At 33.5% G+C, this 57,671-nt stretch carries 59 protein-coding genes and 1 tRNA gene (1 of these 60 only partly in view); 11 read left to right on the top strand and 49 right to left on the bottom strand.

The features are described 5' to 3' along the window. The 23 genes from atpD to fdaB all read right to left on the bottom strand — a co-directional run. Positions 1–172, bottom strand: the beginning of a protein-coding gene (atpD, locus tag CD036_RS12720; RefSeq protein ID WP_002510310.1) for a F0F1 ATP synthase subunit beta. Its footprint begins 1,241 nt before the window's first position; 172 of the gene's 1,413 nt are visible here — the first part of the coding sequence; its start codon is at positions 170–172; its stop codon lies beyond the left edge, outside the window. Between the two features lie 23 nt (positions 173–195). Beyond that, positions 196–1,062, bottom strand: a complete 867-nt coding sequence (gene atpG / locus CD036_RS12715) for an ATP synthase F1 subunit gamma (RefSeq protein ID WP_002510311.1) — start codon at positions 1,060–1,062, stop codon at positions 196–198. Positions 1,063–1,092: 30 nt separating this feature from the next. Further along, positions 1,093–2,601, bottom strand: coding sequence for a F0F1 ATP synthase subunit alpha (gene atpA, locus CD036_RS12710; RefSeq protein WP_103388818.1), 1,509 nt, complete (start codon positions 2,599–2,601; stop codon positions 1,093–1,095). A gap of 23 nt (positions 2,602–2,624) precedes the next feature. Next, the gene (locus CD036_RS12705) at positions 2,625–3,164 is read right to left on the bottom strand and encodes a F0F1 ATP synthase subunit delta (RefSeq protein WP_103388817.1); all 540 of its coding nucleotides are present in this window, start codon (positions 3,162–3,164) and stop codon (positions 2,625–2,627) included. Then, entirely contained in the window at positions 3,164–3,682 is a 519-nt protein-coding gene (locus CD036_RS12700) for a F0F1 ATP synthase subunit B (protein ID WP_031266549.1), read from the bottom strand. The genes CD036_RS12705 and CD036_RS12700 overlap by 1 nt, the downstream gene beginning before the upstream one ends. Positions 3,683–3,788: 106 nt before the next feature. Further along, entirely contained in the window at positions 3,789–4,001 is a 213-nt protein-coding gene (gene atpE / locus CD036_RS12695) for a F0F1 ATP synthase subunit C (protein ID WP_002510315.1), read from the bottom strand. A 38-nt stretch (positions 4,002–4,039) separates the two neighbouring features. After that, on the bottom strand, positions 4,040–4,762 hold the full coding sequence (gene atpB / locus CD036_RS12690) for a F0F1 ATP synthase subunit A (protein WP_002510316.1): 723 nt from the start codon (positions 4,760–4,762) through the stop codon (positions 4,040–4,042). A gap of 20 nt (positions 4,763–4,782) precedes the next feature. Then, positions 4,783–5,139, bottom strand: coding sequence for an ATP synthase subunit I (locus CD036_RS12685; protein WP_002510317.1), 357 nt, complete (start codon positions 5,137–5,139; stop codon positions 4,783–4,785). A 145-nt stretch (positions 5,140–5,284) separates the two neighbouring features. After that, complete coding sequence (gene wecB / locus CD036_RS12680; protein ID WP_103388816.1) at positions 5,285–6,415, bottom strand: non-hydrolyzing UDP-N-acetylglucosamine 2-epimerase; 1,131 nt, start codon at positions 6,413–6,415, stop codon at positions 5,285–5,287. A 22-nt stretch (positions 6,416–6,437) separates the two neighbouring features. Further along, positions 6,438–7,067, bottom strand: coding sequence for a uracil phosphoribosyltransferase (upp, locus tag CD036_RS12675; protein ID WP_002510319.1), 630 nt, complete (start codon positions 7,065–7,067; stop codon positions 6,438–6,440). Positions 7,068–7,085: 18 nt separating this feature from the next. Continuing rightward, the gene (glyA, locus tag CD036_RS12670) at positions 7,086–8,324 is read right to left on the bottom strand and encodes a serine hydroxymethyltransferase (protein WP_021458996.1); all 1,239 of its coding nucleotides are present in this window, start codon (positions 8,322–8,324) and stop codon (positions 7,086–7,088) included. A gap of 23 nt (positions 8,325–8,347) precedes the next feature. Further along, entirely contained in the window at positions 8,348–8,875 is a 528-nt protein-coding gene (locus tag CD036_RS12665; RefSeq protein ID WP_021458997.1) for a TIGR01440 family protein, read from the bottom strand. 138 nt (positions 8,876–9,013) lie between these two features. Then, a complete protein-coding gene (locus tag CD036_RS12660; protein WP_103388815.1) occupies positions 9,014–9,439 on the bottom strand; it encodes a low molecular weight protein arginine phosphatase in 426 nt (141 codons plus the stop codon). After that, positions 9,436–10,479 (bottom strand): L-threonylcarbamoyladenylate synthase, encoded by a 1,044-nt coding sequence (locus CD036_RS12655; RefSeq protein ID WP_103388814.1) that lies wholly within the window; start codon positions 10,477–10,479, stop codon positions 9,436–9,438. Before CD036_RS12655 ends, CD036_RS12660 begins: the two co-directional genes overlap by 4 nt. Before the next feature lie 85 nt (positions 10,480–10,564). Further along, complete coding sequence (prmC, locus tag CD036_RS12650) at positions 10,565–11,401, bottom strand: peptide chain release factor N(5)-glutamine methyltransferase (protein ID WP_021459000.1); 837 nt, start codon at positions 11,399–11,401, stop codon at positions 10,565–10,567. Continuing rightward, entirely contained in the window at positions 11,388–12,467 is a 1,080-nt protein-coding gene (prfA, locus tag CD036_RS12645; protein ID WP_002510326.1) for a peptide chain release factor 1, read from the bottom strand. Before prfA ends, prmC begins: the two co-directional genes overlap by 14 nt. Further along, on the bottom strand, positions 12,467–13,066 hold the full coding sequence (locus tag CD036_RS12640; RefSeq protein WP_002510327.1) for a thymidine kinase: 600 nt from the start codon (positions 13,064–13,066) through the stop codon (positions 12,467–12,469). Before CD036_RS12640 ends, prfA begins: the two co-directional genes overlap by 1 nt. A 189-nt stretch (positions 13,067–13,255) precedes the next feature. Further along, on the bottom strand, positions 13,256–13,513 hold the full coding sequence (locus CD036_RS12635) for a type B 50S ribosomal protein L31 (RefSeq protein WP_002510328.1): 258 nt from the start codon (positions 13,511–13,513) through the stop codon (positions 13,256–13,258). 166 nt (positions 13,514–13,679) lie between these two features. After that, positions 13,680–14,996 (bottom strand): transcription termination factor Rho, encoded by a 1,317-nt coding sequence (gene rho, locus CD036_RS12630; protein WP_002510329.1) that lies wholly within the window; start codon positions 14,994–14,996, stop codon positions 13,680–13,682. 267 nt (positions 14,997–15,263) lie between these two features. Further along, positions 15,264–16,697 (bottom strand): aldehyde dehydrogenase family protein, encoded by a 1,434-nt coding sequence (locus tag CD036_RS12625; RefSeq protein WP_002510330.1) that lies wholly within the window; start codon positions 16,695–16,697, stop codon positions 15,264–15,266. Positions 16,698–16,952: 255 nt separating this feature from the next. After that, the gene (locus CD036_RS12620; protein ID WP_002510331.1) at positions 16,953–17,279 is read right to left on the bottom strand and encodes a winged helix-turn-helix transcriptional regulator; all 327 of its coding nucleotides are present in this window, start codon (positions 17,277–17,279) and stop codon (positions 16,953–16,955) included. 72 nt (positions 17,280–17,351) lie between these two features. Further along, complete coding sequence (gene murA / locus CD036_RS12615) at positions 17,352–18,611, bottom strand: UDP-N-acetylglucosamine 1-carboxyvinyltransferase (RefSeq protein WP_103388813.1); 1,260 nt, start codon at positions 18,609–18,611, stop codon at positions 17,352–17,354. Positions 18,612–18,917: 306 nt separating this feature from the next. Continuing rightward, complete coding sequence (fdaB, locus tag CD036_RS12610; protein WP_002510333.1) at positions 18,918–19,778, bottom strand: class IIb fructose-bisphosphate aldolase FdaB; 861 nt, start codon at positions 19,776–19,778, stop codon at positions 18,918–18,920. A gap of 210 nt (positions 19,779–19,988) precedes the next feature. Here fdaB and CD036_RS12605 point away from each other — a divergent pair, with 210 nt between their 5' ends. Next, positions 19,989–20,522 carry a DUF2529 family protein gene (locus CD036_RS12605; RefSeq protein ID WP_021459002.1) on the top strand — a complete coding sequence of 178 codons (534 nt, stop codon included), beginning with the start codon at positions 19,989–19,991 and terminating at the stop codon, positions 20,520–20,522. A 415-nt stretch (positions 20,523–20,937) separates the two neighbouring features. Here CD036_RS12605 and pyrG read toward each other — a convergent pair whose 3' ends face one another. The 3 genes from pyrG to CD036_RS12590 form a co-directional block, all read right to left on the bottom strand. Beyond that, positions 20,938–22,545, bottom strand: coding sequence for a CTP synthase (gene pyrG / locus CD036_RS12600; RefSeq protein WP_002510335.1), 1,608 nt, complete (start codon positions 22,543–22,545; stop codon positions 20,938–20,940). 320 nt (positions 22,546–22,865) lie between these two features. Then, positions 22,866–23,390 carry a DNA-directed RNA polymerase subunit delta gene (rpoE, locus tag CD036_RS12595; protein ID WP_002510336.1) on the bottom strand — a complete coding sequence of 175 codons (525 nt, stop codon included), beginning with the start codon at positions 23,388–23,390 and terminating at the stop codon, positions 22,866–22,868. Between the two features lie 108 nt (positions 23,391–23,498). Beyond that, complete coding sequence (locus CD036_RS12590; protein ID WP_002510337.1) at positions 23,499–24,359, bottom strand: GNAT family N-acetyltransferase; 861 nt, start codon at positions 24,357–24,359, stop codon at positions 23,499–23,501. A 435-nt stretch (positions 24,360–24,794) separates the two neighbouring features. Here CD036_RS12590 and coaW point away from each other — a divergent pair, with 435 nt between their 5' ends. Continuing rightward, a complete protein-coding gene (coaW, locus tag CD036_RS12585) occupies positions 24,795–25,592 on the top strand; it encodes a type II pantothenate kinase (protein WP_021459004.1) in 798 nt (265 codons plus the stop codon). Between the two features lie 62 nt (positions 25,593–25,654). Here coaW and CD036_RS12580 read toward each other — a convergent pair whose 3' ends face one another. The 3 genes from CD036_RS12580 to CD036_RS12570 form a co-directional block, all read right to left on the bottom strand. Continuing rightward, entirely contained in the window at positions 25,655–26,320 is a 666-nt protein-coding gene (locus tag CD036_RS12580) for a DUF2750 domain-containing protein (protein WP_021459005.1), read from the bottom strand. A 102-nt stretch (positions 26,321–26,422) separates the two neighbouring features. Then, positions 26,423–27,616: an L-aspartate--L-methionine ligase LdmS gene (gene ldmS, locus CD036_RS12575; protein ID WP_021459006.1), complete on the bottom strand. Its 1,194-nt coding sequence runs from the start codon at positions 27,614–27,616 to the stop codon at positions 26,423–26,425. Beyond that, positions 27,613–28,797, bottom strand: a complete 1,185-nt coding sequence (locus CD036_RS12570; protein ID WP_103388812.1) for a M20 family metallopeptidase — start codon at positions 28,795–28,797, stop codon at positions 27,613–27,615. The genes ldmS and CD036_RS12570 overlap by 4 nt, the downstream gene beginning before the upstream one ends. A 225-nt stretch (positions 28,798–29,022) precedes the next feature. Here CD036_RS12570 and CD036_RS12565 point away from each other — a divergent pair, with 225 nt between their 5' ends. Continuing rightward, a complete protein-coding gene (locus CD036_RS12565; RefSeq protein WP_002510371.1) occupies positions 29,023–29,487 on the top strand; it encodes an S-ribosylhomocysteine lyase in 465 nt (154 codons plus the stop codon). A 143-nt stretch (positions 29,488–29,630) separates the two neighbouring features. Here CD036_RS12565 and deoB read toward each other — a convergent pair whose 3' ends face one another. From deoB to deoC, 3 genes are all read right to left on the bottom strand, one after another. Continuing rightward, positions 29,631–30,818 (bottom strand): phosphopentomutase, encoded by a 1,188-nt coding sequence (gene deoB / locus CD036_RS12560; protein ID WP_002510370.1) that lies wholly within the window; start codon positions 30,816–30,818, stop codon positions 29,631–29,633. An 11-nt stretch (positions 30,819–30,829) separates the two neighbouring features. Next, positions 30,830–32,131 (bottom strand): pyrimidine-nucleoside phosphorylase, encoded by a 1,302-nt coding sequence (locus CD036_RS12555; RefSeq protein WP_103388811.1) that lies wholly within the window; start codon positions 32,129–32,131, stop codon positions 30,830–30,832. Between the two features lie 78 nt (positions 32,132–32,209). After that, positions 32,210–32,872, bottom strand: a complete 663-nt coding sequence (gene deoC / locus CD036_RS12550; protein WP_103388810.1) for a deoxyribose-phosphate aldolase — start codon at positions 32,870–32,872, stop codon at positions 32,210–32,212. Between the two features lie 242 nt (positions 32,873–33,114). Between deoC and deoD the strand changes: the two genes are divergently transcribed. Then, entirely contained in the window at positions 33,115–33,825 is a 711-nt protein-coding gene (deoD, locus tag CD036_RS12545; RefSeq protein ID WP_002510366.1) for a purine-nucleoside phosphorylase, read from the top strand. Positions 33,826–33,918: 93 nt separating this feature from the next. On the opposite strand, the gene CD036_RS12540 is transcribed toward deoD, so the two are convergent. The 7 genes from CD036_RS12540 to CD036_RS12510 all read right to left on the bottom strand — a co-directional run bounded on the left by CD036_RS12540 (position 33,919) and on the right by CD036_RS12510 (position 39,745). After that, on the bottom strand, positions 33,919–34,365 hold the full coding sequence (locus tag CD036_RS12540) for a Dps family protein (protein ID WP_002510365.1): 447 nt from the start codon (positions 34,363–34,365) through the stop codon (positions 33,919–33,921). 170 nt (positions 34,366–34,535) lie between these two features. Continuing rightward, positions 34,536–34,919 (bottom strand): thiol-disulfide oxidoreductase DCC family protein, encoded by a 384-nt coding sequence (locus tag CD036_RS12535; protein WP_002510364.1) that lies wholly within the window; start codon positions 34,917–34,919, stop codon positions 34,536–34,538. Between the two features lie 197 nt (positions 34,920–35,116). Beyond that, positions 35,117–36,499, bottom strand: a complete 1,383-nt coding sequence (locus CD036_RS12530) for an EVE domain-containing protein (RefSeq protein WP_103388809.1) — start codon at positions 36,497–36,499, stop codon at positions 35,117–35,119. A gap of 142 nt (positions 36,500–36,641) precedes the next feature. Continuing rightward, positions 36,642–36,875: a hypothetical protein gene (locus CD036_RS12525; protein WP_103388808.1), complete on the bottom strand. Its 234-nt coding sequence runs from the start codon at positions 36,873–36,875 to the stop codon at positions 36,642–36,644. 19 nt (positions 36,876–36,894) lie between these two features. Beyond that, positions 36,895–37,833, bottom strand: a complete 939-nt coding sequence (locus tag CD036_RS12520) for a type I phosphomannose isomerase catalytic subunit (protein ID WP_103388807.1) — start codon at positions 37,831–37,833, stop codon at positions 36,895–36,897. 390 nt (positions 37,834–38,223) lie between these two features. Next, a complete protein-coding gene (locus CD036_RS12515; RefSeq protein ID WP_021459011.1) occupies positions 38,224–38,928 on the bottom strand; it encodes a FadR/GntR family transcriptional regulator in 705 nt (234 codons plus the stop codon). A gap of 163 nt (positions 38,929–39,091) precedes the next feature. Beyond that, positions 39,092–39,745, bottom strand: coding sequence for an SDR family oxidoreductase (locus tag CD036_RS12510; RefSeq protein ID WP_002510359.1), 654 nt, complete (start codon positions 39,743–39,745; stop codon positions 39,092–39,094). Positions 39,746–39,893: 148 nt separating this feature from the next. Between CD036_RS12510 and CD036_RS12505 the strand changes: the two genes are divergently transcribed. Further along, positions 39,894–40,199 carry an ArsR/SmtB family transcription factor gene (locus tag CD036_RS12505; protein ID WP_103388806.1) on the top strand — a complete coding sequence of 102 codons (306 nt, stop codon included), beginning with the start codon at positions 39,894–39,896 and terminating at the stop codon, positions 40,197–40,199. Positions 40,200–40,217: 18 nt separating this feature from the next. Next, complete coding sequence (gene czrB, locus CD036_RS12500) at positions 40,218–41,144, top strand: CDF family zinc efflux transporter CzrB (protein WP_103388805.1); 927 nt, start codon at positions 40,218–40,220, stop codon at positions 41,142–41,144. Between the two features lie 66 nt (positions 41,145–41,210). Here the strand turns inward: czrB and CD036_RS12495 are convergent, their stop codons facing one another. Further along, positions 41,211–41,942: a metallophosphoesterase family protein gene (locus CD036_RS12495; protein WP_002510356.1), complete on the bottom strand. Its 732-nt coding sequence runs from the start codon at positions 41,940–41,942 to the stop codon at positions 41,211–41,213. Between the two features lie 130 nt (positions 41,943–42,072). Here CD036_RS12495 and CD036_RS12490 point away from each other — a divergent pair, with 130 nt between their 5' ends. Then, entirely contained in the window at positions 42,073–43,155 is a 1,083-nt protein-coding gene (locus tag CD036_RS12490) for a hypothetical protein (RefSeq protein WP_103388804.1), read from the top strand. Positions 43,156–43,300: 145 nt separating this feature from the next. On the opposite strand, the gene CD036_RS12485 is transcribed toward CD036_RS12490, so the two are convergent. The 4 genes from CD036_RS12485 to glmS all read right to left on the bottom strand — a co-directional run bounded on the left by CD036_RS12485 (position 43,301) and on the right by glmS (position 47,282). After that, positions 43,301–44,158: an HAD family hydrolase gene (locus CD036_RS12485; RefSeq protein WP_021459013.1), complete on the bottom strand. Its 858-nt coding sequence runs from the start codon at positions 44,156–44,158 to the stop codon at positions 43,301–43,303. A 21-nt stretch (positions 44,159–44,179) separates the two neighbouring features. Continuing rightward, entirely contained in the window at positions 44,180–44,962 is a 783-nt protein-coding gene (locus tag CD036_RS12480) for an ABC transporter ATP-binding protein (RefSeq protein ID WP_103388803.1), read from the bottom strand. Between the two features lie 43 nt (positions 44,963–45,005). Then, positions 45,006–45,356, bottom strand: a complete 351-nt coding sequence (locus CD036_RS12475) for a DUF2200 domain-containing protein (protein WP_002510352.1) — start codon at positions 45,354–45,356, stop codon at positions 45,006–45,008. Positions 45,357–45,476: 120 nt separating this feature from the next. Continuing rightward, positions 45,477–47,282: a glutamine--fructose-6-phosphate transaminase (isomerizing) gene (glmS, locus tag CD036_RS12470; protein WP_002510351.1), complete on the bottom strand. Its 1,806-nt coding sequence runs from the start codon at positions 47,280–47,282 to the stop codon at positions 45,477–45,479. A gap of 610 nt (positions 47,283–47,892) precedes the next feature. On the opposite strand from glmS, the gene CD036_RS12465 reads away from it, so the two are divergent. The 4 genes from CD036_RS12465 to CD036_RS12450 are packed head-to-tail and all read left to right on the top strand — an operon-like array spanning position 47,893 to position 53,031. Beyond that, complete coding sequence (locus tag CD036_RS12465; protein ID WP_002510350.1) at positions 47,893–49,419, top strand: PTS mannitol transporter subunit IIBC; 1,527 nt, start codon at positions 47,893–47,895, stop codon at positions 49,417–49,419. A 27-nt stretch (positions 49,420–49,446) separates the two neighbouring features. Then, on the top strand, positions 49,447–51,501 hold the full coding sequence (locus tag CD036_RS12460; protein ID WP_103388802.1) for a BglG family transcription antiterminator: 2,055 nt from the start codon (positions 49,447–49,449) through the stop codon (positions 51,499–51,501). After that, positions 51,494–51,928 carry a PTS mannitol transporter subunit IIA gene (locus tag CD036_RS12455; RefSeq protein ID WP_002510348.1) on the top strand — a complete coding sequence of 145 codons (435 nt, stop codon included), beginning with the start codon at positions 51,494–51,496 and terminating at the stop codon, positions 51,926–51,928. Before CD036_RS12460 ends, CD036_RS12455 begins: the two co-directional genes overlap by 8 nt. Further along, complete coding sequence (locus CD036_RS12450; protein WP_103388801.1) at positions 51,928–53,031, top strand: mannitol-1-phosphate 5-dehydrogenase; 1,104 nt, start codon at positions 51,928–51,930, stop codon at positions 53,029–53,031. Before CD036_RS12455 ends, CD036_RS12450 begins: the two co-directional genes overlap by 1 nt. 92 nt (positions 53,032–53,123) lie before the next feature. On the opposite strand, the gene glmM is transcribed toward CD036_RS12450, so the two are convergent. The 5 genes from glmM to CD036_RS12425 form a co-directional block, all read right to left on the bottom strand. Next, a complete protein-coding gene (gene glmM, locus CD036_RS12445; RefSeq protein WP_002510346.1) occupies positions 53,124–54,476 on the bottom strand; it encodes a phosphoglucosamine mutase in 1,353 nt (450 codons plus the stop codon). Between the two features lie 30 nt (positions 54,477–54,506). Further along, the gene (locus CD036_RS12440; RefSeq protein WP_002510345.1) at positions 54,507–55,439 is read right to left on the bottom strand and encodes a CdaR family protein; all 933 of its coding nucleotides are present in this window, start codon (positions 55,437–55,439) and stop codon (positions 54,507–54,509) included. Between the two features lies 1 nt (position 55,440). Further along, positions 55,441–56,247, bottom strand: coding sequence for a diadenylate cyclase CdaA (gene cdaA, locus CD036_RS12435; protein WP_002510344.1), 807 nt, complete (start codon positions 56,245–56,247; stop codon positions 55,441–55,443). Between the two features lie 210 nt (positions 56,248–56,457). After that, entirely contained in the window at positions 56,458–57,360 is a 903-nt protein-coding gene (rocF, locus tag CD036_RS12430) for an arginase (protein WP_103388800.1), read from the bottom strand. Positions 57,361–57,592: 232 nt separating this feature from the next. Beyond that, positions 57,593–57,665: transfer RNA gene (locus tag CD036_RS12425), tRNA-Lys, on the bottom strand. Positions 57,666–57,671: the final 6 nt, after the last annotated feature.

Here is a 57,671-nt window from a genome sequence, read left to right as displayed (position 1 = left end):
TACGGACCACATCGTCGCCTAATTGAAGCGCTACTTCTAACGTCAAACTTGTTGTTTCATTGTCTTTTTCTACATCTAGAACTAAGGCATTGTTAATTGCTGGCACTTCATTATGTTCAAAACGAACATCAATGACTGGACCCATAATTTGCGTTACACGGCCTACTCCCATGTTAATTTTCCTCCTTTATTATTCTATTCAAGTGCAGTTGAGCCACCAACAATTTCAGTAATTTGTTGTGTGATAGCTGCTTGACGAGCTCTATTATATTCGAGTGATAAATCATCGATAAGTTCTGTTGCATTATCTGTTGCGTTTTTCATTGCAGTCATTCGTGCTGCATGTTCACTTGCTTTAGCATCAAGTATTGTGCCATAAATCAAGCTTTCCACATACTGTGGTAAAATAACGCTCAATATAGATTCTTTGTCTGGTTCAAATTCATATGATGACATTTGACCATGTCCTAGACTGGAATCTTCTGGAGATAATGGTAAGACAGTTTTCTTAGATGGTTTGTTTTCTAATACAGTGACAAAATGACTAAAGTAAATGTTTAATTCGTCGATTTCTTCATCTCCATATAAATCAATAGCCTTTTTAGCTATCGCTTGAACAGATTTAAAGGATGGTTGGTCAGCAATATCAACGATTGAACCTTTTACTTCATAGCCTCTGTTTTTGAGAAAATCAACACCCGTTTGACCTAGTACTAAAATTTCATATTCATCTGCTCGTTCATGTTTACTTTTTATATCATTCAACAAGTTTTTTAATACACCAGCATTATATGCACCAGCTAAACCTTGATCACTTGTAATAACTAAATAGCCACTCTTTTTAACTTCACGTTGTTGTAACATTGGATGACTAGAGTTTTTATTAGCTCCAGCAACTGCAGTAATCGCATCTTGCATTTTTTCCATATACGGAGCAAATTGTTTTGTATTACTTTCAGCACGACGTAGTTTTGAACTTGAAACCATGTTCATTGCTTTAGTAATTTGTTTCATTTTTTCCGTAGATTTTATACGTGTATCAATCTCTTTAAGAGATGCCATTATCTCACCACCTTTTGTAGCTTATATTAATTATTGTGATTGACTAAAGCTCTTTTTAAATTCATTAATCGCAGCTTCAAATTTTTCGTTTTCTGGTAATCCACCTGAATTTCTAATCTCATCAAGTAATGATGAAGCATTTGATTTTGCCCATTGATTAAATTCAGTTTCAAAACGAGTAATATCTGCTACTGGGATATCGTCTAAATAACCTTTAGTTAATGCAAAAATAATTAATACTTGGTTTTCAACAGGTAGTGGTTTGTTTTTATCTTGTTTCAACACTTCTACTGTACGTTTACCACGTTCTAATTTTTGTGCAGTAAATTCATCTAAATCTGAACCGAATTGTGCAAATGATTCTAATTCACGATAAGAAGCTAAGTCGAGTCTTAACGTACCTGCAACTTTTTTCATTGCTTTAATTTGTGCTGATCCACCTACACGAGATACAGATTGTCCAGCATTGATTGCTGGTCTAACTCCTGAGAAGAATAAATCAGATTGTAAGAAAATTTGACCATCTGTAATTGAAATAACGTTTGTTGGAACATACGCAGAAATGTCGCCAGCTTGTGTTTCAATGATAGGTAATGCAGTAATAGAACCGCCACCTAGGTCATCGTTTAATTTTGCTGCTCTTTCGAGTAATCTACTATGTAAGTAGAAGACATCACCTGGGTATGCTTCACGGCCTGGTGGTCTACGTAATAATAATGATAATTCACGATAAGCTGCTGCTTGTTTTGTTAAATCATCATAAACAATTAATACGTCTTTACCATCAAACATAAATTCTTCGCCGATTGTCACTCCTGTATAAGGTGCAATATATAACATTGGCGCTGGGTCTGCAGCTGATGCTGAAACAATGATAGTATAGTCTAATGCGCCTTCTTGACGTAATTTCTCAACATTCGCACGTACTGTTGAATCTTTTTGACCAATTGCTACGTAAATACAAATCGTATTTTCGCTCTTTTGGTTTAAAATAGTGTCAATTGCTAATGTTGTTTTACCTGTTTGACGGTCACCAATAATTAATTCACGTTGTCCTTTACCAATAGGTACTAAGGCATCAATCGCTTTAATACCAGTTTGTAAAGGTTGATCAACTGATTTACGATCCATAACACCCGTTGCTTTTTTCTCAACAGGTCTAGTTTTTGAAGTATTAACTGGACCTTGTCCATCAATTGGTTGTCCTAATGGATTTACTACTCTACCTACCATTTCTTCGCCAACTGGAACTTCCATAACACGTCCTGTACGTTTTACTTCGTCCCCTTCTTTGATATCTTGATATGGTCCCAAAATAACAACACCGACGTTAGATTCTTCTAAGTTTTGTGCTAAACCTAGTACGCCACTTTTGAATTCTATTAATTCTCCAGCCATAACATCGTTTAGTCCGTGAATTAATGCAATACCGTCACCAATTTGAAGTACAGTTCCAACATCCGTAACAGACATTTCTGACTCATAGTTTTCAATTTGTGAGCGTAATAATGCACTAATTTCTTCTGCTTTAATGGCCATCTATGTCACTCCTTTAATATTTATTAGTTCACTCTTTTGAAATGTTTTTCTAACTGTGCAAGATCATTTTGTATACTTGCATCCATTACTTTTGTACCTACATTAATTCTAATACCACCTATTAAAGCAGGGTTAATTTCATTTGAAAGAATGACTTTAGATAATTGCGTTTTATTTGTTATTATTGTTTCAATTTCTGATAATTCTTGTTCTGACAATTCATATACAGATTCAACTACTGCATAATCACGATTGTAAAATTCGTTGTATTGTTGAGTAAATGCATTATAAATTTTATCGATTAGCCCTAAATGACGATTGGATGCAAGAATCATCAGCATATTTTGTATGTATTGATTAGAATTACCAAATACAATACCTACGATTCTACGACGATGATGACCATCTATTTGAGGATCCTGATCCATTGCTACTAAATTAGGAATCTCAGATTGTACAGCCTCATGGATTATTGAAAACTCGTCATAAACACTATCTAGTATTTCTGCATCTTTAGAAGCGTCAAATAATGCTTTAGCATACTTGTTAGCTACAATAGCCATTATTTATCCCCTGCCTCTTTAAGGTACTTAGCAACTAGTTCTTTTTGATCTTGGTCACTAATTTCTTTTTGTAATACTTTAGATGCAATTAGTACCGACAAGTCAGACACTTGATTATTAATATCCGCAATTGCACGTTCTTTTTGGCTGTTGATTTCATTTTGTGCTGTTTCAATCATGCCATTTGCGCGTACATTAGCTTCATTGATAATTTCTTCATGTTGTTGACGTGCTTGTACTTTTGCGTCTTCTAGTATTTTGTGAACCTCGTCCTGTGTTTCTTTTAAAGTTTGTTTATTTTGTTCTTCTAATTTTTGTGCATTTAATTTAGCTTGTTCAGCATCATCAATGTCTTTATTTATATCACGTTCACGTTTGTCCATAACTTCTTTTAAAGGACCCCATGCAAACTTTTTCAATAATGCTAATAAAACAAGAAAAGTAATTAAGGTAACAATGATCGTACCCCACTGAACACCACTAGCTTGGCTTGCACCTAATACTAATGTATTTGTCATCGCATTCACTAGCTCATACACTCCTTTCTTTCATTGTAACTATTTGCTGTTAGATAAAAACGAATGGCGAAAGTCAAAAAACGACTTCGCCTTTTTTAAAGTGTAATTACATGAACATTACGATGAATGAAATTACAAGACCAAGGATTGGTAATGCCTCAACTAAACCAATACCGATGAACATAATTGACATTAATTGTCCACGTGCTTCTGGTTGACGTGCTACACCTTCTACTGTTCTAGATACGATAAGACCGTTACCGATACCTGCACCTAATGCTGATAAACCAATTGCGATTGCTGCTGCGATTAAATTCATTAATAAATCCTCCTAAAAATTGTTTTATAATTTTATTTTTAATGGCTATCTTGTACTTTGTGTGACATATAAACCATTGATAGCATAATGAAAATATAGGCCTGAATTGAACCTATGAAAATCGAGAATGCTTGCCAAACAACTAAACCTGGTAAACCTATAATCCAACCCCATAACAAGTTATTAACTACTAATCCTGATAAAAGAGTAAGTAATAATTCACCAGCATAAATATTACCGTAAAGACGAAGACCTAACGTTAAAGTTGAAGTGAACTCCTCGAATAAATTGATTGGTAATAAGAAAATAGGTTTTGTGTAATTACCAAAGTAACTCTTTGTGCCACGCATTTTAATACCATAATAATGCGTCAACAGAATTATTAGCGTTGACAGTGTTAATGTAACAGTGGCATCTGCTGTTGGTGATTTCCACCACAACGTATGTCCTGACACAATAGAGAATGGTAAGCCAAGCATATTACTCACAAAGATAAACAAGATCAAAGTAACTGCAAGGAAGTGGAATTGACCACCTTTTGACCATGCCATATTGCTTTCAATAATACCTCGAACAAAGTCAAAAACCCATTCTATGAAGTTTTGCTTGCCGGTTGGACGTTTTTGAAGATTACGTGTACATATAATAGCTAGTACAAATACAATAATCGCTGTAATAATTAACATCATAATTGATGATAAATTAAACACGAGGTCTAAACCAAATACATTCCAACTGACAAGAGGGTTGTCGTGTTGCATACAATTTCACCTCTCTTTTACTAGTTTTTTTTCTTATGAATAAACGGTTTAATTGTTACCACAACATAAGAAATCATTAAACCTAAAGCCACACCAAAAATATTGATATTGTCTTTAAAAAAGACCCATATGGTACAAGCTAAAATCGCTACCAAATATCTCCAAATATTGCCCGTAGAAATATGTATCGTGTCACTCTTCTTAGCTTTCGCTAAGTAATATTCGAAAATAATCGTATTGAGTAACGAACCAACAGTACCTATGATTAACCCCAATATAAAAGGTGATTGTGTGAAAAAAAACACAATAATCAATACAATTAATAAGTATAGATAGTATTGTATATATTGATTGAAAATGATGGAGAAACGTTTCAATTTTGTGCCTCATTTCGTCTATTTCATTCGTTTATGAAAACCGTTCCACTCATACAAATTTAATAATAATATAGCCTGTAAGTCGTGTCAATTCTATTAAAATTGTTAAATAAGTTTTTTTGCAGTCGACATAAAATTGTCACATTTAAACAAATGAATTTGGCTTTTTATCAATTATGCCAAAATAATATTTAATATGCTCACAAATGCGACTCGATGCATTGCCATCACCATAAGGGTTTTTTGCTTCACTCATTGCTTCGTAGCTATGCTGATTATCTAAAAGCTCTTTAGTTGCTTGTTCTATTGTTGCTGTTGAAGTACCTACAATTTTTAATGTGCCAGCCGTTACTCCTTCAGGTCGTTCTGTTGCATCTCTTAACACTAAGACAGGTTTACCAAGTGATGGCGCTTCTTCTTGGATGCCACCAGAATCGGTTAGGATAATATACGACTGATTTGCAAAATTGTGAAAATCAGTTACACCTAATGGTTCTATTAATTCTATTCTGTCATGTCCTGCCAAATAATTATTTGCAATTGCTCTTACCTTTGGGTTTTTGTGCATTGGATAGACAACTACCACATCGCTATACGTCTCAACAATATTACGTACAGCTTGAAAAATACGTTCCATAGGTTCGCCAATATTCTCTCTACGATGAGCAGTTAATAAAACAATACGTTTACCGGGATGGCGTTTGAGAATTGCTGAATCATAGTGTGTTTTTATTGTAGTTTTCATAGCATCAATCGCTGTATTTCCAGTTACTACAATACTCTCCTCTGATTTGTTTTCATCTAGCAAATTTTGGGCAGCATTAAATGTAGGGGCAAAATTTAAATCTGCCATTACCCCTACCATTTGTCTATTCATTTCTTCAGGAAACGGAGCATATTTATCCCATGTTCTCAATCCTGCCTCAACATGACCAATAGGAACTTGATTGTAAAATGCAGCTAAGCTACCAGCAAACGTGGTCATAGTATCACCATGTACCAAAATCATATCCGGTTGTTCTTCTTGAATAACACTTTCGAGCTTCATTAACACTTTCGACGTAATTTGTGATAATGTTTGACCTTGCGTCATTATATCTAAATCATAGTCTGGTTGAATGTTAAAAGTATCTAAAACACCATCTAACATTTCTCGGTGTTGTGCTGAAACTACGACTACTGGCTCCAAAGCATTACTTTCTTGTAATGCTTTGACCAGAGGTGCCATTTTCACTGCTTCTGGACGAGTGCCAAAAACAGTCATAATTTTCTTCATTTTACTCCACTCCTGGATGTCACTATTTTGTACCAAACAAACGATCACCAGCATCACCTAAACCAGGTGTTACATATGCATGTTCGTCTAATCTATCATCTAATGCAGCAATGTAGATATCTACATCTTCATGCGCTTCTTTCATCTTTTCTACACCTTCAGGTGCAGCAACTAAACACATAAAACGAATATGTTTCGCCCCGCGTTTTTTCAATGAATTAATTGCTTCTATAGCAGAAGAACCTGTTGCTAACATAGGATCAACTACAACAATTTCACGCTCTTCAATATCTTGTGGTAATTTAGCAAAGTATTCTATTGCCTCTAAAGTCTTTGGATCTCTATATAATCCAATATGACCTATTCTAGCCGCTGGCACGAGGTTAAGAATACCTTGTGTCATGCCTAAGCCAGCTCTTAAAATTGGAACAAACGCTAATTTTTTACCTGTTAAACGTTTTGCTACCATTTTTGTCACTGGTGTTTCGATTTCAACGTCCTGTAAATCTAAATCTCTTGTTACTTCATACGCCATTAACATACCGACTTCGTCAACTAATTCTCTGAATTCTTTTGTGCCAGTATTTACGTCACGAATATAACTTAATTTGTGTTGAATTAATGGATGGTCAAAAACATGAACCTTGCCCATTTCATTTCCCTCCTAATATTAATTGTATAAAGGATGATTTGTAGTTAATGCCTTCACTCTAGATTTACCTTCTTCTAAAGTTTTTTCATCTTCTGGATTCTTAAGCACTAAACTAATAATTTTTCCAACTTCTTCGAATGCTTTTTTATCAAAACCTCTAGTAGTTGCTGCAGGCGTTCCTAATCTAATACCACTTGTAACAAATGGTTTTTCTTGATCGAATGGTATTGTGTTCTTGTTACATGTAATACCAATCGCATCTAATGTTTCTTCAGCAATTTTACCTGTGATACCAACTGATGATTTAACATCAACTGCTACAAGATGATTATCAGTACCTCCTGAAACAACTCTGAAACCTTCGTTTGTCAATGTTGATGCTAAAGTTTGAGCATTTTTGATGACTTGCTCTTGGTATGTTTTAAATTCGTCTTGTAATGCTTCACCAAAAGCAATCGCTTTACCGGCAATAACATGTTCTAATGGACCACCTTGAATACCAGGGAAGATTTTTTTATCAATTTCTTTTTTATATTCTTCCTTACATAAAATCATACCACCACGAGGCCCACGTAATGTTTTGTGCGTAGTAGTAGTAACAAAATCTGCATACTCAACAGGGTTTTGATGTAAACCAACTGCTACTAGTCCTGCGATATGTGCCATATCTACCATTAATTTAGCCCCTACTTCGTCTGCGATTTCTTTAAATCGTTTGAAGTCAATTTCTCGTGGATAAGCTGAAGCTCCTGCTACGATTAATTTAGGTTTGTGTTGCTTAGCGATGCTTAAAACTTCATCGTAATCGATTTTTTCAGTATCTTTGTCAACGCCATAGTCTACAAAGTTATAAAATTGGCCACTAAAGTTAACTGGTGCGCCATGAGTTAAATGACCACCGTGGCTTAAGTTCATTCCTAATACAGTGTCACCATGTTCAAGTGCAACTAAGTAAACTGCCATATTTGCTTGAGAGCCTGAATGTGGTTGAACATTAACATGTTCTGCACCAAACAATTGTTTAGCTCTTTCTATTGCTAAGCTTTCAGAGACATCAACGAATTCACAACCACCATAATATCTGCGGTTAGGATAGCCTTCAGCATATTTATTTGTTAATACTGATCCTTGTGCTTCCATTACTGCTTCTGACACGAAGTTTTCTGAAGCTATAAGCTCGATGTTGTTGTTTTGACGGTTAAATTCATTTTGAATCACTTCATAAATTTCTTTATCTTGCTTTTGAATAAATGACATTGGTAAATTCCCTCGTTTCTGTATTAGTTATATTTCGCTCGTTCGCCACCAATTTTCTTAGGTCTAGATGATGCAATCGTTACATTCGCTTCACCAATTCGTTTTACACTAGTACGTTCAGGGATAGCCACATGTTGTATATGCATACCAATTAATGTTTGACCAATATCTATTCCTTTAGGTACTGAAATAGTCTCTACAACCATTGGATCATTTAATTGACTATAAGCATAAGTAGCTAAACTACCTCCAGCGTGAACATCTGGCACTACTGTAACTTCTTCCATCGTATGTGGGTCAAAGTTGGATCGATCAATAGTTACTGCTCGATTAATATGTTCACAGCCCTGAAATACGAAAGACACGCCTGTTTCTCGTTCTATAGTCGCTAACAAATTATATATTGTTTCTGCTACTTCCATAGAACCAACGGAACCAATTCGCTCACCTATGACCTCGGATGTCGAACAACCAATCAGGCACAATTCATCTTCAACAAAAAATTCACGCGCTTTGAGTTCATTAAGCAATAACTGCAAATCTTCCTTCATTTTCCCACCCCTTTGAAAATAATTATATACAAAGTGTAAAGTTCTACCATTTACTATATAAATATATAAATTCAGCAAACTTGCTACACCTAGTTATTATAACGTATTTTTCAGATAACTTATACTAATTCTACAAATTTATTGCGTTAATATTTTAATTTTTATTTTCTCAATCAAAGTATTAAGTTCTTCAAAAACTGCGTCGTAAGCGCCTTCATCCGCACCAAACGGGTCACTAACTTCTCCTTGATAACCTGCATATTCTTTAATTGTGAATACATGATTTTGCTGACCAAACATGTAACTAATTGTATCTTTATGCGTTGTTGACATCGTTAAAATTAAATCAGCTTGCAAATCTGTTTCAGTAAACATTTGAGTATGGCTTGGTTGAGGTAATTGTTGTTTATTAATAATTGCTTGGCTGTGTGTTGAAATTGCCCCGCCATTATTTGCATATAATCCTCTTGATTCAATTGTGTAATGTGCCAATTTAGCCTTAGCTATACTTTCAGCTAATGGACTTCTACATGTGTTACCCGTACAAACGAAAATAATCTTCATAAAGTATCTCCATCTATCCATAATTGATTAGTCGCTTTTAACATTCTATTCATTATTGCTGCTGTATCGTCTTTATCTTCAAAAGCATACAAATAAGCCTCGTCAATATCATCTCTTCTGTCTATAAGATGTAATATTTCGTATAGTCTGTGATTAGCTGTTTTAATATCTTGTTCATCATCACACAACTCTATATATTGTGCATTACTCGGCACATAAGATTTTAAGGTTGCTGGTACAATAAATGCTTTACGCTCCCATAATTTATCGTAATTTGGTTGGTGTCGAAAATTTCTTAACAGATAAATAGGTGTTTGCGGTGCATAATGTTTATATTTCATACCTGGAGCAATAGGTCTCTCGCTATCAAAATTTGTTGTTGCAGCAATACTATTTGGAATAACCGCTTCAATCATTTTTTGTGTAATGGAACCTGGTCGTGCAATTTTAAAAGGAAATGACGTACAATCTAATACTGTACTTTCTAAACCTTCCTCACTTTGATCGCCGTTAATAATGCCATCAATACGGCCATTTAAATCTTGATAAACATGGTCGAATTGAGTAGGTGATGGCTTGCCACTTAAATTGGCACTCGGTGCAGCAATAGGTAAATCAACCAATTGTAATATTTGACGACCAATTCGATGACTTGGCATTCTTACTGCAATACTATTTAACCCACCTGACACTTTCGAACATAAATAACCTGATTTCAACGGCAAAATAAATGAAATTGGACCAGGCCAAAAATGTTTCATCAGTAAATAAACTTCATCAGTTATACCTGTCGTAAAATCAGTAAGTTGCTCAAGACTGTGAATATGTACAATTAACGGATTATCTGATGGTCTACCTTTGGCTTGATATATTTTTTTAACCGCATTATCATCCAAAGCGTTTGCCCCGAGACCATACACTGTTTCAGTAGGCAAAGCTATTAACCCGCCTTGATGATAAATTTGTTTAATATCATCTATCTCTGGAAATGTTGTTATATCATCAATATAACTTCTGACATCCCATATTTTTGTATTCACGTAAAATCACATCCTTTTTATTATATTTTAAAATATAATAAAAAGTTATGCAGTTATGTGACATACACATAAAATACATAACTTCTTACCATCTAAATGAAACTATTCGATTATTGTTATTAATATCTTTCAAAACTGCTACTTTAATATGTGGATACAGTTCATTGATTATCTCACATAATTTATCACCTTGGTTGTGTCCTATTTCAAAAACAACAGGTGCACCTTCACATAAAACTGCTGGTAAATTTCGTAATATTGCTTTGTAGATAGCTAAACCGTTATCCTCAGCAAATAATGCGCGATGTGGTTCGTAGTCTAATACCGTATCACTCATCAGTGTTGCTTCATTATTTTCAATATAGGGCGGATTTGAAATCAAACCGTTTAACTTAATCCCTTGCTCAATTAAAGGATTTAATGTATCACCTAACAAAAACTGAATATCTACTTCATGTTGTCTTGCATTTTGCCGAGCAATCTCTAACGTCTCAGATGCAATGTCGGTAGCATAAACATTTAAGGTAGGCATTAACTTTTTTAACATAATCGGTATATTACCACTACCCGTACCAATATCTACAATGGTATCACCAGCATGTAACATGTTTAAAAAATGCAACATAACCTCTTCTGTTTCTGGCCTAGGAATCAGACAATTTTCATTGACAGTAAATCGTTCACCATAAAATGTTTGAAAACCAACAATATATTGTACCGGTTCCCCTTGATATAAACGACTTAAAGCATTATCTAATTTTTCCTTGTCTGTTGCGGTTAATTGCTCACTAGAATGAAGTACCATGTCTAAACGTGACCAATTCATTAAATCCATTATTAACCAATCTACCCTTGAAGTTTCGTAGCCTAATGTTGAACAGTGCGCCTTAGCATGCTCAATATATGTCTTAAAGTTCACCATCGTTAAGTTCTTTCAATTTTTCAGTTTGTTCTGAAAGTGTTAACGCATCAATAATTTCATCAATTTTACCTTCCATAATTTGATCTAACTTTTGTATAGTTAAACCAATTCTATGATCCGTCACACGATTTTGAGGATAGTTATACGTTCTAATACGTTCAGAACGATCACCAGTACCAACAGCTGATTTTCTTTCCGAAGCATATTTAGCTTGTTCTTCTTGTACCTTCATGTCATAAACACGCGCTTTTAACACTTTCATTGCTTTTTCACGGTTTTTAATTTGAGATTTTTCATCTTGCGACGTTACTACTGTACCTGTAGGTAAGTGAGTAATTCTTACTGCTGAATCTGTTGTATTTACGTGTTGACCACCTGCACCACTAGAACGATATGTGTCAATTTTAATATCTTCATTACGTATTTCTATTTCAACGTCTTCTGCTTCAGGTAATACAGCTACTGTAGCTGTAGACGTATGTATACGTCCTCCTGATTCTGTTTCAGGCACACGCTGAACACGGTGTGCACCATTTTCATATTTTAATTTAGAATATGCACCTTGCCCTTGAATCATAAAGCTAACTTCTTTATAACCACCGTGGTCACTAGCATTCATCTCTACTATATCCGTTTTATAACCGAGTGTTTCACTATAACGTGAATACATTCTTAATAAATCACCAGCAAAAATCGCTGCTTCATCTCCACCAGCTGCTGCTCGAATTTCCACGATAACGTTTTTATCATCATTCGGATCTTTAGGAATAAGTAGGAATTTCAACTCTTCTTCTAATTCAGGCACACGTGCTTTATTATTGTGCAATTCTTCTTTCAGCATCTCAATTTCATCTTTATCTTTTGTATCTTGCAACATTAGTTCCAACTCAGAAAGATCTTCATTGACTTGCTTATATTCTCTATAAACATCTACAGTTTTTTGTAAATCCGCCTGTTCTTTAGAATAGGCTCTTAATTTATTCGAATCATTTACTACTTCTGGATCACTTAGTAACTCATTTAACTGTTCATATCTTTCTTCAACAATATCTAATTGATCAAACACTACATTTCCTCCTTTTTCTCATCACTTGGTGCGATAATGTGATGTGCTCGACATCTAGGTTCGTAACTTTCATTTGCGCCAACTAAAATTATTGGATCATCTATCTTCGCAGGTTTACCATCAATCAAACGTTGTGTTCTGCTAGATGATGCGCCGCACACTGCGCACACGGCCTGTAATTTGGTTACTACTTCGCTCACTGCCAATAATTCTGGTATTGGCTTGAACGGTTTCCCTCTAAAATCCATATCTAATCCAGCTGTGATTACTCTATGGCCTCTTGCAGCAAGTTGTTCTGCAATATTCACAACTTCGTCCTCGAAAAACTGAACTTCATCTATACCAATAACATCAACTTCAGATAAGTCGTGTCTTAAAATTTCAGAAGCTGTAGTAATGTTAATTGCCTCTATGGCATTACCATTATGAGAAACAATTTTATCTTTATGGTATCTGTCATCAATTGCAGGTTTAAATACCACAACCTTTTGTTTAGCATAAACACCTCTACGCAGTCGACGAATCAACTCTTCAGACTTGCCACTAAACATACTTCCAGTAATACATTCAATCCACCCGGAATGATAAGTTTCATACATTATGAGCTCCACCTTTTTCAAAACATAATCGGTTTATTATATCATATTTAGCGTGCAGAAATCTTTAAAAATTGATAACTGTTTTTAATCAAATTTATAATAAAAAGCAAATCATACACTTTAATAATTATCATTATAAAACAAAAAACATCCTCATATAAATATGAGGATGCGTTATAACAACTACTATTAGCTGTTGCTTGATTTGTAACCGAATTTCTTGTTGAAACGTTCCACACGTCCATCCGCAGCAGCGAATTTTTGACGTCCTGTGTAGAATGGATGTGAATCAGAAGATACATCTAAACGAATAACTGGATATTCGTTACCGTCTTCCCATTCCATAGTTTCTGATGATGTTTTTGTTGAACCACTTAAGAATTTAAAATCTGTAGTAGTATCTAAAAAGATAACTTTGTGGTATTCAGGATGAATATTTTGTCTCATTTTTTTCAGCTCCTTTGCCCTGAACCATCTGGAACAGAGTTATTTGTGAGTTTTTTACCCAATACTAAATAATTATAATTGCTATTATTGAAAAACACAACCCTTTATCTAAAGTTTCATAAAAGTTGTATCGATAACCATATATAGCATGTGCTTAATCAAACAATTAAATGATAGGTTTACCTGTCTTTGTGCTTTCTTCTGCTGCTTTTTGTAGTTGTAAGAAAAAGGTATGGTTATCATCAGTGCGTTTTAATTTACGAATAAAACGTTCTGTAAAATCAAGGGAATCAGTAAACATATTTCTCAATTGCCATAATGATTCTAATTCTTTTGGTGAAATTAACAATTCTTCTTTTCTTGTAGAACTACGACCAATGTCAATTGCTGGGAAGACTCTTCGTTCAGCTAATTTACGATCTAAATGTAATTCCATATTACCAGTACCTTTAAACTCTTCGTATATCATATCGTCCATACGAGAACCTGTATCAACGAGTGCGGTAGCAAGTATTGTTAAACTACCACCCGCTTCAATATTACGTGCTGCACCAAAGAAAGCTTTCGGTTTGTGAAGTGAAGCTGGATCTAAACCACCTGACAAAGTACGGCCACTAGGTGGAATAACTAAGTTGTACGCACGTGCTAAACGTGTAATGGAATCCATTAAAATAATGACATCTTTACCAATTTCAACTAAACGTTTGGCACGCTCTAATAGAAGTTCTGCTACTTTCACATGGTGTTGAGGCGGTTCATCAAAAGTTGAATGTACAACTTCTGCTGACTCAACAGAACGTTCAATATCAGTAACTTCTTCCGGACGTTCTCCAACTAACAAAATAAACAATTCTGCATCAGGTTTATTCGTTGCTATAGCATTGGCTATTTCTTTTAATAGTGAAGTTTTACCGGCTTTTGGTGGCGCAACAATAAGTCCACGTTGGCCTAAACCAATTGGAGTTATTAAATCCATTACTCTAGTTGAATAACGATTTTTAGTAGTTTCTAATAAAATACGTTCCTCTGGATAAAGTGGTGTGAGAGCTTGGAAATGAGGTCTTTTTTTAACTTCTTCAGCGTTTTCATCATTAACAAAGTCAACTTGTAACAAACCATAATATTTTTCATTGTCTTTTGGTTTTCTTACTTTTCCAGTAACCTTGTCTCCACGTTTAATTTCAAAACGTCGAATTTGACTGGCTGAAATATATACATCTTTTTCGCCTTTTGAATAGTTAACAGTTCTCAAGAAGCCATAACCATCTTGTTGAATATCATCAAGGATACCTTCCATATAGTAATTTCCATCTTTTTCCATTTGTGCTTCCATAATAGCTAACACAAGTTCTTTTTTATTTAATTTACTATAGTTGGTAAGCTTTAATGTTTTTGCTTTTTGAGTGAGTTCTTTAGTAGTGTAATTCTTATATAGTTCGTGGAATGATTCGTACTGTGGAGATGTACGTGCTTTTTCAGGCATTATCTTGCACCCATTTCATAAAAAAGTTTATTTAAATAGCCTATTTTTGTCGCTATTCATTGTATAACTATAGCAAATTTTCTTTTTAATTACAAAATCTATTTCAGTAATTAAAAATATGCAAAAAAAGAGCGAGTAAGAAATCAAAGTGCATATTTGATTCCTTAGCATCGCTCTCTAGTAACTTAAAACTTGATCATATATAGTCAAATCAATAAACAATATAAGCCATAGTTAATCATTAAAGTTTTATTTTATAGTGATATTTTAGCCCTCTTGATAATAGCCAGCAATAGATTTAACTTCTAAGAATTCTTCAATACCAAAGTCTCCCCATTCGCGACCAATACCTGATTGTTTATAACCACCAAATGGTAAGTCTGGTTTACGACCTGCTTCATTTATTTCAATAGTACCTGCTTCAACTGAACGTGCGACTTTACGCAAGTTATCTAAGTTTTCACCATATACATATCCAGCTAAACCGTATTTTGTATCATTTGCAATAGCTATTGCTTCATCTAAGTCATTGTATGTGATGACAGACATCACTGGACCAAAAATTTCTTCTTGTGCAATTGTCATTTGGTTATCGACATTGTTAAATATTGTTGGTCTTGCAAAATAACCTTTGTCTAATCCTTCTGGTTTTCCTGGACCACCATATAATAACTCTGCACCCTCTTCAATACCTTTATCAATATAGGATTGAACTTGATCAAATTGTTTTTTACTAATTATTGGACCTACTTGAGTTTCACTATCTGTCGGATCACCAACTTTAATGTTAGCCATCTCTTCTTTTACTGCAGTAAGAAAATCTGCTTTAATACTTTCTGGCACGAGTGTTCTAGTACCTGCCGTACAAACTTGGCCTGTATTATTAACTACTTTCATTACCGCTGCACGTGCCGCTTCTTGAATATTTACATCATCTAATATAATGTAAGGTGATTTACCACCTAATTCTAATGATACTTTTTTAAAGTCTTTAGCGGCTTTTTCCATAATTTTAGCTCCTGTTGGTCCAGAACCAGTAAAGGACATCATTCTAACACTTGGATGCTCACTTAATGGGTTACCTACACCTGAACCATCACCATTAACTAAATTGAATACGCCTTTAGGAACGCCAACTTTATCAAATATTTCTGCCAAAATTATAGCAGCAAAAGGCGTTTCTTCTGAAGGTTTTAGTACTACTGTACTACCTGCTGCAAATGCGGCAGCAAGTTTTAATGAAGTTTGGTTTGTCGGGAAGTTCCATGGTGTAATAAGGCCTGCTACACCAATCGCTTCCTTAACAACTAAATTATTGCCTCGACGTTCTTCAAACTCAAACGTATCAAGTGCATCTCGAGCTGCTACGAAATGATCTAAGCCCATTTGATAATGTACATTTTCAGCAACTTTTGTTGGAGCACCTAATTCGTCGCGAATAGCTGCTACTAAATCTTCTTTTCTATTTTCATATTCTGTTACAATTTTATCTAATAAATTTCTACGTTCTTCGATTGAGCTATTTCTGAATTGAACATATACATTTTCCGCTGCTTGCACTGCTTTATCTACGTCTGCTTTATTACCTTTAGCAATAGTACCCATTACTTCTTCGGTAGCAGGATTAATCACTTCAATATTTTCACCGCTTGCACTATCAATCCATTCACCATTGATATATTGTTTAGTGTAATTTCTCATTATAAGCTCACTCCTTAATTCATTCTACCCACATTGTAACTAACATGACTGATATTTAAACAAATATGCTCATTCTGACCTAAGCTATAGTCTCAATCGTCATTTCGTGTATACATAAATCAGTATTAACACCCCGGCAAAGATGACTAGTATTGAAAAAAGCTTGGTTTGAAGCGCATTTTCAATCCAGTCAGCTACTGCCCATAAAAAAAGACTAGGACGAATCAATATTGTCCCAGCCTCGTTCATATTATTTTATTTCTGTTGTTCTAGTTCAATGTATTCTTGTGCCCACTTTTCCATTGGCACTAAAGCTTGTGATAATGCATAACCTTTATCTGTTAATTCATATATGATGTTCATCGGGCTTGTAGAAATCACTTTCTTTTCTACTAATCCCCATTCGCTTAAATCAGTCAACTTTATACTCAGTGCTCTAGGTGTAATAGTTTTTAAGTCACGCTTCATATCGGAAAAATGCGCTGATTGTTCTGAACATCTAGATAAATAATTTATGATAAGTCCATTCCAACTTCTTCCGACAATTTTAAAAGTTTCTTCAAGATACGGACATACCTCCATCATTTTCACCTCTAATCAGCTTTCGATTTTTACTCTTGATCTCTATCAAGTATATTTATTATACCACATTTTTTATATTTCTTCAGTCCAAATATCTGCACCTAATGCAGAAAGTGTTTTCACTATATTCGTATAACCTCTATAAATATGTTTCACATTATATATTGTAGTTACACCTTCTGCTAATAATCCTGCAACTATTAAGCATGCTCCCGCTCTCAAGTCACTTGCATAAACTTCAGCACCTTTTAATTGGGATGGTTTAATAGTAGCTGTACCATCTGCAGAATGAATATTAGCACCCATTTTTTGTAATTCTTCAACGTGTCTGAAACGTGCAGGATAAATAGTTTCTGTGACGAATGATACACCTTCAGTTAAAAATAGTAGCGGGGTAATAGGTTGTTGTAAATCAGTTGCAAACCCTGGGTAAACTAAAGTTTTAATATCTACACTTTTATAAGGTGTATTTCGTTTTATCGACACACTATCGTCATCCACTTGGATATCTACACCTAATTCTTTCATTTTAACAGCTAAAGGTTCTATATGCGTTGGAATAATATTATTTAATTTAATATCATCACCGCAAGCTGCTGCAATACACATATATGTACCGGCTTCAATACGATCTGGTATCACTTGATGATTTGAACCATGTAACTTTGAAACACCATTAATTTTAATTGTACTTGTACCAGCACCTTTAATATCCGCACCTAGACTCGATAAAAATGCAGCTACGTCCACGACTTCAGGTTCTTTTGCAGCATTTTCGATAATTGTTTGCCCTTCTGCTCGAACAGCAGCCAACATAATATTAATAGTTGCTCCAACACTTACAATATCTAAAAAGATATTTGCTCCTACTAATTTGTCTGCAACGAGTTTCATAGATGTGTCACTTGATTCATCAATTTCTGCACCTAGAGCTTTAAAGCCTTTTATATGTTGATCAATCGGTCTTGGTCCTAATGGGCATCCACCTGGTAATCCAATAACACATTTATTAAAACGACCCAACATTGCGCCCATCATATAATAAGACGCTCGTAATGATTCTACCTTATTGTTGGGTAAAGGAGCATTCTCTATTGATTTTGGATCAACATTTAAAGTTGAGCCTTCTAATGTAGTATTTATATTTAAATCGCCTAACAAACTTACTAACGTATTAACATCTGAAATTTCTGGTAAACCACTAATAGTCACTGTATCCTCTGCAAGAATTGCAGCTGGGATAATTGCCACTGCACTATTTTTCGCGCCATGATTATTTACCGTTCCACTTAGTGTTTGACCACCTCTAATTTTTATCACTTCTTGAGCCATTCGCATGTTCTCCTTTGCCTATGAATGAGAAATTCTAATTTTACACAATATGTGCATTATAAATTAATTTGATGTCCAATGCAAAAACCATCAATTAAAAACCTTAACAATTCGATGACAGTATATTTCATATTAGTTACAATTCCCGCACATCTTCAGTTTCAATCATTTAATTATTACATTTTTTATTAATTTAATATGTTTTACTAAAAACAAATAAATATATCACTAATGCGATTATATTATAACATAAAAAAACAACTATTATACATCTGTATAATAGTTGTTCGAAAGAAAATATACTAATTATTTAGCTTGGTTAGAAGTACCGAACTCTTTAATTTTTCCTTTTACAGTTTCTTTAATCGCTTCACGAGCTGGTCCTAAATATTTACGTGGATCATAAACTTCTTGATCTTTGTTTAATACTTCGCGAACCGCTTTTGCAGAAGCAATTTGGTTTTCTGTATTTACATTAATTTTAGCCGTACCGTATGGAATAGCTTTTTGGATGTCTTTTGTAGGAATACCAGTACCACCGTGTAATACTAATGGTAGACCTGTAGATGCACCAATTTCTTCCATTTCTTTAAATCCTAATTTAGGTTCACCTTTATATGGTCCATGTACAGAACCTAAAGCTGGAGCTAAAGTATCGATACCAGTTCTTTCAACTAGTTCTTGACACTCTTTAGGATCAGCGTAAATCACGCCTTCAGCTACAACGTCATCTTCTTGTCCACCTACTGTACCTAATTCAGCTTCAACTGAAACGCCATTAGCATGTGCGTATTCAACAACTTTAGAAGTAATTTCTATGTTTTCTTCGAATGGTGCATGAGAAGCATCAATCATTACAGATGTGAAACCAGCATCAATCGCTTCTTTACATTTTTCGAAACTTGAACCGTGGTCTAAGTGAATAGCTACAGGGATTGTAATTTCGAAGTCATGTAGTAAACCTTCTACCATTTTAACTACTGTGTAGAAACCACCCATATATCGAGCAGCACCCTCAGATACTCCTAAGATTACTGGTGCATTTTCTTCTTGAGAAGCTTGTAAAATAGCTTGAGTAAATTCTAAGTTATTTAAGTTGTATTGACCAACTGCATAACCATTTTCTTTTGCGTCAATTAACATTTCTTTCATTGAAACTAAAGGCATGAAAGTTCCTCCTTGAGTGCATTAAGCACGTATTTTTACAATCTAATTATAGCAGAGTTTATTAACTTATGCATTCTTCCAATGAATTGTAAGCGTTTTTATTTAAAAAATTGTTAATTTTACTATAATTATTCCTTAAATTTACCATTTATTGCATTCCAAACATGAATTAATTACAATGAAATGGAAATCAGAACGGAGGAGAATTACATGTCTAAAATATTAAATACACAAATTACTGGTATATTTAATCGTTTAGAAGACCAATCATTAGATATCCAAATGGCTGCACAATGTTTGATACAAGCAATTGGCGGCGAAGGCACAGTCTATGTTAAGGGTTATGATGATTTAAAATTTTATGAATTCTTTATAACTAACAGTAATGAAAAACTAAAATCTAGCGACTTATTATCCTCGATCACTATGACAGAAGCGCTTGATTCAACCGATAGAGTCTTCTTATTCGCTCCTTTTTATACAGATGAAGTAGCGCAAGATGTGCATACACTTATCAACTTAGATATTGATTTTGTTCTAATTTGTAACAAACCGAAAACTGAGGATTTTCCGGATCATTTATTCCATTTTGTTAATTTACAGACACCACGACCAATCGTCTATACTGAAGATTATGATAAAATCATCACACCTCATCCAATGGCTTTTAACTACATTTATTATGAGATTTATACGCAAATGATTGAAATGACGAGAGATTTAGAACTCAACATCAACGATTAATAAATCGCTTTATGGCTGCACTGATTTATTACATTTAGGGGTTTCCAAATCAAATTTAAGAAAAGTCCGAGACATAAATAGCTATAATAAAAAGTAAACGCCAATTTCTATTAAGCAGATATAGAAATTGACGTTTTCTTTATTTTTAAATGTCTTTAATACAAAACCAAGTTCTTGTTTTACCCCTATTTATATCCTCAGTCGAGCACGCATGGGTGTTCAGTATGTGTAAGAGACTACAGGCTCGAACCATACCCCAGGCAAGTATGCACGGTCAATTTCATAAACTTTTAAATATAAGGATGACTAGCATTGAAAAAGCTTGGTTTGAAGCCCATTTTCAATACAGTCAGCTACTGCCAATATGAAAAGAGACTAGGACGAATCAATATTGTCCCAGCCTCTTCTTATAAGTTTATTGTTGTTGATGTTTTAATGACGCTTCAATAAATGCTCTAAAGATTTGTTGAGGACGATTAGGACGAGATAAAAATTCTGGGTGGAACTGACAAGCCACAAAGAAATCATTTTCTGGTATTTCTACCATTTCGACTAATCTACCATCTGGACTTGTACCTGAAAATACCATTCCATGTTCTTCAAGTTGTGCTCTATATTCGTTATTAAATTCATAACGATGACGATGTCTTTCTTCAATATCTGTCTCATTATAAATTTGATGTGCAAGCGTACCTTCTTGAATATGACAAGGATATAAACCTAATCTCAATGTACCTCCTAGATCTTCTATATCTTTCTGTTCTGGTAATAAATCGATAATAGGATGTGGCGTATTTGGGTCTAATTCAGCAGAATGAGCCCCTTCTAAACCTAAGACATTTCTCGCAAATTCAACTGTAGCTAATTGCATACCTAGACAGATACCAAAGTAAGGAACGTTGTTTTCACGCGCATATTGAATCGCTGCAATTTTACCTTCACTTGCTCTGAAACCAAAGCCACCTGGAACTAAAATGCCATCAACTTCTCCTAAGTAATCTGCTACATTGTCAGTTGTAACTTCGCTTGAATCAATCCACTTCACATTGATATCTTTTTTGAACGGGTAACCCGCATGTTTTAATGATTCTACTACTGACAGATAAGCATCTTGTAAGCTGACATATTTACCAACTAAGCCAATTGTTATTGTCCCATCCAAACTGTTAACAGTGTCTAATAAAAACTGCCACTCATCTAATTGAGTATCATATTTTGGTGTCAATTCTAGACGATTTATAACAATATCATCCATCTCTTGTTGACTTAATTGTAACGGAATTTCATATAGTGAATCAGCATCACGACATTCAATAACACTTTCTTTTTGAATATCACAGAATAATGCAATTTTATCTTTTAAGTCTTGTGTTAACTCATACTCAGTACGAACTACAATCAAATCAGGTTGAATACCTAGTCCTCGCAGCTCTTTCACACTATGTTGTGTTGGTTTTGTTTTCATTTCTCCAGCTGCTTTAATATATGGTAATAAAGTACAATGTACATACATTACATTTTCTCTACCTAGATCACTACGAATTTGTCTGATTGCTTCAATGAATGGTAATGATTCAATATCACCAGTTGTCCCACCTATTTCGGTAATTACAACATCGGCATTCGTACTCTCTCCTGCTAATAATAAACGTTCTTTAATTTCATTAGTAATGTGAGGAATGACTTGGACAGTCCCACCAAGATAATCACCTCTACGTTCTTTTTTCAAAACGTGAGAGTAAACTTTTCCTGCCGTCACATTTGAATACTTGTTCAAATTAATATCAATAAAACGTTCATAATGCCCTAAATCCAAATCAGTCTCTGCACCATCATCTGTTACAAACACTTCACCATGTTGATATGGACTCATCGTACCTGGGTCTACGTTTAAGTATGGGTCAAATTTTTGAATTGTTACTTTCAATCCTCTGTCTTTTAGTAATCTACCTAATGAGGCTGCAGTGATTCCTTTACCTAATGAAGAAACTACGCCACCAGTTACAAAAATAAATTTTGTCATTTCATGTCCTCCTATTATTCAAACAATATTAAAAGTATTGCAATTGATAATCCTAATATTTACTACGTATAAGGGGTGATACATTGAAATAGGAAATGTCATAATCAACCATTTTACTGCATTTTTGAACTACAATAAACATTATTACTATTATTTTACATCTCAATGATTTTAAAGTTTTAACAAAATAAAAAAAGCTCCCTCTCACATAACTGTAAGGGGGAGCGTATAGTTTATACACGTCGTCCTATTTAAAGGAGCCCGAATAAAATTTTATCATTTTCACAGGAAAAGTCAATTAAATCTGACAGAATAAATTTTTATTCTTCTTCATCGTCAAATTCGTCTTGTTCTTCTTCTTCATCGTCTAGGTCTTCATCATCTTCATCAATAACAATTTCAGATTCATCTATTTCTTCGTCTACTTCTTCATCTTCAGGATCAGCTAATTCATCACTTGTATCTTCAGTAGGTACAGTTTCTTCTTCTGTTTCATCCTCACCTAATAATTTCAAGTTTTTGTCTTCTTCATCTTCATCATCTAAAATATCAAACTTCTGAATCGTTGGTGCAATTTTCTCTTCGATGTCATCAACAGAATACCAATCACGTAAGCCCCATACATTTTCCCCAACATTCAAAAAGCGACCGTCAGTATTTAAATCTGTATAGAATTGTACAATTCTATCTTCGACTTCTTGATCTTCATAATGGCCTAATTCTTTAAACTCATCAATAATATCATATAAATTCATTGTATCTGCCTTTTCGTTTAATAACGTATAGGCCATGTCTATAAATGATTTCTCATCAACCATTTCTTTAGTATAATCTTGTATTCTCATAGCTCATAAACTTCCTTTCACAGGCTTTATCTATAAAGTTCTCTTTTTACTCAACTAATAGTAACAAAACTCAACTATAAATGACAAGTATTGATTTCGCAATCTAAACTAGTAATTGATATATTTTTCAAAAATACTAAAATCATCGCCAGATTCTACTTCAACAAAATTACTATTTAAGCATAATGTATCCAGTTCATTTCGTTCACCATATAGAGTAATAGTTATTACATTTACACCTTCAAAATATTTTCTCACAAACGTCGACAATTGTCTTAATGCACTCTGAGCGATGCCACTTGAACGTTGTGCTTGGTCTACTTCAATTGAAGTAATATTTAATCGTTCTTCATGTTGCTCTACACCTATAAAACCAACTTTTTGTCCATCTTTCAACAAATCAATCATGTGTATACCATATTTTACATCATCCTGATTCAATTTTAACATTAAAGATGAAACATATTTAGAATCTAAATCTAAATAGTAGAGTCGCTCTTTCCCTATTGGTCCTTCTTCTTTAGTAGCAGTATGCATAAATCCTGCACGTTCATATACATTCCATGCCCCTTTATTTTCTGCGTCAACTACTAAATAGAGATGATTAAATTCAGGGAACAAATATTGAACATATTGTGGTAAAAACATCATAATTTTTGTTCCATAACCATTGCCTTGATATTTTTCATTAATCGACAATGACCTAACATAAACCACTTTTTTAGGGGTATCGTACCCTTCATGTTGATAGTATTGATGTAAGACAAAAAAACCTATGACTTTATTTTGTTCATTAAGTACGATATTCGCAATTCTGTCCTCATCTTTTATCGCATCATCTAACACTGTTTTAGGTAAAGACGAATAAATTTGTTGTCTTTCACTTAATTCAAAATCATAAAGCTTTGTTCTATATTGTTCTTCAAATGGTTGAACTGTAATATTTTTAAATTGTTTTTTAATAACCATAAATAATCCCCTGCTTAATTTATTTCATGATATTTAAATACCACAAATATCAAATAGATAATCCATATATCTTAATCTTTTGCTCAATAACAGTTATATACGTAATTCAAAAACCAAATGAATGACCTACTGTATTTTCATATGTCCGCGCATTGCTTTCAAAACGTTTATTACAGCACCATAAAGTTTATTACTTGTACTTCATTTTTGTTAAATAGTAGTTAGTTCCTCTACCTCATCGAAAACTAACATAACTTCAGCATGCTCCAACGTTTCCCGAATCATACTTTGATAAAACTCTACAGTCCGGCAGACATTTTACCGTAAATAACCTTAACTACTATATTTTGTAAGCACCTTTGATTTTGATATTTTATTTTCCTTCATTTTATTATAATATAATGTATAATGTAAATTTTTTGAGGTGAGCAATAAATGAAAATCGGCATTGATGCTGGGGGAACGTTGATAAAAATTGTTATTGATGAACAAGGCAACAGAACTTATAAAACTAAATTAACTTCTGAAATTGATGATGTTATTCACTGGTTAAATAATATAGACTGTACGGATATCAGCCTTACCGGAGGACATGCAGCAACTATAAAAGATCGTTTAAAAACTTCATCGCGTATTTTTGTAGAATTTGATGCAGCTGCTCAAGGTTTAAAAATTCTGTTAAATGAACAAGGTCATTTTTTAGATGACTACATCTTTACGAATGTAGGTACAGGTACATCATTGCACTATTATAATGGTGAAAGTCAGCAACGTGTTGGTGGCATTGGCGCAGGTGGCGGCATGATTCAAGGTTTGGGCTATTTACTGACTCAAATACAAGATTATGAAACATTAACAAACACTGCACAAAATGGAAATCGTGACATCATCGATTTAAAAGTAAAGCATATTTATCAAGATAGTACGCCTCCTATACCGGGTGATTTAACAGCTGCAAATTTCGGTAACGTACTTCATAATTTAAATGATAACTTTACTGATGCAGATAAACTTGCTTCTGTCATGGGTGTGGTTGGTGAAGTTGTAACTACTATGGCAATTACTGTAGCTAGGGAACATAATACTGACAATGTAGTCTTTATTGGCTCATCATTTTATAATAATAACTTACTCCAAAAAGTAGTTGAGGACTATACCATTTTAAGAGGATTTAAACCTTTTTATGTTGAAAACGGTGCCTTTTCCGGTGCGCTAGGTACACTTAATTTATAACAATTCAAAAAGACGAAATTTTGTTGTCATAACAAAATTTCGTCTTTTAAGTTAAAGTTTATTTAAAATGTTATTTTATCTATAAGTTTTTGTGCTGACACAACCGTTCCAATAACGCCCGGTTTTAAATCAACGGCAACAGCTTTGTCATCGTCTCTTAACTCATCTAGCCATTCCGCAAAAACTTCACCTTCAACTTCAATAATATCACATTCTTCAAAATCTTCATCTCTCACGCGTTCTGCACGTTCACGACTACTCCATACAGGCATGATATTAGGTTTTTCATGTTCATCATCACTAATTAAAATAAATTCCTTTTTATTTTTGGATGTTAAACCGTACACCTCATCTGTAGCAACCACTGCATTATTAAATTCTTTTAATCTAATATTGTCTAGATCACTCATTAATTCATTAGTACTATTAATAATATTTACAAGTTCTCCATCGTTAGTACTTGTAGGATTAATTAATACTTCGTCGCCTTCTTTAAAAACGTTATCCAATTCGTACGTAACAAATTTATCAATATCTAAAGCTTTAATTTCATCATAATCAATATCCTCTTTAGATAGAAACGTTTCTGCTTTATCTTTTTGCGTCCACATACAAATTGTATTTTTACCTAATACCTCATGCTTGAATGCTTTCTTATTTTTAGTCGCAACATAGAACACTTCAGTTATCAAGATATCTTGATAAAATGTATACGTTTTATATGACACTACGTACACCTCATTTCATTTTTGTTTATAATTAAAATATATCTAAGACAACAAATATAGTCAATGTACGAATTTAATTTCTCTAACAATACACGCTATAAATTAAGTTGATACTTCCTTTAAAAACAAGGATTCTAAGCTTTCTACCTCTTCTTTACTGGAAGCATGCCATATACATCCGAATCGTGAATTAACCGCTTCATGTTCAAACCAATCACCATCGTAATATGACAACGGGAATAATACACCTTGTTTTACATATTTTAAAATTGTCTGGTAAAACTTCGCATTATCTTTACTTGCAACATAACTATAAAATTTATGATAACCTTTATTTAATGATGGTTCTAATAGTAACATACTAGTTGAACCATTTTGTCTAAAATTTAAATCAATAGCGTATACGTCTCCAAATTTATCAACAAGTAAATCAAATCCTGCTATACCAAAAAAACCTTGTGCTACACCATTCTTCATAATTTCCTCACCAGCTTTAATTACATGTGATGGTACATTGTTGACATTTTGATTACCATGATAAAAGCCATAATCATTTGTAATTTGTTCAGCTGCTCCAATGTATTGCACTCCAGTGTTGTGTGAATAAGCAAATTGGACACAGTAGTTAGCTACTGCTTCTATTTTTTGTTCAATAATAAGTTGCTTAGTAGCTGACTTTGCATCTCGTATTCGTTGTATAGCTTTGCTTAAGTCGGTATCGTTATAGCAAATCATGACTCCATAACCACCTGCTGTCGGTAAATCATCACCTGGTTTTATAACAAAAGGGAATTGCCATGCTTGAACACGTTCCTCAAATGCTTCAAATGCAACCACTTCACGTTGTGGTAAATATTTATCATTTGTCCACTTTGGAATTTTAGCTTTATTATTTAATGCAACAAAAATATCTTTATCTAAGGCATAAGCTTCTTTAGATAATAATGATGGATCATGAATATACTGAAAGTAAATAGTTTTTTGTTGTTCCTTCACTAAGTTTTTTAATAACATTTCATACGATGATTTATCACTAAATGTATAAACATTTTGAGGTAACGATTTCCCAATTTCTGCAAAAAGTTGTTCTAACTTATCTGTTACACTTGCCTTGTGAACAATTACTGGCATGTTATCAGCAATAATCAATTCTCTTCCCGTTAAAAAATTAGATTGATGTTCTTCTGGATCTAACCATGGATTGGATATATATGAAGGTCTAGATGTATATACTGTATTACTCGCATAAAGATCGCTAAGCATTAACTTAGTCTGTAGCGAACTTCTATTTGTCATTTCGTATGCCCCTTTACATATTGAAATTGTTCTACAATTTCTTCGAATAATTGCTCATTTATAATTAAATCTAATCCCATTAAAGCGATAATTTTACTACCACGCAACAAAGCTTGGTCTCCATGAGTGCTAGCTGCTGCTTCACGAAAACGATGTGTATGTCCAACTAAGTTTCTAGAACCTATTTTAATATGAGGGTGTATCGTCGGTACTATATGGCTAACATTGCCAGTATCAGTCGAACCATAACCAAAATCATCATCGATAACTTCTTCTTCCATTTCAATAGCATACTTGGCAAATAAATCATCTAATTTTGGGGTTTTTATAAATTCATTAACACCATTTTGAATAGGGCCAAACTCATAATCACAACCAGTTTGAAGTGCCGCGCCTTTGGCTATTTGTCCAACACGTTCTGTTAACTGATCTAAAGCTTTACGTATTGTCGCACGTGTATAAAATCTAGCATGTGTATAATCCGGAATAATATTGGCCGCTTTGCCCCCATCTAAAATTACCCCATGTACACGTTCACTTTTTTTAATATGTTGTCTAAGTTGTGCTACACCGTTAAAATATGAAATCATTGCATCTAAAGCGTTACGCGCTTCATCTGCATTTTCTGAAGCATGTGTACTTTTACCATAAAATTTAATATCTAAAACATCTACAGCTAATGTATTAATCGTCTTATAGGTTTCGTTTCCGGGGTGCACCATGAGTGCCACATCTAACTCATCAATGATACCTTCTTTCACATACGAAGCTTTAGCACTACCATTGACACCACCTTCTTCAGCTGGACACCCTAAAACAATTACCGTTCCACCAATTTGATCTATTACTTTAGATAACGCAACACCTGCTAATGTACTAGCTGTGCCAATAATATTATGACCACATGCGTGTCCTAATCCTGGCAAAGCATCATATTCTGCAAGAAAACCTATTGTAGGTCCCGGTTTAGTAGATTCATATCTAGCGATGAATCCAGTAGCATGACCTGCAAGATCCGTTTCAATATCAAAACCTTCTTTTTTTAAGTGCTCAATTAATGTACGTGACGCGAATATTTCCTCGTTACCTAGCTCCGGGCGTTGATGTATTTGATGACTCATTTCAATATAATGCCGCTTATTGTTTTCTATATAGTCTAATATTGTTTGTTTATATTCCATACTATCTCTACCCTGCTTTCTTAAGTAATAATTCTATTTAATAATTTTTCCATAGTTAAAATTGCTCGCAATTATTTTGCATAATGAAAATCTAGTCTAATTATTACTCATTCTATCGGGTTTAACTATTTTTGTCATTAATTTTCTAACTATTTACTGAAAATTGTAATTGCCATGCGTGCTTGTTACAATAAATTATATGTATAAATTTAGGAGGGTTTTTTAATGCCAAAAATGAACGTAGAAAGCTTTAATTTAGACCACACTAAAGTTGTGGCACCGTATATCCGTTTAGCCGGGAAAATGGAAGGCCAAAACGGTGATGTTATCCATAAATACGATATTCGCTTCAAGCAACCAAACAAAGAACATATGGACATGCCAGGATTACATTCATTAGAGCATTTAATGGCAGAAAATATCCGCAATCATTCTGACAAAGTTGTAGATGTCAGTCCAATGGGTTGTCAAACCGGATTTTATGCTTCATTTATTAATCATGATAACTATGAAGATGTGTTAAATATTGTTGAAAAAACTTTAAATGATGTGTTAAGTGCTACCGAGGTTCCTGCGTGTAACGAAGTTCAATGTGGTTGGGCTGCAAGTCATTCACTTGAAGGTGCCAAAACAATTGCACAAACCTTCTTAAATGAACGTCATCAATGGCATAATATTTATAGTAATTAACAAAAAAGCGTAAGCCATAAACATTATGGCTTACGCTTTTTTATATTTTTAAATAGTATAAGAATTGAACTAATCTAGCTATTGTAGCTCATAGTACCAGCCTAACTCATATATGGCGAGATCGGCTGTTTCCTACTATACGATTATTTTTCAATGCCCATTTCTGCTAAATAACTGCTGCCATATTTTGGTAGTTGTACATCAAAATTATCAGCAATTGTAGCACCTATCGAACTGAACGTATCATCTTGTCTCAATTCATAGTATTTATTGATTTTAGGGCTAAACATTAGCACTGGTATATATTCTCGAGTATGATCAGTACCATCAGCAGTCGGGTCATTACCGTGGTCTGCTGTAATTATGACCAAATCATCCTCTTGTAAAACATCAATTAATTCTGGTAAACGCTCATCAAAATCTTTGATTGCTTGTGCATAGCCTGGTTTATCACGTCTGTGACCATATAGCGCATCAAAATCAACTAAGTTTAAAAAGCTAATACCACTAAAATCTTCTTTAGCTGTGTCAATCAATTTGTCCATGCCATCCATATTACTTTTTGTTCTAACAGCTTTTGTTACACCTTCACCGTCATAAATATCATTTATTTTGCCTAACGCAATTACGTCATAGTCAGCATCTTTTAGTTCATTCATCACTGTACGACCAAATGGCTTCAACGCGTAATCATGTCTATTAGCAGTACGTGTAAATTGTCCTGGTTCACCTACATAAGGTCGAGCAATAATTCGCCCAATCAAATATTTAGGGTCCTTAGTTAATTCTCGTACTTTCTCACAAATATCATAGAGTTCTTCTAAAGGAATAATATCTTCATGTGCCGCAATTTGTAACACTGGGTCTGCGGAGGTATATACGATCAAATCGCCTGTTTGCATTTGATGCTCTCCCCACTCATCAATAATTTGAGTTCCAGAGGCAGGACGATTTGCTACAACTTTTCGTCCAGTTAGTGCTTCAATTTCTTGCACAAGCTCATCAGGAAAGCCGTCCGGATATACTTTAAATGGTTGCATAATATTTAGGCCCATAATTTCCCAATGACCTGTCATCGTATCTTTACCAACTGATGCTTCACTCAACTTAGTAAAAAATGCTTGTGGTTGTTCCACTTTATCGATTACAGGTAAAGCATCAATATTCCCTAAGCCTAATTTTTGCAAATTAGGTAAATCTTGTGAAAACCCTTCTAATGTGTGCTTTAATGTATGACTTCCTTCGTCATTAAAAGCTTTTGCATCTGGACCTTCACCTATTCCTACAGAATCCATAACTATTAAATGAATACGTTTAAATGGTGTAGTCATAATTTCCACTCCTATTCTGTAATAACTTTGTGTACTAATGTTGGTGCCGAACCGTTGTCGCTAATTGAAATACTAGCACGTGACTTTTCTATTACATCATCAACTTGTTCTCTATTGGCGTGAATTGTTAATAAAGACTCACCTTGAGCAACTCTATCTCCAACTTTTTTATTTAAGACGATACCTACGCTTAAATCAATGGAATCTTCTTTCGTTTGTCTACCTGCACCAAGTAACATTGAGGCCACGCCTATTTCATTAGCAATAATTTCAGTAACCACACCGTCAGTTTCAGCTGGCAACTCAATTTGATAAGTTGCTTGTGGTAAACGGTTAACATCGTATACTACTGAGCTATCACCATCTTGATTTTCTAAAAATTGCTTGAATCTTTCCAAAGCTGAACCATTGTTAATCGCTTCTTTTAACAAAGCACGAGCTTCTTCTAAATCTTTTGCTTTACCACCTAAAACTACCATTTGTGAACCTAAAGTTAGAACGAGTTCTGTTAAATCTTTTGGTCCTTTGCCTTGTAATGTTTCGATTGCTTCTTTAACTTCAAGTGCATTTCCGATCGCATTTCCTAGTGGTTGGCCCATATCAGAAATAATTGCCATCGTTTTACGCCCTACATTATTACCGATACGCACCATAGCATGTGCTAATGCTTCTGCTTCTTCTATAGTTTTCATAAACGCGCCATTACCAGTTTTTACATCTAGTACAATTGCATCTGCACCTGCAGCAATTTTCTTGCTCATTATAGAAGATGCGATTAATGGAATTGAGTTTACTGTGCCTGTTACATCACGTAGACCGTATAATTTTTTATCTGCAGGTGTTAAATTTCCACTTTGTCCAATGACAGCTACTTTTGATTCGTTGACTAGTTTAGTAAATTTGTCCTCAGTAATTTCCACATGAAAGCCCTCTACTGATTCTAATTTGTCAATTGTACCTCCAGTATGTCCAAGTCCTCTACCACTCATTTTCGCAACAGGAACACCAACAGATGCTACTAATGGAGCTAAAACCAATGTTGTAGTATCGCCGACGCCCCCTGTAGAATGTTTATCGACTTTAATTCCCTCAATATTTGATAAGTCGATAACATCTCCAGAATTAACCATGGCCATAGTAAGTGCCGCACGTTCATCATCATTCATATCTTGAAAATAAACAGCCATCGCTAAACTAGACGCTTGATAATCAGGAATATCTCCCTTTGTATACCCATCAATAAAAAATTGTATTTCTTCTATTGTTAATACTTTGCCATCTCTTTTTTTCTCAATTACATCTACCATTCTCATTTGTGTAGCCTCCCTTTATGACTATGTACAATTACATAGTTTCTCCAAAACACAAATCCCTAATTTTTGCTATTTTACTTAATAATCTGAGTCGCTTTCTAAACCTTGAATAATTTGTACGCCTGCACTTGCTCCAATACGTGTAGCTCCTGCTTCTAACATATTATTAAAATCTTCTAAATTACGTACGCCACCAGAAGCTTTTACTTCTAATGCATCTCCAACCGTTTGTTTCATCAATTGTACATCTTCAACTGTTGCTCCACCGCCGGCAAATCCAGTTGATGTTTTCACAAAGTCAGCACCCGCTGCTTTACTTAATTCACAAGCTTTAACTTTTTCTTCGTCAGTTAATAAACATGTTTCAATAATTACTTTTACAGTTTTACCATTAGCTGCGCCTACAACACCTTCGATATCTTTTTGAACTTCTTCAAAGCGTTGATCTTTCAATGCCCCAATATTAATTACCATATCAATTTCAGATGCACCATGTGCAATAGCATTTTCTGTTTCAAAAACTTTTGTTTCTGTAGTTGATGCACCTAATGGGAATCCAATAACAGTACATACTAACACTTCAGTATTTACTAATTGCTCAGCAGCGTATTTTACATGAGTTGGATTAATACATACAGATTTAAATCCGTATTGTTTAGCCTCATCTAAAATAGTATCAACTTGTGCTCTCGTAGAGTCCGGTTTTAATAATGTGTGATCGATAAATTTTGCATAATTCATAATTTAGTCCTCCTAATGTGTTTATTAAAATGTACATGGTCAAAGTAAAAACTAAAAGTAATAACGCCATAATACTTTTCCTACTCGTTATTGCACTTCCCTTTATACAACTTTTTATGTACACTTTTAATATCTCGCTTCATATGAAATGATTAGCTCATCTATTATTTTACAAAAAAAAGCAAAATTAATAAACATATGTTATCTTTAAATAACTAATGAATTAAAAGGAGAAGATAAAAATGACACAAGGGACAGCTCATATTCAACCAAATGGAAAGAAAATTGCTAAAACAGTACTTATGCCAGGCGACCCACTTCGTGCAAAATATATCGCTGAAAACTTTTTAGAAAATGTAGAACAGTTTAATGAAGTAAGAAATATGTTTGGCTATACAGGAACATATAAAGGAAAAGAAGTTTCTGTTATGGGTTCAGGTATGGGAATTCCAAGCATTGGGATTTACTCTTATGAACTTTATAATTTCTTTGATGTTGATACAATTATTCGTATTGGTTCATGTGGTGCATTACAGGACAATGTTAACCTTTATGACATTATTATTGCTCAAGGCGCTTCTACTAACTCAGATTATGTAGATCAATACAATTTACCAGGTCATTTTGCACCACTTGCTGATTTTGATTTAGTTGCAAAAGCTAAAGCTCAAGCAGATAACTTAGGCGCGGTGACACACGTTGGTAATATTCTTTCTTCTGATACATTCTACAACGCTGACGAAACGTTTAATGCTAGATGGCAACGTATGGGAATTTTAGGAATTGAAATGGAATCTGCGGCACTTTATCTTAATGCAACACATGCCAATAAAAAAGCTTTAGGTATATTTACTGTAAGTGATCATATTTTACGTAATGAAGCAACTACACCTGAAGAAAGACAAAATTCATTCACGCAAATGATGGAAGTAGCATTAGAAATCGCTGACTAATTTAAAATACAGACTTTATTTATAGAATTTTAAAATTAAAAAAAAGCTGGGACATCATATTTTGATGTCCCAGCTTTTTATTAATCAATTTTATTATTGTCCAAGATAAGATTTTAACATCCAATTATGTTTTTCGATATTTGTTTGCATACCGATAAACATATCTTCTGTCACATCGTCTTCAGCATCAGATGCTACTTCAATCGCTTCTTCTAATTGTTTAGATACATTTGTAAAATCTTTAGATAACTCAGAAACCATTTGTTCTGCAGTATAGCCTTTACCTGCTTCGTCGATAATTGACATCTCTAGACTTTCTTTCAACGTACCCACTGGATTTCCTCCGACAGCTAAAATACGTTCTGCTAAATCATCTACATATTGACTAGCTTCGTCATATAATTCCTCAAATTTAGTGTGTAGTGAGAAAAAGTTTGGTCCTTTAACATACCAATGGAAATTGTGTAACTTAGTAAAAGCTACTGTCCAGTTTGCAACTTGTTTATTTAATACATTAATTACATTTTCATTATTAGTCATTTAAATTCTCTCCTTCTTATGTCGTTATTCTCTTGATTACATTTATTATTATATAATAATTATTATAATCTGTAAACTGTTTTCCGATAATAATTTAGAATTATTCTAATTTACTAATGATTACGTGGAGTTTCTACATTTCCTACTTTTACGACTGACAAATTTATACTTTAGTCAATAAAGAACGATTGTTCATAGGCATTAGGCTGATGCCAATGCGTTTTCCACATATTATTTCTATTCTCTGCAAAAAAATTATAACCAATATTACTAATAAAATTAGGCGTAACTTTTAACAAAGCCCCTAACCATTTAAATTTCGTTAATGAAAAAATTAACGTAGCTATTGCTTCCGATTTAAATTGTAGTTGTTCGCCATTTTGTAATATTACACTATCAAAGCGGTTTGCTTCTGGAAAAGTTTGTCTTAATTGGTCACCTGCTGTACTTTTTAGTTTGGCAAATTGATAACGCCGTGATAAGCCATTTTGAATGAGCCATATTGCAAAATTATAACAATAAACACAACCGCCATCATAATAAACTATAGGCATTTAAACACACCTCTTTCGAACATGATACTTTTATTATACCTTTTTTCATACTTTTTCAATCATGGTACAATAATTAAAATTCAAGTAAACAATGTGCTAAGCAACATCGTTTTTTAAATTAATAGCCTTTATTGTATAAATTACAACACGATATCTTATAACAAAAAAACTGGGACATTATGCTGTCCCAGTTTGATTTATAGATTTTGGTTATCCTGATTTACTTTAACAATTCTAGTATATTTTAAAAACTGTTCAGAATAACGTTGTTTGATTTCATTTAAACTTTCATAAGTTATACCAACTATATGCCAGTTAGGATTAAAATGATAAAAAGAATCTTTTTGACGTGACCATTTAATCATATTCCCATGTTTATTATAACGAGGCATGGTCACTTCATAACCTTCTAAAACATTTATAAATGTCTGAAAAACATCAGGATTAATACGATTAAAATTGTCGATTACAAGGTAACTTCTATCAGTACGTGGCATTAAATCAGTAATAAACCCTTCTCTAAAGTACATTGCTCCTGATTCATTAGGTAAATATTTACCATATAACATATCTTCAGTAAAATCTGGATGACCTGAAGTTATCACTGGATTGGCATTCGTTTTATGCAATAGGTTTTCAGCTGCTTTCAGACCCTCGTCACCAGGTTCAACTACTAATAAGATAAAAGGCTTAACGTCATCATCTTGTACTGGCATATTTGAGTCTTTATGTACCGATTCAAATTGTGGTTTCACGCCATTATTTTCACTTAATTCTTTAATTGCTTCATATTGTGTTTGAGATAAACTCGCTATGGCTTGTTTCGCATTTTCTTGTAGAAAATATAAGTTTTTTAATTTTGGATGTTTATTTAGTGTAGATAATGTCAATGGTGTGATGTGATGTTCATATAGTACTTCAATTGCAGTACTATTTGTCCTACCTGCAATTGGCGATTTTTCGTGTATATGTTGTGTGACTTCTCCAATACCTACCACAGATTGATCCATTTTTTTATTATAAAAAACAAGCTTATCCCCTTGCTCTAATTGAGTATAAAAGTGATAGCCATTACGTTTAATACCATTGTAAGTATGCGTAAACAAAGTGTAAGTTTGATTAGGTTCAAACGTATCTTCTTCAGAAATAAAGAAATAACGTGGCACTTTCACCGCGCCAGTACCTAAACTTACAATTAAATTAAATTCTTCTTCTGTTATTTGGTTAAATAAGGTTTCTTTCATATTACTCATTCTGAACTCTAACAATTCACTACGTTTTAAGTAATCTGCAGTTAAAGGATTCAATTGTGCCTTTAATTCAAAATGCACTCGGATTTTATTTTGTGCACCTGTTTGCACACTCGTAATTTCGCCATAGCCTAATAGCCCTGTATTCATTTGTACTTGATAAAAGATTACTTGGTCGCCTACTTTAGCTTGTTTAAAGGCACGAAATCCTTGTGATGGATTAAATTGAGCACCGGATTCGAATAATGTAGTTTGACCTACTAATGGTTCATTATGATTCCAGCGATTATAACCGCAATTTAACCAAAAATAACTTGTTTCCTCTGTCATTTACGATACTCCCATCTTTTTTGTGAAATTCTATCTGTCAATTATATTCATACATTATTCCTGAAAACAAATGTAACCTGCTTTTCAGGAATACTTAATTGTATTATTTAACTTGTAGTCTCTTTGCTATACTTATTGTTTTTTACATATTGATTTGTGTTAGAGCACCTAACAATGGCATAACGTTGATAAGTATGCCTCCCAATTTAAGCGTTACTTTCACGTCTTTCTCAGGAAAAGTTACAATTGTACAAACTATACCTAAGAATGCTACAACCATTGGAAAAATAAGAGAAGGATACGGTGGTATATTTAAAAACACACCTGCTCCAGCTAGCAAACCACAAATAAGTGATATATATAAAAACTTATACAAACATATTCCTCCTCTTTCATTACATATAACTAATAATAACTTCGAGCTCACCTTCAAATACAGTGTCTAAATCATCTGACGTTAAAATAAAATTGTCAGCATGGTTCACACTGTAAACTTCACCATCAATTATAACATTGCCTGATCCTTTTAAAATTGAAACCAATACAAATTCTCTCGGTTTCATGTAATTTAACGTCCCTGTAATTTGCCATTTGACAATAGTAAAGAAATCATTGGAGACAAGTTTTACCTGTTTATGATTTTCAATCAGTTCAGTATCAGGTCTTAAGTTTAAATCGTCATCTTTAATCTCTAAAACATCTTGAGCCTTATCCAATTGTAAAGATCGGTCAAGGTAGTCTTGTTGATTTCGTTCATAATCGTAAATGCGATATGAAACATCTGAGGATTGCATTGTCTCATAAACTATAATACCTTCCCCTACTGAATGGACTGTTCCCGCCGGTATAAAATAAAACTCTCCTGGTTTGACTTTCACCGTATTAAAAAGATTATCAAAATCAGCATTTGCTATTTTGTTAAGTGCTTCATTTTTAGGTTTAACATTTAAACCATAAATAATTTCTGCACCTGGTTTTGCATCTACAATATACCAACATTCAGACTTCCCATATTGACCATTTTCATGCTCATATGCATAGGCGTCATCAGGATGTACATGTACTGAAAGTGGTGCTTGTGCATCTACCATTTTAGTCATTAAAGGAAAATCTTCACTTGGAAAATCACCAAACATTTCTTTATTATTTGTCCATACTTTATCTAATGTTTGACCTTTAAATGGTCCATTTATAATTTCGCAACGTCCATTTGGATGAGCAGAAATGCCCCATGCCTCCCCAACATTATCACTGGGTAAATTATATCCATAGCGTTCTAAGTTGTTACCGCCCCATACTTTTGAATGGAATACAGGCTTTAAAAATAACGGCATACTACACCTCCGACAATTGTTCGTTTTCATGTTTGAATCACTAGTACACTAGCATATCTCATATTCATTGGAACTGCTTGTTATAGTTCAACTTTTACTAGTTAATGATCACGTATTATCACATGAGTATTGTTCAATTTATTTCTTTATGTATTATAGCAAGTCTCAGTTGATAATAATAGTATATTCAAATATAACTACTTTTTAAGTGCATAGACTGTTGATTGTTTATCAATAATTAAACATCAAGTTATAATAATGTTTCATACTAAGATGCTTCGAGGGATACATTGTGCTATGTCCAAACGTATTGCTTTGCTTATCTCCAAGTCGAATGAATACTTATCGCGTTGAACTAACCCTTACGTAACCATTCTATATATAAAAACATTACTCTTTTTTCTCTTTGAAATTTTGTAAAATAGTTGCTTTTATTTCTGATAAGTGAGCTTCCATCGCTGCGATTGCTTGCTCTTCTTGTTGTTGCTCAATCGCTAAATAAATCGCTTCATGTTCTTCATAAAGTTTTTCCATCGTTTTTTGCTTACTATATATAAAAATCTTACGTGTCTCTTTCATCGAATCTTGCATTAAACCTGAAATATTATTCATTAATTCTACTAATAATGAATTATTTGCGGCTTGAGCAATAGAAAGATGAAATTGCAAATCGGCAGCTTCTCCCGATGTACCATCCGACACAGCTTTCCCCATATCTGTTAAAGCCTTTTTCATATTTTCTAGATCTGTTGCCGAACGTTGAATTGCAGCTTTACCTACGGTAGTACGTTCAATAATCTCACGCAACTCTAGTAGTTCCTCAACTTGTGTTAATGAATTGAATTTTTCTCCGATTTCAAAAAAGATAGGTTCTTTTTGTTTAATAAAAGTACCATAACCTTGTTTAATTTCAATAACGCCAATAGTCCTTAAAGCGTTTAATGCTTCTCTTATTGATGCTACACTAACACCATAATTTTGAGCCAATTTTTGTATAGATGGCAACTTATCGCCAACTTCATATTCTCCTGTTTTAATTTGTTCTAATAACAAATCTGCAACTTGTTCGTAAATTTTTACGTTCGAAATCTTCATTGTAGCTCCCCCTTACGATATCACAATTATATCAAATTATTTGCACTAATAATTAATGAAAGTCAATTCTTCCATATAATAATAAAAAAAGAGTGGGAAAATAATCAAATCAAACTAAATTTGATTTCATTTTCCCACTAAATATGATTAACATGCAATTCAATTATTTAAATTTATTAATTGCAGTTGTTAGTTCTTCTGTACCACTAATAATTTGGAATTCTGAATTATCGAAACCTGTTGTTGTTAATACTTGACTAATTACAGAGGCAACATCTTCTCGAGGTATAGTTCCTTTGCCATCAAAGAAAGCAGCCGCATCAACTCTACCTGTTCCCGCTTCATCAAGTAAACCACCTGGATGGACAATGACATAGTTAAGACCAGAACGTTTTAAATGTTCATCCGCATAGTGCTTGGCAATCGTATAAGGTTTTAATGCGCCACTCTCATCAAATGCTTCTCTTCTAGAATCATAAGTAGATACCATCACATATTTTGACACATGATTTGCTTTACTTGCTTCGATAGTTTTCACAGCACCATCTAAATCGACAATAATTGTTTTATCAGCACCTGTATTACCACCAGAACCTACTGAAAATACAACTTGATCGAATCCTTTAAATTTATCTGTCAGTGTCTCAATACTATCATTTTCAACATCGATAAGTTTGGCATCTATCCCTTTTCCTTGTAAATCATTTATTTGTTCTTCTTTTCTAACACCAGCAGTAAATGTTTCACCTGCATTTTGCAATTGCTGAATCAAATATTTACCTACACCACCATTAGCACCGATAACTAAAGTACTCATTACATATACCTCCTCATATTTACTAATTAATATACAGAATATACCCAATTGCTAATAAACAAAACTAATACGCTCACTTTTGACATGAGTAACGCTTTATATTAATATATGAATATAAATACATATATTAATATAAAGAGGTGATTGTTTGACTCAACATTTTACTGATATAGCTCCAGACTCTCTTGATACAGTCACTACCATTTTTAAAGCACTAAGTGATGGTACTAGAATCCGTATAGTAAATTTATTATCACAAGGTGAATGCAGTGTAGGCCATATTTCTCACACGTTACAAATAAGTCAATCTAATGTTTCACACCAATTACGTATACTTAAAGAAGCACATTTAGTCAAAGCTAATCGTCAAGGCCAATCAATGATTTACACAATTGATGATACGCATGTTACTACATTGCTACACCAATCATTACACCACGCTGAACATCAATAATGAAAAGAGGGATGACTTATGTCTTCACATAATCACGACCACAATCATAGCCATGTGCATACAAATAACAAAAAAGTATTATTATTTTCATTCATAATTATTGCTATCTTTATGGTAGTAGAAATTATTGGTGGGTTTGTAGCTAATAGTTTAGCTTTACTATCTGATGGGTTACACATGTTTAGTGATGCCATATCGTTAGGCGTAGCCTTAGTTGCATTTATTTATGCGGAAAAACATGCTACTTTAAACAAAACATTTGGTTACAAGCGCTTTGAAATTTTAGCAGCGTTGTTTAATGGTGTTACATTATTTGTTATCGGTATTATGATTATTATTGAAGCAATAAAACGTATGTTTAACCCAATCGAAGTCCAATCCACAGAAATGTTCATAATTAGTGTTATCGGCTTAATTGTTAATGTCATAGTTGCTACGCTTATGTTTAAAGGTGGCGATACTAAAGACAATATCAATATGCGTGGCGCTTTTTTACATGTCTTAGGAGATCTGTTGGGTTCTGTAGGAGCAATCGTTGCTGCTATCATCATTTGGATTTGGGGATTTACTTTAGCCGATCCAATAGCTAGTATTATCGTATCGTTATTAATTATTAAAAGTGGCTGGGGTATTACAAAATCATCTGTCAATATATTGATGGAAGGTACACCGTCGAACATTGATATGGAAACTGCCATCAGCGTATTAACAGAAGAACCAGAAATCATCGCAGTACATGATTGTCACTTATGGACTATTTCTAATGACATCAATGCATTAAGCTGTCATGCAGTCGTCTCCCCAAAATTAAGTATTGATGACTGTGAGTATATCTTACAACGTATTGAACATAACCTAGCACATTTAAATATTCAACATATGACTATCCAATTAGAAACACCTAAACATAAGCATGACGATCACACATTATGTACATTGCATTAATTACAAAAGACACGATAAGCAAACACCGTAATAAATTGATATGGTGTGACTTATCGTGTCTTTATATTATAGAAATTTATCAAAAATTAATGATTTACCAGGTACTTGTTTTTCATCAAACCCACGTAAAAATTCTTCATTATCATATGCTACTTTAACTCGGTCAATAGAGATGACATCCTCTTCAATAGTAACCAATCCATAAACAGCATGAGCACCATTGTTTAATCCCACTGCTCCTGGATTAAAATATATCTTTTCTTTGTCATCAAACAAATGAACTGTATGATTATGGCCAAAAACAATTAAATCAGCTTGTTTATCACTAAATAACGTTTGCATTGCTTCTTCTGTAGGTTCAGTGATTGGACTGAATGGTTGTTTATCAATCGGTGCACTCAACTGCTCATTCGGTATTTCATAATGAATAAATAAAACTTTTTTATTTCCAAATTTTTTCTCTATTACTCTCGGTAATTCATTTAATTTGTCATAATAATCTTCATCTAAATGATTTTCAATCCACTGATGATGTTCAAAAAATTTATCTTTTAAATCTTCTGGGTAAGGAGTATCGTTAACTAACGACATAACCGCTTCATCATGATTGCCGGCAATAATTTCCATGTCATCTCTGTCAAAAATATAATCTAGAACTTTATTCGTTTCATGACCCACACCAATATTATCTCCAAGATTATAAATTTTATCTACATCGCCTTTTCTATCAATATCATCTAATACCGCTTCGAGTGCATCAAAATTACCATGTACATCAGTAATAACTGCAAATTTCATGATGATGTCTCCTTTCATTATTTCTCATTAGGACATTTTAACATTTTATACCTGTTTTGTTACCTATTAATTTTAAAAATTTCATTTTTTTGATATTGTGATTATATCACTAAAAAGGAGTGCTTAAATTTTGTTTAAATTTCATAAACTTGCTATACGAAATGCCAAACCACAAAATGGGAAAATTTTAATGTTTACTATAGTAGGTTTTCTCATAGCAATGATATTAGCATATCTTGCTGTCTTACCAGTTCAACCAGCTATCTATAAATTTGCGATAGCACAAGCAACACAACAACCCATAGGTTCATCTATATTTATGATTATATTAGCCATTATCATACCATTAGTAGTATTTTTATTCATTGGCTATCCACTAATTTCAAGTGTACTATATACTATAGATAAAGCTTTAACAAAGCAAAATACTAAATTCACAGATATTTTTTCAACATTTAAAAAAGGTAAATATCTAAAATCTGTAATTTTAGGATTAATCACATTAATATTTTTCATCGTATTAATGCTAGTAAATTTATTATTAGGTAAATTGCTTAACTTTTTAATAGTTAAAGGATTCTCTGCATTACAAGGTCCTATCAGTAGCTCATCAAATGCTTTAGGTATTTCATTAACTATACAAATTATCGCAGCCACAGTTCTAGTGTTTATCCTATCATTTGTTTATTGGCTATTTGTTGTCATCATCGTTAACTATACTTTATCCTTTGTGAAAAACCCTAATTTAGGCGCATGGAAATCAGTTAAACAAGGATTTGCAAAAATTAAAAATGGTAATAAAACTTGGTTTAAATTTTATTTAGGATTATTATTACTTAATTTAATTGTTATATTATTTGCTAACCCAATAAGTCAATTAGTTAATATTTTAACTGGTGGCATATCTCAAACTGTAGCAGTAGCGCTAGCTTATGCAATTACAATTTTAGTTATTGTTATTCGTTTAGTTGTTTACTATATTAACTTGTTAGCAATTATCCAATATCATATTGAAGATGGTTCAACTGCTAACTTAGCATCTAGTAAAAAGAAAAAAAGTGATGACAAGAGCTTAACTAATCAAGTAAAACAACAAACAACTGATGACACCACTGCATCATCAAATATTAAAGATGACGCAAAAAAACAAGCTTCTGATACTCAATCAAAAGCTGAAGATGTCACAAAAGATATCAAAGATAAAAAAGAATAATTAGTGTGTAATTAAAATGTAGGAGACTTATTTAAAGTCATCCTAAAAAATGACTAATCCTTTATTTAAAGGATTAGTCATTTTTATTATCTTAAACGTTATTATTTATTTTAATAAAAATCAATGTCTTAACTTTTGCTCTATGTTATAACGTTAAAAACTTTTGTTGTAAATAATGTGCTGCACCATCTTCTTCATTAGTTAAAGACGTCACTTCATCGCAAAGTGCTTGAATTTCTGGGCGTGCATTTTTCATTGCGACGGTGTGCTGACCAAATGCAAACATCGCACGATCGTTATCACTATCACCAATTACTAATGTTTCACTTTGTTTAATACCAAAATACTCTATCATTTCTTTAATGCCCGTACCTTTATCAACGTTATATGGCATTGTTTCTGCATTAAAGCGGGATGAATTTGACACACTAATACTGAGATTTTCTTTTTCTTCACCTAACATTGCTCTAAATGCTGTGATTTTATCGTATTCAGGTGAAAATAAATAAATTTTCGAAAATTTTTGGTCTACCAATTCTGTAACCCATTCTACCTTGTCTTTGATCGCATCTTTTCTTGAAAACCATTCACTTTCCCCTACATTTCCAGGCGGGGTATCAGCCTCAAACATCGTCATTGCCCATCGTTTGTCTTCCGCTAAAATAACGCGTGTTGAATCAAAAGGAAATACCTCATAGTAAATACCTTGTTGTCGTGCTTTTTCAACAATTTGTGTGACTGATGCTAAAGTTAAACTATGTTTAAATACTTCTTTATCATCAACCATACCTAGCGTCCCATTTGAACTAACAATGCCATCTACACTAAAATTTTCTGGTACTAAATGATGAATTTCATTATGTGCTCTGCCTGTTGCTAAAAACACTTTATATCCTTGTTTTTTTAGTGCATCAATAGTACGGACTGTAGTATCACTCACAAAATTATCTTTATGTAAAATTGTCCCATCCATATCTAAAAAAATTGCTTTAACTTTAGTCATTTCATATCCTCCAGCTCTTGTTTAATCATTACTAAAAAGTGCATATCTATTATTTTGATAAGCTACTTTAACATTTTTATTAAAAAATTCCGATAATGTAGTGTCGTTCAATATTTCAGTTATTGGTCCCGCTTTATAGCAAACGCCATTTTTCAGTAATAAGCCCTTATCAATTTGTGGTGTAATTTCTTCAACAAAATGAGTCACATAAATAACTGCTAAGTCAGGATTATCGACATACATTTGTTCTAACGCTTGTAGCAAGCTTTCCCTAGCAATAAAATCTAATCCGGTAGCAGGTTCATCTAGCACAAGTAACGATGGATTCCCCATTAAAGCACGTGCTATTAATACGCGCTGACGTTCCCCTGTAGATAAATAGCCATAATATTGTTGTTCAAATTCTGTCATACCTAATTGCGCTAAATAAGTTTGCGCAGCTTCCTTATGGCTTTCAGTTGGTTGTTGAAACACACCTATAGATTTAAAAGCTCCACTGATAACTACATCAAGTACTCGCTCCCCATCTTGAAATCGATTCATTAAACTATGCGATACAAATCCAATATGACTACGTACATTTTCTGCAGAATAACCAATTTTACCTGGTGTCATACCAAATAATGTCATCTTGCCTGCTGTATTAGGTTCATAAGCATTTAAAATATTAAGCAAAGTTGTTTTGCCAGCACCATTTAAACCATACAACATCCAATGTTCCCCTTTATGAATTTGCCATGAAACATCAGACAAGATATTGTTCCCTTGTTTACGTCGTGCAATGTGTTCCAAATCAACCAACATACGTGTCACCGCTTTCTATCTTGTTTTTACTTAGATAATAATATTACTTATCAAGTATAGTAGCCAACGACTTACCTTTAGCCACATCATCAATTAATTTATCCAAATATCTAATTTCTTTCATTAAGCTTTCTTCCATATTTTCTACTCTTACACCACATATCACACCTGTTATGTTCCGTCTTGATGGATTTAATCGAGGAGCTTCAGCAAAAAATGTTTCAAAATCAACATCAGCATTTAGTTGTTGATGCAACGTTTTAATATCGTAACCCGTTAGCCAACTGATCACTTCATCTACTTCATCTTGCGTTCTACCTTTTTTCTCAACTTTCGTGACATAATGTGGATACACTTTATTGACAGCCATCGTATATATTTTTGGTTGTGACATTAGCGACACCTCACTTTGCGTTAACTTTAGTTAATATCCATAGTTTACCATTTAATATAGCAGATAAAAATAGAACCATATGACAAATATCATATGATTCTACTTTAATATGTGTATTAATTATTCAACTGTAACTGATTTTGCTAAGTTACGTGGTTTATCAACATCTAAGTCTCTGTGTAATGCTGCATAATAAGAAATTAATTGCAACGCTACAACTGATACTAATGGAGTTAATAACTCGTGTACATGAGGAATGACATAAGTATCTCCGTCCTTATTAAGACCTTCCATTGAAATAATACATGGATTTGCTCCACGTGCTACAACTTCTTTCACATTACCACGAATTGATAAGTTTACCTTCTCTTGAGTTGCTAAGGCAACAACAGGTGTACCATCTTCAATAAGAGCTATTGTACCGTGTTTCAATTCGCCACCAGCAAAACCTTCAGCCTGGATATATGAAATTTCTTTAAGTTTCAACGCGCCTTCTAAACTAACATTATAATCAATAGTACGGCCGATAAAGAAAGCATTTCTTGTTGTTCTTAAGTAATCAGTCGCTACTTGTTCCATTACATCAGCATCATCAACAATTGCCTCGATCGCCGTTGTTACTTTTGCTAATTCACGTAATAAATCGATTTCTGATTCTTTACCATGTTCTTTAGCAACAATTTGTGACAAGATTGATAATACAGCAATTTGTGCTGTGTATGCCTTAGTTGAAGCTACAGCTATTTCAGGACCAGCATGTAACAATAATGTATGATTTGCTTCACGTGATAACGTTGAGCCAGGTACATTTGTTATCGTTAATGATTTATGTCCTAATTTATTAGTTTCTACTAATACTGCACGACTATCTGCTGTTTCACCAGATTGTGAAATGTAAATGAATAATGGTTTTTCTGATAATAGTGGCATGTTGTAAACAAATTCTGACGCTACATGTACTTCTGTTGGTACACCTGCCCATTTTTCAATGAATTCTTTACCAACAAGACCTGCATGGTAACTTGTACCTGCTGCAATAACATAAATTCTATCAGCTTGTGCTACATCTTTAACAATATCTTTATCAATTTTCAATTCACCATTGTCATCTTGATATTCTTGAATGATACGACGCATTACAGCTGGTTGTTCATGAATTTCTTTCAACATATAATGATCATAAACACCTTTTTCAGCATCTGCTGCATCAATTTCAGCAGTATAAGCTGCACGCTCTTGTTCTTGGCCATTTTGATCTTTAATGATTACTTTATCTCTTTTAACAATAACAATTTCATGGTCATGAATTTCTTTATATTGATTTGTTACTGTTAACATTGCAAGTGCATCTGACGCAATAACATTAAAATCATCGCCGACACCAATTAATAATGGAGATTTATTTTTAGCTACAAAAATTGTTTCATTATCGTGGCTATCGATTAAACCTAAAGCATAAGAACCTTCTAATAAAGATACAACTTTACTAAAAGCCGCTTCAGTTTCTAAACCTTGATTTGAGAAATGTTCAACTAATTGTACAATTACTTCAGTATCTGTATCAGATAAAAATGTTACATCTGCTAAATATTCATTTTTTAATTCTTCATAGTTTTCAATGACACCGTTGTGAACTAAAGTAAAACGTTCAGTCGCTGATTGGTGAGGATGTGAGTTTTCATGGTTTGGTACGCCATGTGTTGCCCAACGTGTATGACCAATACCCACATTACCGTCTGTATTTTCACTATCAGTTACTTTTCTTAACTCTGCAATACGACCTTTTTCTTTAAATACTGTTGTACCTTCTTCATTCACAACAGCTACACCAGCTGAATCGTAACCTCTATATTCTAATTTTTCCAAACCTTTTAATAATAATTCTTTGGCATTATCATGCCCAATATATCCAACAATTCCGCACATATTTAATTTCCTCCAGTTGTCTAGCAACAGGGGGTTCTCGTATAAAAATAGCTCTCACTGTATTGATGCTTATTATTATAAATCACTTAAAAAAGTACAGAAATCCCCCTATTGCAGTATAATCGTTTTCGTTATTTGTTTTATGGCTAACTTATTAACTTTGTGCACAAGGTTGCCCTAGTGTTTTCCTTAATAAGATAACGAATGAGCCACATCCGAGATAGCATCCGCCGAAAAATCGATAACTATCTTCCTCGTCTACAAGCTTCATAGTTAAGACATATTAGTATTTCTGATTAAACACTAAATCTTGGACTTAATTATTCATCACTTGCACAGGCGCTTTAAATTGATATTACTTTCACTTTGCCCTCCTTCCACTCAATAAAACTATTGTACAACTTATATATATCCTTTGGCAAACTTTTTATGACTTTCAGTAAATTAATTGTAAATTTTTCATTAAGATGTAAATCAATGAAACCTATTTTTGGTAATGACAATTATGTCATGAATCGTGTGCCAAAGTTGAAATTAGTTTATATTGTGGCTAACGTGGTAAAACCCTTACAATTAAAGTATAAAAATTATAGAAAAAGAGGTGCATATTATGTCTCAAGCTCAGACTGAAGAAAAGAAGGGTCTTGGTCGTAAAGTACAAGCATTTGGGTCATTTTTAAGTAGTATGATTATGCCTAATATTGGTGCATTCATCGCTTGGGGTTTTATCGCTGCCATATTTATCGACGGTGGTTGGTTCCCAAATAAAGATTTGGGCGGCTTAGCTGGTCCGATGATTACGTATTTAATTCCATTATTAATCGCTTATAGTGGTGGTAAATTAATCCATGACATGCGAGGCGGTATTATTGCAGCTGTAGCAACAATGGGTGTAATTGTTGCATTACCAGATACACCAATGTTGCTAGGCGCTATGATTATGGGGCCACTTGTTGGTTGGCTCATGAAAAAAACCGATGAATTCATTCAGCCTAGAACGCCACAAGGTTTTGAAATGTTATTCAATAATTTCTCTTCTGGTATTCTAGGTTTCATCATGACAATAGTAGGATTTAAAATATTAGCTCCTATTATGCAGTTTATAATGCATATTTTATCAGTAGCAGTAGAAGCATTAGTTCATGCTCACGTTTTACCATTAGTAAGTATCATTGTTGAACCTGCAAAAATTGTTTTCTTAAACAATGCAATTAATCACGGTGTATTTACACCATTAGGTGCAGACCAATCAGCTTCAGCAGGTCAATCAATCCTATATACTATTGAATCAAATCCTGGGCCAGGACTTGGTGTGTTATTAGCATATATGATTTTTGGTAAAGGCACTGCTAAAGCAACGTCTTACGGTGCAGGAATTATCCACTTCTTTGGTGGTATTCATGAAATTTATTTCCCTTACGTTTTAATGAGACCGTTATTATTCATCGCAGTTATTTTAGGTGGTATGACAGGTGTAGCAACTTACTCATTATTTGATTTTGGATTCAAAAGCCCAGCATCTCCAGGGTCATTTATAGTCTATGTTTTAAATTCTCCTAAAGGTGAATTACTATACATGATTATAGGTGTCGTTTTAGCGACTTTAGTGTCATTCTTAGTATCAGCTATTATTTTAAAATTCACAAAAGAACCTAAACAAGATCTTGAAGCAGCTACTGCCAAAATGGAAGAAACTAAAGGTAAAAAATCTAGTGTATCTTCTAAATTAGCAAGTAGTGAAAGTGCTGCAACAACTGACGCTAGTGAACAAGAAAATAGTGAAGCTGACGACGATGGTGATTTATTAGATAATTATGATACGGAAAATGTAGACGCTCATGATTATAGTAAAGTAAATCATGTCATATTTGCTTGTGATGCAGGTATGGGTTCAAGTGCGATGGGAGCTAGTATGTTACGTAATAAATTTAAAAAAGCAAATATTAAAGACGTTAACGTAACTAATACGGCAATTAATCAATTACCATCTGATGCACAACTTGTCATTACTCAGAAAAAATTAACTGACCGTGCAATCAAACAAGTACCAAATGCTATTCATATCTCAGTTGATAATTTCTTAAATTCCCCTAGATATGACGAATTACTAGCAAACTTAAATCAAGAAGAAAATTAATATAAACAGACAAAGGAGGACACGACTATGTTGTTAAGTACTCGTGAAAAAGAAATTATTGCCATGTTAATTAAATACCATGGTCAATATGTAACAATTTACGATATTGCTCAACATCTAGCAGTGTCCTCTCGTACTGTTCATAGAGAGTTAAAATCAATTGAAAGCGCATTGGCCAACTTCAATATCACTTTAGAACGCGTTAATAAAAAAGGTTTGCAATTATTAGGGAATACTATTCAAATCGAACATTTAAAACGATATATTCAACAACATACCACTGTTGATTTATCAGTAGAAGAACAAAAGGTCATTATACTTTATGCTTTGATTCAATCAAAAGAATCTATAAAGCAATATAGTTTAGCACATGAAATTGGTGTCTCTATCCAAACATTGACTAAATTGTTAGATGACTTAACTGAAGAATTATTACAGTATCAACTGGTACTACAGAAAAAAAGAGGAGAAGGTATCTATTTAAAAGGTCCTGAATCCAAAAAAAGAGAACTCTTAAGTCAACTCATGGTTAATAATTTAAATAGTACTAGTGTTTATTCAGTCATTGAAAATCATTTTGTCTATCAATCTATTAACCAAAATCAATTAAACATGGTAGACATGGATAAAATATTCCAAGTAGAACGTATTCTTATGGACCATTTAGGTCGCTTACCCTACACCCTAACAGAATCAAGCTACCTTACATTAACTGTTCATATTGTATTAAGTATTGATCGTATGTTGAATGGTGATTATGTTTCATTAAACGATGAATTATATAATGACATTCGTCATACATTTGAACATGAAATAGCTACTGCTTTAAGTTTACATTTGGAACATATTTATGGCGTAGCGTTTAATCAAGCAGAGATTGGTTTTATTACTATACATTTACGTGGCGCAAAGCGTAAAGATTCTAATCAAGTAGATAGTAGTGATGAAAGTGAACAGTTCCCAATTGATACTTTTATTACACAAGTATCACGCATCTCGCAAATTTCATTTGATAATACTGCAACATTAATTGAAGGACTTAAATTGCATATCATTCCAGCAATAAATCGTCTTAAAGCGAATATTGAGACATATAATCCTTTAACTGACATGATCAAGAAAGATTATCCTTTATTATTTGCTAGTGTAAAGAAAGCACTTTATATGGTATGGCCTAAACTGCAATTTCCTGATAGTGAAATAGGCTTTATTGTGCTTCATTTTGGAGGTGCAATTAATAAGAAAGCTACTACAGATTTTCATGTGTTAGTGGTATGTAGTAGCGGAATTGGTACAAGTCAAATTTTAGCTGCACGCTTGCAACAATCATTTCCAGATATCACTAGTACGACACAAGCGTCAGTCGGTGATTTAGTTGATTTAGATTTACAACGTTATGCAGCAATAGTATCAACGGTTGATTTAGATATTTTCGCACCTTATATAACTGTCAATCCGTTGTTACCAGATACAGATATTAATCATGTCGCATCTTTCATGAAACTACAACAAACACAGTCACAACAATCGTCTGAACTTGAATCTAATATCAACATAAGTATTCAACATCAAGATGATACTTTGCGTTATATACGCAATGGTTTAACTTTAATTGATAATGTAAATATTGAATATACAGATGTTGCAGAAATAAATGATTATTTAACGACACATTTATATCAACAACAAATTATAAACGATGTACAGTCATTCGCTGATGAACTTCAACAACGTTCATTGACACAAAATTATATTTTGGACCCCTATCCAATCGCTATACCTCATTTAAAACATCGATTGATTTTGCGTCCATATATATTAGTTACAATATTAAATCAGCCAATGGAAGTTATTGATGATCAAAATGACAAACACACTATTCAGTATTTACTTGCTATGTTTGCACCAGAGGATGACTTTAGCGCTGAAATTATTAGCCGCTTCTCTAGTGCCTTTGCAAATCATTTAACTGAATTGGAAACACTTATGTTATATCCCGAACGCATTCGGGAATTGGTGAAACAAAGCTATTTACAAGAATTACAAAATAAATTACAAGATGGAGTGGATAATTATGACTGAATTATTTAGTAACGAAAACATTTTTTTAAACGCAACTGTGAGCAACCGTAATGAAGCCATTGAACAAGCTGGCCAAGCATTAGTGTCAAGTGGTGCAGTTACCGATGCATATATTCAAGCTATGAAAGACCGTGAAGAAGTTGTTTCAACATTTATGGGTAATGGCTTAGCTATTCCACATGGTACTGACGAAGCCAAAACAAGTGTTTTAAAATCTGGTTTAACTTTACTACAAATTCCAAACGGCATTGACTGGGATGGCGAAGAGGTAAAAGTTGTTGTAGGTATCGCTGGTAAAGATGGTGAACATTTAGATTTACTATCTAAAATTGCAATCACATTTAGTGAAGAAGAAAATGTTGACCGTATCGTTAATGCTTCTTCTGCTGAAGAAATCAAACAAGTATTTGAGGAGGCTGAAGCATAATGAAAGCATTACACTTTGGAGCAGGTAACATTGGACGAGGATTTATCGGTTATATTCTTGCCGATAATCAGGTTAAAGTTACTTTTGCCGATGTTAATGCAGAAATTATTGACGCCTTAGATCAACAACATGAATACGATGTTATTTTAGCTGATGAAGCTAAAACAACAACTCATGTTCATAACGTTGATGCAATTAACTCAGGACAACCTTCTGAGGAATTAAAGCAAGCTGTATTAGAAGCTGATATAATTACAACTGCAGTTGGTGTCAATATTTTACCTATCATCGCAAAAAGTTTTGCACCTTATTTAAAAGAAAAACAAAATCATGTCAATATCGTTGCGTGTGAGAATGCTATCATGGCTACGAATACATTAAAAGAAGCAATATTAGATATTACTGGTCCATTAGGTGATCATATTCATTTTGCTAACTCTGCAGTAGATCGTATAGTACCTATTCAAACAAATGACAATATTTTAGATGTTGTAGTTGAACCATTTTTCGAATGGGTGGTCGAAAAAGACGCATGGCATGGTCCAGAATTGAACCATATTAAATATGTTGATGATTTAACACCTTACATTGAACGTAAGTTACTAACAGTTAACACTGGCCATGCTTTCTTAGCATACGCAGGTGCTTATCAACAATTACCTACAATACTAGAAGCTATTAAAAACTCACAAATTAAAGATGGTTTACATGCGGTATTAAAAGAAACAAGTGCTTATATTACTAAAGAATTCAACTTCAATGAACAAGCACAAGCACAATATGTCGATAAAATCATCGGTCGTTTTGAAAATCCTAATCTATCAGATGAAGTAACTCGAGTAGGTCGTGGTACTCTTAGAAAGATTGGGCCAAAAGATAGAATTATCAAACCACTGACATATCTTTATAATCACAATCTGCCACACGACAATTTAACTAAGTTAGCTGCATTATTATTAAAATACGATGACGTTAACGATCAAGAAACAGTTGAAAAAAATAAATATATCGATACTCACGGATTAGATGGTTTCTTGAAAACGTATGCTAAAACAGATGATCACTTAACTACTGAGATTATAACAGCTTACAATCAATTATAACTTCAGTATCAATAATGAGTTATCGTAAATTTTCAGTTCAAAAAAAGGATGAGACACAAATCGTGTCCCATCCTTTTACTATATTATAAATCTTAATCCAAGCCCATTTTTTCTTGTACAACATCCGCAATAGTTTTAGCAAAACGTTGGGCATCTTCATCTGTCGCAGCTTCTACCATAACACGTACTAATGGTTCTGTACCTGAAGGTCGCACTAAGATTCTACCCTCGCCATTCATTTCAACTTCTACTTTAGTCATAATTTCCTGAACGTCTATATTTTCTTCTACTCTATATTTATCTGTAACGCGTACATTTACTAATGATTGTGGATATTTTTTCATTTGAGCTGCAAGTTGACTTAATTTTTTACCAGTAAGTTTAATTGTAGCCGCAAGATGTACGCCTGTCAGTAATCCATCTCCTGTAGTATTGTAATCCATCATAACAATATGTCCGGATTGCTCGCCACCTAAGTTATAATTACCTCTACGCATTTCTTCTACAACATAACGATCTCCAACTTTTGTTTTATTAGATTTAATTCCAGCTTCATCTAGCGCTTTATAAAAGCCTAAGTTACTCATTACAGTAGATACAATCATGTTATCATTTAACTCATGATTTTTAGCCATTTCTTGACCTATGATAAACATGATTTGGTCTCCATCTACAATATCTCCATTTTCATCAACAGCAATAAGTCTATCACCATCGCCATCAAAAGCTAATCCGAAATCTGCTTCTGATTCAACTACGGTTTTAGCCAATGTTTCTGGATGAGTTGAGCCTACTTGTTCATTTATGTTATAACCATCTGGATTACAACCAATAGTTACTGTATCAGCTTCTAAATCACCGAATAAAAATGGTGCTAATGATGAAGTAGATCCATGTGCACCGTCTAATGCTATCTTCATACCATCTAAATCAACATCAATTGTAGATTTTAAGTAACTTATATATTTTTGAGCGCCTTCAAAGTAATCAGAATAATGCACAATGGCATCACCTACTGGTCTTGGCAGATCCGGATTTTCTTGGTCTAAAAGTGTTTCAATTTCTTGTTCTTGCTCATCTGATAATTTAAAACCATCTGAACCAAAGAATTTAATACCATTATCTGCAACTGGATTATGGGAAGCGGAAATCATAACACCCAACTCTGCTTCCATTGCCTTAGTTAAATAAGCAACACCTGGAGTTGAAATTACACCTAATCGCATTACTTCTGCACCAATTGAAATCATACCAGCGATTAATGCTGATTCAAGCATTTGTCCCGATACTCGTGTATCTCTTCCAACTAATACTTTAGGGTGATTTTTCCCTTGATTATGGGCTAAAACATAGCCACCGTAACGCCCTAATTTAAATGCGAGTTCAGGAGTTAGCTCTTTATTTGCTATCCCTCTAACTCCATCTGTACCAAAATATTTTGCCATTTTTATTTCTCCTTTTGCTCTATAATTATATTATTTAACTATAACTTTTGCAGTAGTGTCATTAGGTTCTACTTTAGATACTTCATCCGGAACATCCAGCTGTACTGACTTGTCTGTTGTTTCTGATATATTATCTAAGTCTATTTCACCTTTTATCTCATCTACATCTTCAAGTTCTTTTCTGTTACCAAAAACCTCTACTTCTTTATCACTTAATTCGATGTCATCTATTTCTTTGCCATTTGCTAAACTGCCAGTTGTTTTAGTCTTAATTTTCACCTTTTTACTGTATGGCTCTACTTTAGCACTTAAGTTCACTTCTTCTGGCTGAATAGAAACATCTAATTTATTTAAGTTTCTATCAAATGCTGTGATTTTGGCAACATCAGTTGTATCTTTACTAATTTTACTATTATTTTTATACGTTGCTTTCAAGTACGCAATTTTATCAATTTGATCTTGTCCTCCTGTTACTTTCACAGTATCAGGCGAAACAGATTGTTCACTCACTTTATAATCTGCATCGACATCATTACTACTTACATCTGGCTCAACTTTTAAGTTTTTCGTTACTTTTTCTTCTAAGTTAACAGTAGCCTCTTTAGGCTTCACATCATAATCTATATCTTTGTTTAAGCCATGAACTTTAAACTGTGTTGTATGTCGTCCAGATTTTTCACTGTTTAAATCAAGTGTTACTTTGATATTTTGTCCATTTTCAGCTTTTAAAATTTGCGACTGTGGACCAGATATTTCTACATCAACTGTTTCAGGTACTTTACTAGCATATAATTTATTACTATTATATTTTACTTCCACTGGAACATCTTGAAGTGTCTCTGTTGTCTTTTGACTAAATTTGTCTGCATTAAACATATTTCCAAACACATTATTTGCAGATAAAAAGAAAAACACAGCGAGAGCTAAAGCAATTAAGCGTAAACCCCATTTACTTTCCAACATATTATTTCACACCTTTCTGTTGTAAGTGTGAACCAAACCAATGTTCTGCCAATAATTCTTCAAATGCTTCAGTGGATATATCTTTACGTAATTTGCCATCAAATGTTACTGAAATAGATCCTGTTTCTTCGGATACAATAACAGTAAACGCATCTGATACTTCTGATATACCAACAGCTGCTCTATGTCGCGTACCTAGGCTTTTAGCAATTTTAGCACTGTCTGATAGAGGCAAATAGCATGCCGCACTGGCGATTTTATTTTCTTGAATAATCATAGCACCATCATGCAACGGTGTATTTGGAATGAAAACATTTGTTAACAATTCTTGAGAAATATTGGAATTCATTGGAATACCAGTTTCTATATAATCTTGTAAACCAGTATTTTTTTCAAAAACAATTAAAGCACCAATACGTCTTTTTGCCATATATTGCACTGCTTTTGATACAGCTACTATGAGTTTATTTTCATCACTGTTAATATTACTACCATAGCGCTTAAATAAACTACCTCGGCCTAGCTGCTCCAAAGCTCTTCTAATTTCTGGTTGGAAGATAACAATTAATGCTAATACCCCCCATTGAATAACTATATCGAACAAGCGCGATGTTGCCGTTAAGCTCAACATTTTACTTATTTGTTGTCCGATTACTATTACGATAATTCCTTTTAATAATTGAATGGCCTTTGTACCTTTAAATACTGTAATGAGAAGATAAAGTACGTACCATACGATTAGTAAGTCTAGTACACTTGTTATTATTTTAACAGTGTTCCAATTATCAAATAAGCTGGATAAATCCATAACATCTCCTCCGGTATTCTAATCCCATAATATGTATTATACCAATCTTCGCTTAGCCTGTCATATCATGCCTGTTCATTATATAAATAACTTTGACATTAAATTAATTATTTATCAAAATTATATCTTATTATTTATACCCTTAATAAGATAACAATAAAAGACGTTTATGATGAAAAGTTGATTCATCATAAACGTCTTTTGCACTTACTATAATAAAGTTTCTCCGAAGAAACTACCCATTAAACAGACAGCTTGTTCAGCTGTGTGATTGTTTTGATCAATTAATGGATTTACTTCTACAACATCCATTGATGTAATCAAATTAGTATTGTGCAGCATTTCTAAAGCAAAATGGCTTTCTCTGTATGTAAGTCCACCTAATACCTTAGTACCTGTACCAGGTGTTTCCACTGGATCAAGTGCATCAACATCTAGTGACAGGTGAATTCCATCTGTTTTGTCTTTTAGATAAGATACTGATTCTTCCATTACTTGCTTAATACCGTTTCTATCAATATCAGCCATAGTATAAGTTTTGATATTATTTTCTCTGATAAAGTCACGCTCACCAACATCTAAGTCTCTCATACCTATTAATACAATATTTTCAGGTTTCACTTTAGGTGCATAACCAGAGATATTCACTAATTGTTTATCGCCATCCCCTAGCAATACCCTTAAAGGCATACCGTGGATATTCCCTGATGGAGATTCTTCAGGAATATTTAAATCACCATGGGCATCGTACCATATAATACCCAAATTTTCATAATGTTGACTAACCCCTGATATAGAACCAATAGCAATAGAATGATCCCCACCAATGATAAGTGGAAAAGCTTGATTTTTTATACTGCTAGAAACTGCATTACTTAAATTTTCAGAAACCTCAATAATTTCATTTAAATTGCGTAATCCTTCTTGTTTACCTTTGAATTTTTCAACGTCAACAGCAGGAACGGCAATATCTCCTTTATCTTCTACTGAATGACCTATATTTTTAAGTCGCTCTACTAGTCCAGCATATCTCAAAGCATCCGGTCCAAAGTTCACCCCTAATTTTCTTTGTCCAAATGTAGATGGTGCTCCAATAATATGTATGTTCTTCATATTCTCATAACCCCTTTGTAAAGAATTTAATATAAGAATACGTTATCATTAACTATCTTTCAAGTTTTCTTAGTACTGAGAAAGCCCGACATGACAGGCAAAATACATATAAAATCATAATTTTGATTTAACATTCATTATATACAACATTCATGTATATTTTATCAAAAAAAATGTATATAAAATTTCATAAAAAAAGAAGTACTTTCTTATGAAAGTACTTCTTCAATAGTGAGCCATAGAGGATTCGAACCTCTGACCCTCTGATTAAAAGTCAGATGCTCTACCAACTGAGCTAATGGCTCTAATGG

Origin of the sequence: Staphylococcus arlettae (assembly GCF_002902345.1) — a bacterium.
In the GTDB taxonomy this organism is placed as follows: Bacteria; Bacillota; Bacilli; order Staphylococcales; family Staphylococcaceae; genus Staphylococcus; species Staphylococcus arlettae.
This window is presented reverse-complemented; position numbering and strand designations above follow the sequence as displayed.

Excerpts from the sequence above, each read along its gene's own strand:
- murA (WP_103388813.1), bottom strand. The coding sequence starts at position 18,611 with ATGGCTCAAGAAGTGATAAAAATTAGAGGTGGTCAAACACTAAGTGGA.
- prmC (WP_021459000.1), bottom strand. The coding sequence starts at position 11,401 with ATGGTGAACTTTAAGACATATATTGAGCATGCTAAGGCGCACTGTTCA.
- coaW (WP_021459004.1), top strand. The coding sequence starts at position 24,795 with ATGAAAATCGGCATTGATGCTGGGGGAACGTTGATAAAAATTGTTATT.
- upp (WP_002510319.1), bottom strand. The coding sequence starts at position 7,067 with ATGGGCAAGGTTCATGTTTTTGACCATCCATTAATTCAACACAAATTA.
- rocF (WP_103388800.1), bottom strand. The coding sequence starts at position 57,360 with ATGAAGAACATACATATTATTGGAGCACCATCTACATTTGGACAAAGA.
- CD036_RS12640 (WP_002510327.1), bottom strand. The coding sequence starts at position 13,066 with ATGTATGAAACTTATCATTCCGGGTGGATTGAATGTATTACTGGAAGT.
- CD036_RS12495 (WP_002510356.1), bottom strand. The coding sequence starts at position 41,942 with ATGAAATTTGCAGTTATTACTGATGTACATGGTAATTTTGATGCACTC.
- CD036_RS12455 (WP_002510348.1), top strand. The coding sequence starts at position 51,494 with ATGACTGAATTATTTAGTAACGAAAACATTTTTTTAAACGCAACTGTG.
- CD036_RS12535 (WP_002510364.1), bottom strand. The coding sequence starts at position 34,919 with ATGCCTATAGTTTATTATGATGGCGGTTGTGTTTATTGTTATAATTTT.
- CD036_RS12530 (WP_103388809.1), bottom strand. The coding sequence starts at position 36,499 with ATGACAGAGGAAACAAGTTATTTTTGGTTAAATTGCGGTTATAATCGC.
- CD036_RS12475 (WP_002510352.1), bottom strand. The coding sequence starts at position 45,356 with ATGTCACAACCAAAAATATATACGATGGCTGTCAATAAAGTGTATCCA.
- CD036_RS12665 (WP_021458997.1), bottom strand. The coding sequence starts at position 8,875 with ATGAAGGAAGATTTGCAGTTATTGCTTAATGAACTCAAAGCGCGTGAA.
- CD036_RS12625 (WP_002510330.1), bottom strand. The coding sequence starts at position 16,697 with ATGAGAAATTACACTAAACAATATATCAATGGTGAATGGATTGATAGT.
- CD036_RS12480 (WP_103388803.1), bottom strand. The coding sequence starts at position 44,962 with ATGTTGGTTGATTTGGAACACATTGCACGACGTAAACAAGGGAACAAT.
- CD036_RS12540 (WP_002510365.1), bottom strand. The coding sequence starts at position 34,365 with ATGACTAATAATGAAAATGTAATTAATGTATTAAATAAACAAGTTGCA.
- CD036_RS12660 (WP_103388815.1), bottom strand. The coding sequence starts at position 9,439 with ATGAAGATTATTTTCGTTTGTACGGGTAACACATGTAGAAGTCCATTA.
- atpE (WP_002510315.1), bottom strand. The coding sequence starts at position 4,001 with ATGAATTTAATCGCAGCAGCAATCGCAATTGGTTTATCAGCATTAGGT.
- ldmS (WP_021459006.1), bottom strand. The coding sequence starts at position 27,616 with ATGACAAATAGAAGTTCGCTACAGACTAAGTTAATGCTTAGCGATCTT.
- CD036_RS12555 (WP_103388811.1), bottom strand. The coding sequence starts at position 32,131 with ATGAGAATGGTAGATGTAATTGAGAAAAAAAGAGATGGCAAAGTATTA.
- CD036_RS12485 (WP_021459013.1), bottom strand. The coding sequence starts at position 44,158 with ATGACTAAAGTTAAAGCAATTTTTTTAGATATGGATGGGACAATTTTA.
- CD036_RS12520 (WP_103388807.1), bottom strand. The coding sequence starts at position 37,833 with ATGCCGTTATTTTTAAAGCCTGTATTCCATTCAAAAGTATGGGGCGGT.
- CD036_RS12465 (WP_002510350.1), top strand. The coding sequence starts at position 47,893 with ATGTCTCAAGCTCAGACTGAAGAAAAGAAGGGTCTTGGTCGTAAAGTA.
- CD036_RS12635 (WP_002510328.1), bottom strand. The coding sequence starts at position 13,513 with ATGAGACAAAATATTCATCCTGAATACCACAAAGTTATCTTTTTAGAT.
- CD036_RS12620 (WP_002510331.1), bottom strand. The coding sequence starts at position 17,279 with ATGGAGGTATGTCCGTATCTTGAAGAAACTTTTAAAATTGTCGGAAGA.
- czrB (WP_103388805.1), top strand. The coding sequence starts at position 40,218 with ATGTCTTCACATAATCACGACCACAATCATAGCCATGTGCATACAAAT.
- CD036_RS12515 (WP_021459011.1), bottom strand. The coding sequence starts at position 38,928 with ATGAAGATTTCGAACGTAAAAATTTACGAACAAGTTGCAGATTTGTTA.
- CD036_RS12590 (WP_002510337.1), bottom strand. The coding sequence starts at position 24,359 with ATGGTTATTAAAAAACAATTTAAAAATATTACAGTTCAACCATTTGAA.
- atpA (WP_103388818.1), bottom strand. The coding sequence starts at position 2,601 with ATGGCCATTAAAGCAGAAGAAATTAGTGCATTATTACGCTCACAAATT.
- CD036_RS12440 (WP_002510345.1), bottom strand. The coding sequence starts at position 55,439 with ATGTTGGAAAGTAAATGGGGTTTACGCTTAATTGCTTTAGCTCTCGCT.
- CD036_RS12450 (WP_103388801.1), top strand. The coding sequence starts at position 51,928 with ATGAAAGCATTACACTTTGGAGCAGGTAACATTGGACGAGGATTTATC.
- CD036_RS12705 (WP_103388817.1), bottom strand. The coding sequence starts at position 3,164 with ATGGCTATTGTAGCTAACAAGTATGCTAAAGCATTATTTGACGCTTCT.
- CD036_RS12565 (WP_002510371.1), top strand. The coding sequence starts at position 29,023 with ATGCCAAAAATGAACGTAGAAAGCTTTAATTTAGACCACACTAAAGTT.
- deoB (WP_002510370.1), bottom strand. The coding sequence starts at position 30,818 with ATGACTACACCATTTAAACGTATTCATTTAATAGTTATGGATTCTGTA.
- CD036_RS12700 (WP_031266549.1), bottom strand. The coding sequence starts at position 3,682 with ATGACAAATACATTAGTATTAGGTGCAAGCCAAGCTAGTGGTGTTCAG.
- atpB (WP_002510316.1), bottom strand. The coding sequence starts at position 4,762 with ATGCAACACGACAACCCTCTTGTCAGTTGGAATGTATTTGGTTTAGAC.
- rpoE (WP_002510336.1), bottom strand. The coding sequence starts at position 23,390 with ATGAGAATACAAGATTATACTAAAGAAATGGTTGATGAGAAATCATTT.
- deoD (WP_002510366.1), top strand. The coding sequence starts at position 33,115 with ATGACACAAGGGACAGCTCATATTCAACCAAATGGAAAGAAAATTGCT.
- pyrG (WP_002510335.1), bottom strand. The coding sequence starts at position 22,545 with ATGACAAAATTTATTTTTGTAACTGGTGGCGTAGTTTCTTCATTAGGT.
- fdaB (WP_002510333.1), bottom strand. The coding sequence starts at position 19,778 with ATGCCTTTAGTTTCAATGAAAGAAATGTTAATTGACGCAAAAGAAAAT.
- glmS (WP_002510351.1), bottom strand. The coding sequence starts at position 47,282 with ATGTGCGGAATTGTTGGATATATTGGGCATGATAATGCCAAAGAATTA.
- rho (WP_002510329.1), bottom strand. The coding sequence starts at position 14,996 with ATGCCTGAAAAAGCACGTACATCTCCACAGTACGAATCATTCCACGAA.
- wecB (WP_103388816.1), bottom strand. The coding sequence starts at position 6,415 with ATGAAGAAAATTATGACTGTTTTTGGCACTCGTCCAGAAGCAGTGAAA.
- atpG (WP_002510311.1), bottom strand. The coding sequence starts at position 1,062 with ATGGCATCTCTTAAAGAGATTGATACACGTATAAAATCTACGGAAAAA.
- glmM (WP_002510346.1), bottom strand. The coding sequence starts at position 54,476 with ATGGCAAAATATTTTGGTACAGATGGAGTTAGAGGGATAGCAAATAAA.
- CD036_RS12510 (WP_002510359.1), bottom strand. The coding sequence starts at position 39,745 with ATGAGTACTTTAGTTATCGGTGCTAATGGTGGTGTAGGTAAATATTTG.
- CD036_RS12570 (WP_103388812.1), bottom strand. The coding sequence starts at position 28,797 with ATGGAATATAAACAAACAATATTAGACTATATAGAAAACAATAAGCGG.
- cdaA (WP_002510344.1), bottom strand. The coding sequence starts at position 56,247 with ATGGATTTATCCAGCTTATTTGATAATTGGAACACTGTTAAAATAATA.
- CD036_RS12605 (WP_021459002.1), top strand. The coding sequence starts at position 19,989 with ATGTCTAAAATATTAAATACACAAATTACTGGTATATTTAATCGTTTA.
- deoC (WP_103388810.1), bottom strand. The coding sequence starts at position 32,872 with ATGAATTATGCAAAATTTATCGATCACACATTATTAAAACCGGACTCT.
- CD036_RS12460 (WP_103388802.1), top strand. The coding sequence starts at position 49,447 with ATGTTGTTAAGTACTCGTGAAAAAGAAATTATTGCCATGTTAATTAAA.
- glyA (WP_021458996.1), bottom strand. The coding sequence starts at position 8,324 with ATGTCATTTATTCAAAAGCAAGATAAAGAAATTTATGAAGTGATTCAA.